We start from the raw sequence: 53,960 nt of genomic DNA, 5'->3' as shown, positions 1-53,960 counted from the left end.
CCATGACTACTCCGCTGCCACCGGCCGTCCGCGCCTTCTTCCTCGTCAATGAGGGCCTTGCCTTCTTGCTGGAGGTGCTGACGCTCGGGCTGTTGGCCTGGCGGGGCTTCACCCGTGACATCGGGTGGGCTGCCTCCCTCGCCCTTGCGGTGGCCGCACCGCTCGGAGCCGCCGTGCTCTGGGGGATGTTCGCGGCGCCGAAAGCGCGGTTCGCGATTCCGTACGCCGCTCAACTCGGCGTGAAGGCGGTGGTGTTCGGCGCCGCCGCCCTGGCGCTCCTTGCGCTCGGACAGCGGCTGCCATCCCTCTGGTTCACCGCCGCCGTCGTCCTCAACACCGCCCTGGCTTCGTACTACCGCACACGTCCCCGAGGCTTCAGCGGCACAGCCGGCAGCTCGGGTGCGTCCAGGCGGTCCCCGTCGTAGCCCTTCACCTCGCCGAAGCGCGAACCGGTCATCCACTCCTCCCGCGCCTGCGCGATCTCCTCCTGGCTGCGGCCGATGAAGTTCCAGAACATCACCAGCTCCTCCTCGAACGGCTCTCCGCCGAGGAGCATCAGCCCCGCGTCCGACACGGCGCGCAAGGGGAGTTCGGTGCGGCCGCAGCCCAGGTAGAGCATGGAGCCGGGCAGGAGCGGGACGTCGTCTACGTGGGATTCGCCGGACATCGACAGGACCGCGTACTCGAAGTCCGGGTCGAGGGGGAGGCGGGTCTCCGTGCCGTGGGCGAGGTCGAGGTCCGCGCCGACGATGGGCGTGTACGTCGTGCCGGGGGACGCCGCGCCGTCGAGGGAGCCGAGGATGACGGTGGCCGTGAGGCCGGGGGACGTCACCGTGGGCAGCGCGCCGTGATGCTCGAAGTGCGGGTCCACGTGGCGGTGCGCGTCGGGGAGCGCCACCCAGAGCTGGGCCCCGTGCAGGAACCGGGCGTGGGCCCGCGGGCTCTCCTCCGAGTGGGAGATCGCCCGGCCCGACGTCATCAGGCCCAGTTCGCGGGGGCGGATCGTCTGCAGGCTCCCCGTGCTGTCGCGGTGCAGCACCTCGCCCTCGTGCAGCCAGCTCACCGTCTGCAGACCCATGTGGGGGTGCGGCGGCACCTGCATGCCGGGCTCGTCCGCGATGTCGTCCGGGCCGTAGTGGTCGACGAAGGCCCACGCCCCCACCATGCGGCGGCCCAGGTTGGGCAGGAGCCGGCGCACCTCCGTCGACTCGCCGAGCCGGACGCGGCGCGGGCTGAGGAGTTCGCGTACCGGTTCCGCCACGACGAAGCCGCGTCCGCCGCACACCGAGGGCACCGCATCGCGGTCGAGATTGCTCATGGCGGACAACCTAACCCCGCCGCCGTTTCCCGTCAGGTAGGCGGAGCGAGCGAGCCCACCGCCCGTACGGGTCACCCGACGCGCCGAGCGGGGTTCCAGGCACTGGAATGGTCGGGTGCGCCTCGTGAACGGTGGGTCCGGCACCGCGCCGCCCGACGACTGTCTCGCCCGCAACGACTGGATCTGCGGCGAGTACCTGAGCACGCGTCGGCACATTCTGCTGGACGCCACCGTGCAGCATCTGGAGATCACCGTCGTCGCTGTGGCCATCGCCGTTGTGATCGCCGTGCCGCTGGCGCTGCTCGCGCGGCGCTGGGGGTGGGCCGCCGGACCCGTGCTCGCCCTGACGACCGTGCTCTACACGATCCCGTCGCTCGCCATGTTCTCGCTGCTGCTGCCCGTGTACGGGCTCTCCGCCACCCTGGTGATCGCCGGACTCGTGCTCTACTCGCTCACCCTCCTCGTACGGAACATCCTCGCCGGGCTGCGCTCCGTCCCCGAGGACACCCGGCAGGCCGCGCGCGGCATGGGATACGGGCCGGTTCGGCTGCTGGTGACGGTTGAGCTGCCGCTCGCGCTGCCCGCCGCGCTCGCCGGGCTGCGCATCGCCACCGTGTCCGCCGTCTCGCTCGTGACCGTCGGCGCCATCGTCGGCCACGGCGGCCTCGGGAACCTGATCTACAGCGGCATGAACACGTACTTCAAGGCACAGGTGCTCACCGCGTCCGTGCTGTGCGTCGTCATCGCGCTCGTCGCCGACGTGGTGCTCCTGGGCATCGGGCGGGTGCTCACTCCCTGGACGAGAGCGAGTCGCGCGTGAATCTGCTGTCCGACTCCTGGAGCTGGCTCGCCGACTCCGCGCACTGGGCCGGTGACAACGGCGTCTGGCACCGGCTCGCCCAGCACGTCACCCTGACCGTTCTCTGCCTCGTCGTCAGCTGCCTCATCGCCCTCCCGATCGCCCTGGTCCTCGGGCATCTCGGCAAGGGCGGCGCGCTCGCCGTCAACATCGCCAACGTCGGGCGCGCCGTGCCCACCTTCGCCGTACTGGTGCTGTTGCTGCTCACCCCGCTCGGGCAGTACAGCGAAGGCCCCACCGTCGTCGCCCTCGTGCTGTTCGCGGTGCCGCCGCTGCTCACCAACGCGTACGTCGGGATGCGCGGCGTCGACCGGGAGGTCGTGCGGGCGGCGAGAGGCATGGGGATGACGGGGCGGCAGATGCTGCTGCGGGTCGAGGTGCCGCTCGCACTGCCGATGATCCTGAACGGTGTGCGGATCGCCGCCGTGCAGCTCGTCGCCACCGCCACCATCGCCGCCATCGCGGGCGGCGGCGGGCTCGGACGGATCATCACCGCCGGGTTCAATCTCGCCAGCACGCCGCAGGTCGTGGCGGGCGCCGTGCTCGTGGCCGCCTTCGCGCTCGTCGTCGAGGCGCTGTTCGAGCTGGTCGAGCGGTTCGGTCCGGGGTGGCTGCGGGGGAGGAGGGCCGGATGAGCGGGTTCCTGCGTCGGGTGGTCCTGATCCTGGGCCTTGTACTGCTCGCCGGCGGGTGCGCCACTGGGCCGTCTCTGGAGGACCAGGGAGAGGTGACCGCGCCGCCCGGCGACAGCAAGCACCTCGTCATCGGTTCCGCCGGATTCACCGAGAGCGATCTGCTCGCCAACATGTACGCGCTGCTCCTGAAACAGGCGGGGTACGAGACCGAGCTGCTGTCCGTGGGCAACCGCGAGCTGTACGAGCCCGCCCTGGAGTCCGGGCAGATCGACGTCGTGCCCGAGTACGCCGCCACCTTCGCCGACTGGCTGAACGCCAAGGCGAACGGGGCCGACGCGAAACCCGTCGGCTCGCCCGATCTCGACGCCACCATGAAGTCCCTGCGGGCCCTCGCCGCGCCGCGCGGACTCGACGTCCTCGACGCAGGGAAGGCCGTCGACCAGAACGCGTTCGCGGTGACCGAGGCGTACGCGAAGAAGCACGACCTCAAGACGCTCAGCGATCTCGGCGCCTCCGGTCTCAAGGTGCGGGTCGCCGCCGGGGACGAGTGCGTGCAGCGGCCGTACTGCCAGCCTGGCCTGGAGAAGGTCTACGGCATCGACGTCACCGGGATCGATCCCAAGGGCGTCGGCACCACGCAGGCCAAGAACGCCGTGCAGAACGGCCAGGACCAGATGGTGCTCACCACGACCACCGACGCGACCCTCGGCGACTTCGGGCTCGTGCTGCTCGACGACGACAAGAAACTGCAGAACGCCGACTACCTCGTGCCCGTCGTCAACCGCTCCCGCGCAGGCAACGAGAAGGTCGCCAAGGCGCTCGGCGCGCTCAACTCGGTGCTCACCACCGACGACCTCGCCTCGCTGAACCAGCAGGTCGACAGCTGGCGCCGACTGCCCGAGGACGTCGCGCGCACCTACCTGGAGGACAAGGGGCTGCTGCGAAAGGGCAGCTGAGGGGTGTGTGCCGCGATGCGGTGGGCAACCGGGGACTGACCCACCGCACCACGGACACGTACAGGAAGCCGTATGAATCGAGCCGTCGTCGTCGGGGCGGGCGTACTGGGCGCCTGCGTCGCCTACCACCTCGCCCGCGCGGGCACCGAGGTCGTCGTCCTGGAGGAGGCCGGGCCCGCGTCCGGCACCTCACGTGCCACCTTCGCCGCCGATGTCACCCACCTGAAGACCCCGCACTCCTACTACCGCCTGAACCGTCAGGGCTCCGAAGGACACCGCGCCCTCGCGGAGGAACTGGAGGGGCCCAACTGGCGGCATCCGGTGCCGCTCGTGCAATGGGCGGACAGCGACACCGCCCAGCACGCCCTGCGCGAGCGGGCCTCACGGGCACGGGAATGGGGCCACGACTGCCGCAGCGCCCCGGCCTCCGTGCTGCGCGAACTCGCGCCCGCCGTCGACTCCGCCGCCTGCGCCGTCGACGAGGTCGTCGTGCACACCGGCACCGCCTGGTTCGACGCGCCGCGCCTGGTGCACGCCCTGCTGGACGCGGCCGTACGGCTCGGCGCCAAGGCGCACTACGGCACCCGCGTCACCGGCCTGCTCCGCAGCGGCCAGAAGGTCGTCGGGGCGGAGGCGGGGGAACGGAGCTGGGGCGCGGACGTCGTCGTGAACTGCGCCGGACCCGCCGCCGACCAGATCGCCGCACTCGCCGGGGCACGGCTGCCGCTGCGGCACGTGCCGGGGCTCGTCGCCGAGAGCGCACCGCTGGCCGAGGAGCCGCTGACCGCGATCCTCGCCGCGCCCGGCATCGACCTGCGGCCCACGGCGGACGGCGGCGTGCTCGCCCTGTCCTGGGAGGTCGACGCCCGCCTGGACGGGACCGCGGCCGAAAGCCTGCCGCAGGAACTGCACCAGCGGGCCAGCACGGTCGTGCCGGGCCTGGGCGCTGCCCGGATCGCCGACGCGCGGATCGGCGTACGGCCCGTGCCGCTGGACGGGCTGCCGCTGGTCGGCGAGGCGGAAGCGGCGCCAGGTCTCTACCACGTGGTGTCCCACAGCGCGGTGACGCTCGCCCCGGTGCTCGGCCGGCTCGCCGCGCAGGAGATCACGAGCGGGCGGGCGGCCGAGGAGCTGGACGCGTACCGACCCGACCGGGCGATCGACGGCGATGTGCAAGACGAGAATCTACGGGCGATGAACCGCCACGCGGACCGGCATGGAGCGGACTCTCGACCTCAACCTTAGGGTTATGTTCACTCGACCCGACGGCGCCCGATCAGGCGTCCGACACCGAGTCGAACTCCACCTCGTCCCGCCCCACGCCCTGCGCATCCGCGTCCACCGACCGCCGCAGCGCCTCGTGCAGCTTCGCCGGAGTCAGAACGCCGAGGAAGCGGGCGCCGTCGAGGACCGCGACCCAGCCCGCGTCGTGCTGGAGCATCACCCCGAACGCCTGCTTGAGCGGGGCGCCGACCGGTACCCACGCCCGCATCCGGTGCGCGAGATCGCCGACCCGGCCGTCAGGACCGGCCAGGGACGCCTCGTCGACGCCGATCCAGCCGTGCAGATCGCCCTCCTCGTCGAGCACGACCGCCCACCGCACCCCGTCCTCCCGCATCCGGGCGGCGACCCGGGCGGGCGACTCGTCGAAGCGGGCGACCGACGGCTGCTCCAGGTCGTCCGGCTCGATCTCGGTGACCGACAGGCGCTTCAGGCCCCGGTCCGCGCCGACGAACTCGGCGACGTACGGCGTCGCGGGCGAGCCGAGCACCGCGCCCGGCGTGTCGTACTGCTCGATGCGCCCCTGCCCGTACACCGCGATGCGGTCGCCGAGCCGCACCGCCTCCTCGATGTCGTGCGTGACCAGGAGGACCGTCTTGCGGACGGCCGCCTGCATCTTCAGGAACTCGTCCTGCAACTGCTCGCGCACCACCGGATCGACCGCGCCGAACGGTTCGTCCATCAGGAGCACCGGCGGATCGGCGGCGAGGGCACGGGCGACCCCGACCCGCTGTCGCTGGCCGCCCGACAGCTGCTCCGGGTAGCGGTTCCCGTACGTGGACGGGTCCAGGCCCACCAGATCGAGCAGTTCGGCGGCGCGCGCCCTGGCCCTGGACTTCTTCCAGCCGATGAGCGCGGGCACGGTCGCCGTGTTGTCCAGGATCGTGCGGTGCGGGAAGAGGCCGACCTGCTGGATGACGTAGCCGATGCGGCGGCGCAGCTGCACCGGGTCGACGCCCGAGATGTCCTCGCCCTCGACGTGGATGTGACCCGACGTCGGCTCGATCAGCCGGTTGACCATCATCATCGTGGTGGTCTTGCCGCAGCCGGAAGGGCCGACGAGCGTGACCAGTTCGCCCTCGTCCACCTCGAACGAGAGGTCGTCCACCGCCGTCGTGCCGTCCGCGTACCGCTTGGTGACATGGTCGAACCGGATCATGTCACCAACGCTAGTCGCGCCCTTCAGCCACCGCTCACCAGAACGACCTCCAGGGTGCGCGGTCCGTGCACGCCCTCCACCCGGTCGAGTTCGATGTCGCTGGTCGCGGACGGGCCCGAGATCCAGGTGAGCGGACGGGTCGGGTCAAGGCGTGAGAGGGCCTGCGGGACCGAGGAGACCACCTGGTCGGGGACGCGTACGACACAGATGTGGTGGTCGGGCACGAGGGTGATGCGGCGGCGGCCCTGATCGGGCGAGCCGTCGAGGACGATCGTGCCGGTCTCGGCGACCGCGACGGCGCAGGCGGTGACGACGCTGTCGACCCGGTCGAGTTCGGCGGGGGTGTTCTCGGCGCTGTCGGGGACACGCGCCGCCTCCGCGTCGCCCAGCCAGCCGGCCGGCAGCCCGGCCGGCACCGCCACGGTCCGCGACCCGTGCTCGGCGAGCAGCCGCGCGACGACGGCCGGAAGCTCGTCGCCGGAGGCGCGGTGCACGATCGCCCGGTAGTCCGCGAGGTTCTCCGCGAGGAGTTCCACCGTCTGTTCCGTCGTCCGGTTCCCGTGCTCGCGCAGATAGCCCCGGTCGATGTCCGTCCCGTACGTCTCCGGAGCCCCGACCGGGCCGCCGAGCGCGCGCCGCACCCGGCCCAGGATCACGTCCCTGCTGCTCACTTGCTGCTCTCCTTGCCGCCGTTGGTCCGCTTCCACCAGTCGCGGAAGGGTTCCGCGGGCACCTTCGGCAGATCGCGGGACGCCGTCCACGCCTTGCCGGGGCCCGGCACCGTACGCGGGTGGAAGCGGCGGGTGCGCGAGGCGAGGCGCTGGCCGGTGGCGAGGGCCGCCGGGTGGGTGAACGCCCAGGTCGCGGCGCGCATCGCCGCGCGCTCCGCGGCGTGGCCCTTGGCGGGCCGCAGCATCACCTTGTTGCCCTGCCGGGTGGCGGGACCGCCCGCCACGACCCGCTCGCGCAGGTGGACGAGCACCTCGGGGATGTCGATGGCCACGGGACACACCTCGTAACAGGCGCCGCACAGTGACGACGCGTAGGGGAGCGAGGCGTCGATCTCGCTGCCCGTGCCGCGCAGTTGCGGGCTGAGGATGGCGCCGATGGGGCCCGGGTAGACCGATCCGTACGCGTGGCCGCCGGCCCGCTCGTACACCGGGCAGACATTCAGGCACGCCGAGCAGCGGATGCAGCGCAGCGCCTGGCGGCCCACCTCGTCGGCGAGGGTGTCGGTGCGGCCGTTGTCGATGAGGACCAGGTGGAAGGTCTGCGGGCCGTCGGAGTCGGTCGTGCCCGTCCATGTGGACGTGTACGGGTTCATGCGCTCGGCCGTCGAGGAGCGGGGGAGCGTCTGGAGGAAGACCTCCAGGTCCTGCCACGTCGGCACGATCTTTTCGATGCCGACGACCGAGATCAGTGTCTCGGGCAGGGTCAGACACATCCGGCCGTTGCCCTCGGACTCGACGACGACCAGCGTGCCGGTCTCGGCCACCATGAAGTTGGCGCCGGAGATGCCGACCTTGGCGCGCAGGAACTTCTCGCGCAGGTGCAGTCGGGCCGCCTCGGCGAGCTCGGCGGGGGTGTCGGTGAGGCCCTCGGGGGCCGGGCGGCCCCAACTGCCCATCTCTTTCTCGAAGATGTCGCGGATCTCGCCCCGGTTGCGGTGGATGGCCGGGACCAGGATGTGCGAGGGCCTGTCGTGGCCGAGCTGCACGATCAGCTCGGCGAGGTCGGTCTCGTAGGCGTTGATGCCTTCGGCCTCGAGGTGTTCGTTGAGGCCGATCTCCTGCGTGGCCATCGACTTGACCTTGACGACCTCCGTCTCGCCGGTCTCCTGTACGAGTCCGGCCACGATCCGGTTGGCCTCGTCCGCGTCGCGCGCCCAGTGCACGGTGCCGCCCGCCGCCTGCACGGACTCCTCCAGCTGGACCAGATAGTGCTCCAGGTGGTGCAGCGTGTGGTCCTTGATCTCCTTGCCCGCCTGGCGCAGGCGCGCCCAGTCGTCCAGCTCCGAGACGGCGCGGGCGCGCTTGTCGCGGATGGTGTGCGTGGCGTGCTTCAGGTTGGCGCGCAGGGTGGTGTTCCGCACGGCGTCGTGCGCGGCCTCGGGGAAGGCCGGCATCCCGACGAATGTGCCGCTCATACCAGGGGCTCCTCTTCGGTGCTGGCCAGGATCTCGGCGATGTGGACAGGACGCATGCCGACCTTCAGGCGGGACATGGTGCCGCCGATGTGCATCAGGCAGGAGTTGTCGGCGGCGCACAGCACGTCCGCGCCGGTCGACTCGGCGTTGCGCACCTTGTCGGTGCCCATCGCCGTCGAGACGTCCGCGTTCTTGACGGCGAAGGTGCCGCCGAAGCCGCAGCACTCCGCGGCCCCCGGCAGCTCCACCAGCTCAAGTCCCCGGACCTCACTGAGCAGTTGGGTGGGCCGGTCGCCGAGTCCGAGGGAGCGCAGGCCGTGGCAGGTGGGGTGGTACGTCACCTTGTGCGGGTAGTACGCGCCGACATCGGTCACCTTCAGCACGTCGACCAGGAACTCGGTCAGCTCGTACGTCTTCGGCGCCACGGGCGCGAGCGTGGTCGCGAGTCGGCCGCCACGCCCCTCCGAGCGGGCCCGTTCGCCCATCCGTGGGTACAGCTCGCGGACCATCGCGGCGCACGATCCGGACGGCGTGATGATTGCGTCGTAATCACCCGAGGCGAGTCCGGGGCCGAAGGTGTCGGCGTAGTGGGTGGCCAGTGGCTCGGCCTCGCGGCGGTAGCCGGTGTTGTAGTGCGGCTGTCCGCAGCAGGTCTGCGCGGCCGGGAAGTCGACGTCGACGCCGAGCCGGTTCAGGAGCTTCACGACGGCGCGCCCCGTGTCCGGGTAGAGCGTGTCGTTGACACAGGTCAGGAAGAGCGCGACACGCATCGGGGCCCCTTCGGTCGGTCGGATTCGTCGGTGATCATCGGTCGGATGCAGCGTACGTCGTGGACGGGGGCGGGTCACGGGGTGCGCACGCGTGCCGCCGCCGCGTCCCAGGCCGCACGGTCGCCGCTCGGCTCGTAGCGGGCGAGCGGCTGAGTGTCGGCGACGAGGCGGCGCATCGCGGCCCGGTCGCCGATGACGCCGTCGGCGCGCGCCTGAACGAGTACGTTGCCCAGCGCGGCGCCCTCCGCGGGGCCCGCCACGACCGGCAGCCCGCAGGCGTCGGCGGTGAGTTGGCACAGCAGCGCGTTCCGGGCGCCGCCGCCGACGATGTGCACGACGTCCACGGGGCGGTCGGCGAGGCGGGCCGCGTCCTCGACGGCGCGGCGGTGGGCGAGGGCGAGCGAGTCGAGGATGCAACGGGTCAGTTCGCCGCGGGTGCGGGGCTCCGGCTGGCCGGTGGCGCGGCAGGCGGCGGCGATCCGGTCCGGCATGCCGCCGGGCGGCAGGAACGCGGGGTCGCCCGCGTCGACGACCGAGCGCAGCGGTGCCGACTTCGCTGCGGAGTCGAGTAGGTCCCCCAAGTCCGGCTGACCCCAGTCGCGTTGGCATTCCTGGAGCAGCCACAGGCCCATGATGTTGCGCAGGTAGCGGACCGTGCCGTCGATGCCGAGCTCGTTCGTGAAGTTCGCGGCGCGGCTCTCCTCCGTGAGGACGGGGGCGTCGAGTTCGAGGCCCGCGAGGGACCAGGTGCCGGTGCAGATGTACGCGAAGTTCTCCTCGGTCGCCGGGACCGCGGCCACGGCGGATGCCGTGTCGTGCGAGGCGACCGTGGTGACCGGGACGGGACCGGTGAGGTCCGTTTCGTCGAGCACGTGGGGGAGGAGTTCGCCCGCCGGGTCGCCGGGGCGGCGGATCGGGGCGAACAGGTTCACGTCGACGCCCGCGCGGGCCGCGATGCCGTGCGCCCAGTCGCCGGTGCGCGGGTCGACGAGCTGGGTGGTGGACGCGTTGGTCAGCTCGGTGCCCTGCTGTCCCGTCAGCCAGTGGGAGAGGAGGTCCGGAATCATCAACAGGCGCCGAGCGGAGGCGAGTTGTGCCGTGTCGCGTGCGGCTGTGAGCTGGTAGATCGTGTTGAACGGGACGTACTGGAGGCCGGTCGCGGCGTACAGCTCCCGCGGCGGGATCGTCGCCCACAGCTTCTCGGCCGCGTGGTCCGTGCGGCTGTCCCGGTAGTGGTACGGGTTTCCGAGGAGGACGCCGTCCGCGTCGAGCAGTCCGTAGTCCACGGCCCAGCTGTCGATGCCGATCGACCGCACCTGGCCGGCCTTGCGCAGCCCCTCCAGAATCCCGGAGTACAGCCCGAGGATGTCCCAGTGCAGGCCGTCCGGGGTACGGACCGGGATGTTCGGGAACCGGTGGGCCTCCGTGAGGCTCAGACCGTCCGCCGTGACGCGAGCCGTCATGACCCGGCCGCTCGAGGCGCCCAGGTCTATCGCGGCGTAGGGGGAGGGGGTGGTGGGCATGTGCGGGCTCCGAGGGGGAGGGTGGGCAATGTTGAGCCCCTGCGGCGTTCGAGCAGCGGGGTCCGGGGTGGAGCCCCGTGGCCGGGGTGCGGTCGAGCGCACCCCGGCCACGCGGGCAGGACGCCGTCAGCGCAGGAACGCCGCCGCGACCCCCGCGTCCACCGGTACGTGCAACCCCGTCGTGTGCGTGAGGTCCCCGCCGGTCAGGGCGAACACCGCGTTCGCGACATGCTCCGGCAGCACCTCCCGCTTCAACAGCGTCCGCTGCGCGTAGAACTCGCCCAGCTTCTCCTCCTCCACCCCGTACACCGCGGCGCGCTTCGCACCCCAGCCGCCCGCGAAGATCCCGGAGCCGCGCACCACGCCATCGGGGTTGATGCCGTTGACGCGGATGCCGTCCTCGCCCAACTCGGCGGCGAGCAGCCGCACCTGATGCGCCTGATCGGCCTTGGTCGCCGAGTACGCCACATTGTTCGGGCCCGCGAACACCGCGTTCTTCGACGCGATGTAGACGATGTCGCCACCCATGCCCTGCGCCCGCATCAGCCGCGCCGCCTCGCGCGAGACCAGGAACGAGCCGCGCGCCATGATGTCGTGCTGGAGGTCCCAGTCCTTCGCCGTGGTCTCGAGCAGTGGCTTCGAGATGGAGATGCCCGCGTTGTTGACGACGAGGTCCACGCCGCCGAAGGCGAGCGCCGCCGCCTTGAAGGCGCCCCCGATCTGCTCCTCGGACGTGACGTCGACGGTCACAGCGACCGCCTTGTCCGCACCGCCCAGCTCCTCGGCGACCGCCGCCGCGCCGTCCGCGTTGAGGTCCGCGACGACCACGCACGCACCCTCCGCGACGAGCCGGTGCGCGATGGCCTTGCCGATGCCGGAGCCGGCGCCGGTCACCAGGGCCACTCGCGTGGCGAGCGGCTTCGGCTTCGGCATGCGCTGGAGCTTGGCCTCCTCCAGCGCCCAGTACTCGATGCGGAACTTCTCCGACTCCTCGATGGGCGCGTACGTGGAGACGGCCTCGGCGCCGCGCATCACGTTGATGGCGTTGAGGTAGAACTCGCCCGCCACGCGCGCCGTCTGCTTGTCCTTGCCGAAGGAGAACATGCCGACGCCGGGCACCAGCACGATCGCCGGATCCGCGCCGCGCATCGCGGGGGAGTCGGGCGTCGCGTGCCGCTCGTAGTACGCGGCGTACTCGGTGCGGTACGCGGCATGCAGCTCCGTCAACCGCTCGGCCACGGCGTCGAGTTCGGCCGTCGGCGGCAGGTCGAGGACGAGCGGGCGGACCTTCGTGCGCAGGAAGTGGTCCGGGCAGGAGGTGCCGAGGGCGGCGAGCCGCGGGTGTTCGGCGGAGGCCAGGAAGTCGAGGACGGCGCCCGAGTCGTCGAAGTGGCCCACCTGCGGGCGGTCCGTGGACGCCAGGCCCCGGATCAGCGGGGCGAGCTCGGCGGCCCGCTCCCGGCGCTCGGCCGCGCCCAGCGCCGCGTACCCCTCGACGACGGGACCGAAGGGCTCCTCCTTGCCGTGCTCGGCGAGGAAGCTCTCGGCGGTGCGGATGATGAACAGCGAGTTGGCCTCGCACTCCTCGGCCGTGTCGCCCCACGCGGTGATGCCGTGACCGCCGAGGATGCAGCCGACGGCCTGCGGGTTGGCGGCCTTGATGGCGGCGATGTCCAGGCCGAGCTGGAAGCCGGGGCGCCGCCACGGCACCCACACGACCTTCTCGCCGAAGCACTCGGCGGTCAGCTTCTCCCCGTCGGCGGCGCAGGCCAGCGCGATGCCGGAGTCCGGGTGCAGATGGTCGACGTGGGCCGCGTCCACCAGGCCGTGCATGGCGGTGTCGATGGACGGCGCTGCGCCGCCCTTGCCGTGCAGGCAGTAGTCGAACGCGGCGACCATCTCGTCCTCGCGCTCCACGCCCGGGTACACCTCGGTGAGCGCCTTGAGCCGGTCCACGCGCAGGACCGCCAGCCCGCTCTCCTTGAGCGTGCCCAGGTCGCCGCCCGAGCCCTTGACCCACATCAGCTCGACGTCGCCGCCGGTGACCGGGTCCGTCCCGGAGCCCTTGGCGGACGTGTTGCCGCCGGCGTAATTGGTGTTGCGGGGGTCGGCGCCGAGCCGGTTCGAGCGGTCGAGGAGGGCGGCGACCTGAGGGTGCGTAGCCATGAAAGGTCCTAAATTCCTGGGGAGTTGACTGCGGAGGACTGCGAGGAGGTGGTTACGCGCCCCACCCCGCCTGCTCCCCGCCGACCCGCTCGGCCGCGATCCGCTCCTGCCACCCGGACGCGGCGTATCCGGCGACCGGATCGGCGTTCATCCCGCGCTCCTCGCGCCACTCGGCGAGCAGCGGCCGCACGTCCGTGTTGTACGCGTCCATGATCACGGAGTTCGCGGTCAGGACGTCGCCCGCCGCCTGCGCCGCGCTCAGTGCCTCGCGGTCCACGAGCAGCGCCTTCGCCGTGGCCTCCTGGACGTTCATCACGGAACGGATGACCGCCGGGATCTTCGCCTCGATGTTGTGGCACTGGTCGAGCATGAACGCCACATTGGTCTCGGGCTCGAAACCGCCGTTCTTCGCGACCTCGTGCAGGATGCGGAACAGCTGGAACGGGTCGGCGGCGCCCACCATCAGGTCGTCGTCCGCGTAGAAGCGGGAGTTGAAGTCGAAGCCGCCGAGCTTCTTCTCGCGCAGCAGCAGCGCCACGATGAACTCGATGTTCGTGCCCGGCGCGTGGTGCCCGGTGTCGACCACGACCTGCGCCTTCTCGCCCAGCTTCAGGCACTGCACGTACGAGGTGCCCCAGTCCGGCACGTCCGTCGTGTAGAAGGCCGGCTCGAAGAACTTGTACTCCAGGAGCAGGCGCTGGTCGTCGCCGAGCCGCTCGTATACGGCGGCGAGGGACTCGGCCAGGCGGTCCTGGCGGGCCACGATGTCGTCCTGCCCCGGATAGTTGGTGCCATCGGCGAGCCAGATCTTCAGGTCCTTGGAGCCCGTGGCGTCCATGATGTCGACGCACTCCAGGAGGTGGTCGACGGCCTTGCGGCGCACCGCCGGGTCCGGGTGACAGACGCTGCCGAGCTTGTAGTCGTCGTCCTGGAAGGTGTTGGAGTTGACGGTGCCGAGCTCGACCCCGCGCTCCTTCGCGTACGCGGACAGCGCCGCGTAGTCGTCGACCTTGTCCCACGGGATGTGCAGCGCGACCTTCGGGGCGATGCCGGTGAACTCGTGCACCTTCGCCGCGTCGTCCAGCTTCTCCTGCGGCGTGCGCGGCACACCGGCCTGGGCGAACACCTTGAACCGGGTGCCGGAGTTGCCGTAGCCCCAGGACGGCGTCTCGATCCGCTGGTTGGCGAGTGCGGCCTTCACGGCAGCGATGTCAGGCATGTCCACCTCTGAGTACACGGGTCTGCGAGCCGGCTGATGAATCGACTGTGAATCGATTCATTGCGCAGCGAAACTAGTGCCCCCGACGGGGCCCGTCAAGGGGGTCGACCGCGACTCTCTCGCGTTACGGAATCGTGTTGCACGTCGTCGTATTCGGGTCGCTCCGACCCCTTGACCTGCCCGGCCGGCCGTGGCTAGCTTCCGGAACGTTTCACTGAAACATTTCACGCCGGGTGCCCTTCGACCCCTGGAGACCAGTCATGACGCCACCTGAACCGGAGAGCGCTCCGGTGCTCGCCCTCGAGGAGGTGAGCAAGTCCTTCGGCGCGGTGCGCGCCCTGCGCGGTGTGTCCCTGAGCCTGCACGCCGGTGAGGCGCACGCCCTCGCCGGGGAGAACGGCGCGGGGAAGTCCACGCTCATCAAGACCCTCGCCGGGGTGCACCGCCCGGACACCGGAACGGTGCTGCTCGACGGCTCCCCGGTCGAGTTCCACGGCCCCGCCGACGCCCGCGACGCCGGTGTCGCCGTCATCTACCAGGAGCCGACGCTCTTCCCCGACCTGTCGATCGCCGAGAACATCTTCATGGGCCGCCAGCCGCGCCGCTCCTTCGGCCGCGTCGACCACGCCTCCGTCAAGGAGGCGACGGCGGCCCTGTTCAAGCGGCTCGGCGTCGAGCTGGACCCGGACCAGCCGGCCCGTGGCCTGTCCATCGCCGACCAGCAGCTCGTCGAGATCGCCAAGGCGCTGTCCTTCGACGCCCGCGTGCTGATCATGGACGAGCCGACCGCCGCGCTCACCGGCAGCGAGGTGGCCCGCCTCTTCGGCGTCGTACGGACGCTGCGCGAACAGGGCGCGGCCGTCCTCTTCATCTCGCACCGCCTGGAAGAGATCTTCGAGCTGTGCCAGCGGGTGACGACGCTCCGCGACGGCGCGTGGGTGGCGAGCGAACCGGTCGCCGGGCTCACCGAGGACGAACTGGTGCGCCGCATGGTCGGCCGCGACCTCGACGAGCTGTACCCCAAGCAGGACACCGAACTCGGCGAAGTGGCCCTCAAGGTGCACCGGTTGACCCGCGAGGGTGTGTTCACCGACGTGTCGTTCGAGGTGCGGCGCGGCGAGATCGTCGGCCTCGCAGGACTGGTCGGGGCGGGCCGCAGCGAAGTGGCCCGCGCCGTGTTCGGCGTCGACCGCTTCGACGGCGGCACCGTGGACGTGCTCGGGCAGAAGCTCAAGCCCGGCGCGCCGAGCCTCGCGATGCACGCGGGCCTCGCCCTCGTCCCCGAGGACCGGCGGGCCCAGGGCCTCGTGATGGACATGTCCATCGAGCGCAACATCGGGCTCACCGGCTTCGCCGACACCTCCCGCGCGGGCCTGATGAACCGCAGGGCAGAGCGCAGCCGGTCCCTCGACTGGGCGGTGAAGCTCCAGGTCAAGTACGCGCGCATCGCCGATGTCGTCGGCACGCTGTCCGGCGGCAACCAGCAGAAGGTCGTCCTCGCCAAGTGGCTCGCCACGGGCCCGCAGGTGCTCATCGTGGACGAGCCCACGCGCGGCATCGACGTCGGCACGAAGGCCGAGGTGCACCGACTGCTGTCCTCGCTCGCGGCCGAGGGCGTCGCCGTCCTGATGATCTCCTCGGACCTCCCGGAGATCCTCGGAATGGCCGACCGGGTGCTCGTCATGCACGAAGGACGCCTCGCCGCGGAACTGTCCCGCGCCGAGGCGAACGAGGAGTCCGTGATGGCCGCGGCGACGGGGAGGGCGGCGTGAACTCTGCGAGGAACCCGGGTGCCGCCTCCCGGCACGCCGAGGTGCGCACCACGCGCACCGCCCGCGTCCGGTGGCCGTGCACCGCGTCGGAGGACGCCCGCGCGACCGCCGGGCCCGTGCGGCTTGCCATGGCCGGCAAGGGCCGCTTGCTGCCCGCCGCGGCCGGTGCGGGCCGCGCGCTGCCCGCACCCGTGCACACCGCTAGGAGCGTCGCATGACCATCACCGCACCACCCGTACGCGAGGACGCCGCGCCACCGCCCACCGCCGGACGGCGGCTGCTCGACAAGGTGTTCAAGGCGCGAGAACTCGCCGTCGCCGCCGTGCTCGTCGTGATGCTGCTCGCCACGCAGGTGTCCAACACGGAGTTCCTCTCGCAGCAGGGCGTCAAGGACCTCCTGCTGAACGCCACGATCCTCGTCCTCGTCGCCACCGGCCAGGCCGTCGTCGTCATCACCCGCAACGTCGACCTGTCCGTCGGCTCGGTGCTCGGCATCTCCGCCTTCGCCGCCGGTGACTACCTCCAGAGCGGCGGCAACCCGCTGGTCGCCGTCGTGTACGCCGTCGTCATCGGCACCCTCTTCGGTGTCCTGAACGGCGCGCTCGTCAGCCTCGGCAAGGTGCCCGCCCTCGTCGTCACGCTCGGCACGCTGTACGTGGTGCGCGGTCTCGACTCGATCTGGGTCGGCTCGCAGCAGATCGTCGCCGCCGACCTGCCCGACGGATTCGTCGACTTCGGCCACGACGGCATCTGGATCGTGCCCTACCTGGCGCTGCTCGCCGTCGCCGTCCTGCTCTGCGTCGGCTACTACCTGCGCAGCTACCGCAGCGGCCGCGAGATGTACGCGCTCGGCTCCAGCCCCGAGGCCGCGAACCTCGCCGGCATCCCCGTCCGCAAGCGGATCATGACCGCGTACGTGCTGTGCGGCGCGCTCGCCGGACTCGCGGGCGCCCTGTACCTGGCGCGCTTCGGCAACGTCGACTCCGGTACCGGCAACGGCTACGAACTCACCGTCGTCAGCGCCGTCGTCGTCGGCGGCGTCGCCTTCACCGGCGGCGCCGGGACCGTCTACGGCGCGGCCCTCGGCGCACTCCTGCTGACCTCCATCAACAGCGTGCTGCCCGCCATCGGCGTCAGCTCCGTCTGGGTCACCGCCATCAACGGGATCCTGCTGCTGCTCGCCATCGCCGTCGACCGGATCGTCGCGCTGCGCGTCGCCGCAGTGCTGCGCAAGCAGGCCGCACAGATGAGGAGCGCCCGCCATGCCTGACTCCCTCAAGGCCGACTCCCTGAAAAGCGTGGTGCGCTGGGACACCGCCGTCGGCGCCCTGCTGATCGTGCTGCTGCTCTGCTCGTTCGCGTTCGTCGACAACTTCGGCAACGCGCTGAACCTGTCGTTCCTGATCGGCAACACACTGCCCATCGCGATCATCGCGCTGCCGATGACGATGCTCGTCATCTCCGGCGAGGTCGACCTGTCCGTCGGCTCCACGGTCGGCCTGTCCGGCGCGGTGATGGGCGCGCTGTGGAACAACGGCATGGCCATCGAGACGATCATCCCGCTCTGCCTGCTGCTCGGCGTGGTCTGCGGACTGATCAACGGGCTCCTCGTCACCCGCCTCGGCCTGCCGTCCCTCGCCGTCACCATCGGCACCATGGCCGCCTACCGGGGCATCGCCCAGATCGTCCTCGGCTCCGACTCGGTCACCGACTTCCCCTCCCAGTACCTGGACTTCGGCGCGAACCGGATCGGCGACACGTTCATCCCGTACGCCGCCCTGCCCTTCGCGGTCCTCCTGGCCATCGCCGTCGTCGTCCTGCACGCCACCCGCTTCGGCCGCTCCCTCTTCGCGATCGGTGCGAACGAGGAGGCCGCCCGGTTCGCCGGGGTGCGCGTCAAGCGGCTCAAGCTCTCGATGTTCGTGACGACCGGCCTGCTGTCCGCGCTCACCGGCGTCTTCTGGGCCCTGCACTACGCCAGCGCCCGCTACGACAACGCCATGGGCCTCGAACTCTCCGTCATCGCGGCCGTACTGCTCGGCGGCATCGACTTCGACGGCGGCAAGGGCACGCTCGGCGGCGCCGTCGCCGGTGTCTTCCTGCTCGGCTCGCTGCAGAACGTGATGAGCCTGCTCAACGTCTCCGCGCAGTCCCAGATCGTCGTCACCGGCGTCCTGCTCGTCATCTCGGTGCTCGCGCCGCGCGTCGGCCGCCAGATCGCGCAGGCCAGGTCCCGCAAGCGCACGGCCACCGCGGCCACTTGAGGCACCCCCACTCGCTCAGCTCCCCCCGCCCACCACACGTAAGGACCCACCCATGTCTGTGACCTCCCGGACCCGCCGGCTCACCGCGGCGCTCGCCGTCACCAGCGCCCTCGTCATCGGCGCCACGGCCTGCGGCGGCACCACCAAGTCGGACTCCAACAAGGAGGACGCCAAGTCCGCCACCGCGGGCAAGGCCGACCCGAACGCCGCCACCAAGAAGGGCCTCACGGTCGCCTTCCTGCCCAAGCAGGTCAACAACCCGTACTTCACCACCTCCGACAACGGCGGCAAGAAGGCCGTGCAGCAGCTCGGCTCGACGTACAAGGAGGTCGGCACCAGCTCCGGCACCGACACCTCGGGACAGGTCTCCTACGTCAACACCCTCACCCAGCAGCAGGCCGACGCCATCGCGGTGTCCGCGCAGGACCCGGGCGCCCTGTGCACCGCGCTCAAGCAGGCCATGAACAACGGCGTCAGCATCGTCACGTACGACTCCGACACCAAGGTCGACTGCCGCAACGTCTTCGTCTCCCAGGCCTCCGCCGAGGACCTCGGGCGCACCCAGGTGCAGCAGATCGCCAAGCAGATCGGCGGCAAGGGCGAGATCGCGATCCTCTCGGCGGCCCAGACGGCCACCAACCAGAACACGTGGATCACGTACATGAAGGACGAGCTGAAGAAGCCCGAGTACAAGGACATCAAGCTCGTCACGACCGCCTACGGGGACGACGACGCGCAGAAGTCGTTCCAGCAGACGCAGGGCCTCCTCCAGGAGCACCCGAAGATCAAGGGGATCATCTCCCCGACCACGGTCGGCATCAAGGCCGCCGCCCAGTACCTCTCCGGCTCCAAGTACAAGGGCAAGGTCAAGCTGACCGGCCTCGGCACCCCGAACGACATGCGCGCCTATGTCAAGAACGGCACCGTCGAGGCCTTCGAGCTGTGGGACCCGGCGAAGCTCGGCGCGCTCGCCGCGCACACCGCCGTCGCCCTGGAGTCCGGGCAGATCACCGGCAAGGCGGGCGAGAAGTTCACGGCCGGCGACATGGGCGAGTACACGGTCGGGAAGGACGGCGTCGTCACCCTCGGCAAGCCGACCGTCTTCAACAAGTCGAACATCGACGACTACAAGTTCTGAGCGGGAAGCGAGGGATGAGTGACATGCAGCGCGTCTGCTTCCTGCTCAAGGTCAAGGCCGACCGCATCGACGAGTACCGCGTCCGCCACGAGGACGTGTGGCAGGAGATGCGCGATGCCCTGACCGCCACCGGCTGGCACAACTACTCGCTCTTCCTGCGCGAGGACGGGCTGCTCGTCGGCTACCTGGAGACCGAGGATTTCGACAGGGCCCGCGCCGCCATGGACGCCACCGAGGTGAACGCCCGCTGGCAGGCCGAAATGGGCGAGTTCTTCGAGGCATTGGACGGACAGGCGCCCGACGCCGCGATGCGCCCGCTCACCGAGGTCTTCCACCTTGCCTGAGCGCGCCGGGGGCCGGCCGACGGTCGGCATCAAGGACGTCGCCCGGCAGTCCGGCGTCTCCGTCGGCACCGTCTCCAACGTCCTCAACCAGCCCGACCGGGTCGCCGAACCCACCCGCAGGCACGTCCAGCAGGTGATCGCCCGGCTCGGCTACGTCCGCAGCGAATACGCCCGCCAACTGCGTGCGGGACACAGCCGGATCATGTCCCTGCTCGTCCTCGACATGGGCAACCCGTTCTTCGTGGACCTCGCGCGCGGCGCCGAACGCGCCGCGCGCGAGGCCGGGCTCGGCGTGATGGTGTGCAACAGCGCGCAGAGCCCCGCCGTGGAGGCCGACTATCTCTCGCTTTTCGCCGAGCAGCGGGTGCGCGGCGCCCTCATCACCCCGACCGACCCCAGCGGCGCCACCCTGCGCGCCTTCCGCCGCCACGGCATCCCGTACGTCGTCGTGGACCGCGTCGCGGGCGACGAACCGGGCTGCTCGGTGGCGGTCGACGACGTGGCGGGCGGCACGCTCGCCGTGCGCCACCTCGTCGACGCGGGCCACCGCTCCCTCGCCTACGTCAGCGGCCCGCCCCACCTCAGACAGGTGCAGGACCGCCGCGAGGGCGCCCACAAGGCGCTCGCCGAGGCGGGCCTGCCACCGTCCCACCTGTACGAACTCCCCACGGAACGCCTCGACGTGGCCGCGGGCCGCGACGCGGGCGCCCGTCTCCTCGGCCTCGCCCACCGCCCCACGGCCGTCTTCTGCGCCAACGACCTCCTCGCCCTCGGCGTCCTTCAGTCCCTGTACGCGGCCGGGGTCCGGGTCCCCGACGACATGTCGCTGGTCGGCTACGACGACATCGAGTTCGCGTCGGCCGCCACGGTCCCGCTCACCTCCGTCCGTCAGCCGGCCACGTCCCTGGGCACGATCGCCGCCCACCTCCTCCTCCAGGAGACGGGCGACCACGCGGCCGACCACCACCACGAACACATCGTGCTGCGCCCGGAGCTGGTGGTCCGGCGGTCGAGCCGCGCGGTGCCCTAGTGCCTGTCGGTCAGCGCACCGCGCTGGTCATCCGATACCTCCCCGGAGCCAGCCGATACGTGGCCACCTTGTCGGCGAAGCCCTCGAAGCGCACCCCGTCGGCCTTCGCCAGCGGGGTGCGGCCCGCGCGGACCGCGTCCGCCGCGACCGCCGGAAGGGACAGCGTCGCCTCCGTGTTGGGCGGGACCACGGCCTCGTAGGACAGCGTGCCGTCGTCGGCGAGCTTCCACGTGCTGGTGATCTCGCCGTACGGGGACAGGTGCCGCCCCTCGACCTCGGTGATCCGCCCTGTCGGGTCGAGGTGCGGCTGGAGGCGGAAGTGCCGGAAGCCGGGGTGGTCGGGGTCGCCTGCGATGCCCGCCATGTAGGCGTACATCCACTCCATGATCGCGCCGTACGAGTAGTGGTTGAAGGAGTTCATCTCGACCGGACCGAAGCCGTCGTCCTTGGAGTAGGAGTTCCAGCGCTCCCAGACCGTCGTCGCGCCGTTCTTCACCGAGTACAGCCACGACGGCATCGCGTCCTGGTGCAGCAGCTCGTACGCCAGGTCCGGGCGGCCCTCGTCGGTGAGGACCGGGGCGAGGACGTTCACGCCGAGGAAGCCGACCGAAAGGGTGTTCTCCGCGTAGTCGACGCGCGCGCTGTCGGGATGGGCGGCCTTGTACGCCGCGTCGTTCCCGATGTTGTCCGCCAACAGGCCGACCAGAGAACGGCGTTGGGCCTGCGTGTCGTAGAAGCCGAGCTTGAGGACCCACAACAGCGCCGACTGGCTGTTGTCCTCTGGATCGCCGCCCATGACCGGCTTTCCGCCGAGGCTCGACCGTACGGTGATCCTGTCACCTTCCACCGCGACGTACTTCGCCATGAAGGCGCGGCGGATGCGGGCGAAGAGGCTGTCGTACGCCTTCGCCTCCGTGGTCCGGCCCGTGGCGCGCGCCATCTGTGCCATGAGGCGCACGCTGTACGCGTAGTAGACGTCGCTCATCAGCTGGGTGCCGGTGTTCTGGAAGGCGAGCCAGTCGGCGAAGATCGCGCCTTGCCCGGCGTAGCTGTCGCCGCCCTTCTCCTTGATCCATTCGATGTAGCGGACCATGGCGTCCCAGCTGCGGTCGACGATGGTCCGGTCGCCGCTCATCTGCCACACCGTCCACGGCACGACGACCCCGCAGTCCGCCCAGCCGCTGCACGGCTCCGCCGCGTTGTACCGGTTGCCGGGCGCGACCGCCGTGAACTGGGCGGCGTCGACGCCGTACGTCTTCTGCGACTCGATCAGGATGTCCTCGAAATGGCTGAGGAAGGCGACCGAGTCCGTGTTGTAGAGGCCGGTCCTCGAGAACACCTGGGTGTCGCCGGTCCAGCCGAGCCGCTCGTCGCGCTGCGGGCAGTCGGTGGGCACCCAGAGGTAGTTGCCGCGCTGCCCCCAATGCACGTTGCTGATCAGCTGATTGACGTCGGCGTCGTTGGTCTTGATGCTGCCGGTCTCGCGGATCGCGGAGGTGGCGACCTTGCCGGTCAGGCCCGAGACCGTGACCTCGGCGTCCTTCGTGGTCACCTCCACCGACACGTAGCGGAAGCCGTAGAAGGTGAGCGAGTCCTGGTGTGTCTCGCCGTCGCCCGCGCCCTTGAGGACGTAGGTGCTGGTGGCCTTCGCCGAGCGGAGATTGGCCCGGTAGAGCGAGCCCACCGGGCCGTCCGCACCCTTGCTGTCGTCGTTCAGCATCTCGCCGAACCTGACGACGACTTCGGCCCCGGCGGGGCCGCGCAGCGTGTACCGGGGGACGCCGACCATGTTCTGGCCGAGGTCGAAGACGGCGGTGTCACCGGGGCGCAGGGTGACCGGGCCGGGTGCGCCGCTGGCGGAGCGGGCGGGGTCGGGGACGATGCGGCCCTTGCCGTTGGCGCTCGACTCCTCGCCGGTGACCTCGGAGTAGACCGTCACGGACCCGGGTGTGCGGTCCCACTTCTCCATCAGGCGGGCCGTCTCACCGGGGTAGGCGGTCAGCTTGGCATCCGGGTACGTCGCCGCGTAGCCGACCTCCTCCACGTCCGACCACTTCGAGGCGTCGAATCCGCTCGCCGTCCAGCCGGTGAGTTCCTTGCGGGCGTCATAGGTCTGGCCGTCGTAGATGTCGTCGGCGCGGTAGGGGCCGGTGTCGGTGGCCTTCCAGTCGGCGCCCGGCTTTGTCACGACGCTCTGGGTGCTGCCGTCGGCGTACCGGATCAGGAGCTTGGCCTTGAGGGCGAGCGGATTGCCGTCCTTGGAGTAGTACGTGCTGCCTTCCGAGACCCGCGCGTTGTACCAGCCGTTGCCGAGCACGGCCGCGAGCGTCACGTCACGGCCGCCACGTGCGACCGACTCCGTGACGTCGTACGTCATGTAGTTGACGCTGGTGTCGTAGTTGGTCCAGCCCGGGGTGAGCAGTTCGGCCGTACGGCCCTCGCCCTCGGGGACCGTGACGCGCTCGCCGTTGACGTACGCCTCGTAGACGCCGAGCGCCGTCACGTACAGGCGGGCCTCGCGGACCTGGCCCTTGCGCAGCCCGGTCTGGCCGCGCAGCAGCGGTGCGCCCGCCGAGTTGGGCTTCTTGCCCTTCATGCCGATCCACTGGGCGCCGTCCCAGCGGGTGACACCGTCGCTGCTCAGCAGGCCCGTCTCGAAGCGGGCGGCGGGTGAGGCGCCGAGCTCCTGGCCGTCGGCGCCCCACACGGTCACGGACCAGAAGTACCCGGTGGACGGCTTCAGTTCGGGCCCGTCGTAGCGCACGGCCACCGAGTCGGACGAGGTCACGCGTCCGCTGTCCCACACGTCCGGCCGGGTGAGGCGTGCGGCGCTCGACGCCACCCTGATCCGGTACGCGCCCTGCGTCAGGCCGCGCTCGGGCGAACCGAGCCGCCAGCCGAAGCGGGGGCGGGTGGCGTCGGTGCCGAGGGGGTCGACGCGGTGCTCGGTGGTGAGGCCGGTCACCGCGCCGTTCGGGGGAGTGGGGAGTCGGGCGGGGCCGATGGGGGCCGCGGCCGCGGAGGGGGCCGCGGCCGCGATGGCGGGCACCGCGCCCGCGGTCGCGGCGAGGACGGTTCTGCGACGTATGTCGCTGCGCATCTCGGGGTGTCCCTTCGTCGGTGAAGGTGTTCCGGTTCAAACGATTCAGGTCCGCGCCGCGAGAGGCAAGGGGCGTGCATGAGGTACGTACGAGGCGTATCCGCTTTACTGATCCGGTGGATCGGGTGGCTGGAGGCTCGGTACGTCACCTATCGGGCGTCGCGGCGGAGGCGATGCCCGAAACGATTCACCCGGCTGTCCGATGTATCGAACGCCGGACGGATCCGGCCACGTAGACTCCGACTGCCGCACCAGCTCACCAGGAGGATCACACCCGATGGGACAGTCCGTGGGGATCAAGGACGTCGCCCGCGCAGCGGGGGTGTCCGTGGGCACGGTCTCGAACGTGATCAACCGGCCCGATGCCGTCGCCGACGCGACGCGGGCCCGCGTCCAGGCCGCCATCGAGCGGCTGGGCTATGTCCGCAGCGAGTCGGCGCGCCAGCTGCGCGCCGGACGCAGCCGCATCATCGGCCTGCTCGTCCTCGACATGGGCAACCCGTTCTTCGTGGACGTGGCGCGCGGCGCCGAGCGCGCGGCGCGGGACGCCGGGCTCGGTGTGATGGTGTGCAACAGCGCGCAGAGCCCGGCCGAGGAGGCCGACTATCTCTCGCTCTTCGCCGAACAGCGGGTGCGCGGGGTGCTCCTGACGCCCGCCGAGGCGACCGGGCCCACCGTGGAGGCTTTCCGCCGGCACGACATCCCGTTCGTGCTGGTCGACCGGGTCGCGGAGGGCGCCACCGAGTGCTCGGTCTCGGTCGACGACGTCAACGGCGGCGCGCTCGCCGTGCGCCACCTCGTCGACGCCGGTCACCGTTCCATCGCCTATGTCAGCGGCCCGCACACCCTCAACCAGGTCGAGGACCGCCGCCAGGGCGCACTGCGCGCCCTGAAGGAGGCCGGCCTGCCCGCATCCGCGCTGCGCGAACTGCCCACCGAGCGGCTCGACGTGGCCGCGGGCCGCGACGCGGGCGCCCGTCTCCTCGGCCTCACCGAGCGCCCCACGGCCGTCTTCTGCGCCAACGACCTCCTGGCCCTCGGCGTCCTTCAGTCCCTGTACGCGGCCGGGGTCCGGGTCCCCGACGACATGGCGATCGTCGGCTACGACGACATCGAGTTCGCGGCGGCGGCCGCCGTTCCGCTCACGTCGGTGCGGCAGCCCGCCGTCCACATGGGCGCCCTCGCGGCGGAGCTGCTCCTGGAGGAGATCGAGGCGGCCGACGAGCCGGGGCGGGCGCACGAGCACCGCCGGGTCGTGCTCCAGCCCGAGTTGGTCGTGCGGGGATCGAGCCTGGGCGCGCGCTGAGTCGCCCGCTCACGGGCCGTTCGGCCCCTGTCCGCCGCGGCAGGCCGCCGCTAGCGTGCTCCGCACCGCAGCCAACCGCGCGTGGGGGAGGTCGTCATGCCGGCCGAGGAGCGTACGAAGCCGCCGTGGCTCCCGCCGCGCTGGGTCATCCGCACGGCCTGGTCGGTGCACCGGGGCGCGTACCGGATGGGCCGTGGCAGGGTCGGGCTGTGGCGGCCGCGCCCCCGCAAGTGGGGCACTCTGCGGCTGACGACCACGGGGCGCCGCACCGGCCGTCGGCGCGGCGTCATCGTCGCGTACGTGGAGGACGGCCCGCGCCTGGTCACGCTGGCGATGAACGGCTGGGCGGCGGCCGAGCCCGCCTGGTGGCTCAATCTTCAGGCCCACCCCGAGGCGACGGCCGAACTGGTCGGTGGCCCGCGGACCGTGCACGGGCGCGCCGCGACGGGCGAAGAGCGCTCGCGGCTGTGGGCCCGCTGGCGCGAGATCGAACCGAACCTGGACGCCCACGCGTCGAGGCGGCCCACCGAGACCGCCGTGGTGGTCCTGGAACCCGGGCCCGAGGGGGCCGACGGGCCCGGCGGGGCGAACGGACGACCGGGCGGCGGCACGGCGTGACCTGCGCGGCAGGTGTCAGGACGGCGTCACCCGCCCGTCGCGAAGCCCCGCCGCGAACGCCCGCGCCGCGGCCAGGTCCCCGTCGTTCGGTCGCCGCTTGTTGATGCCGCCCACCAGCTTGAACGGCGCCCAGGTGTCGAACGCCCGGCACGAGAAACTCCCGCTCACTTGAAAGCCTTTGCTCTCGAGAAGCCGACCCAAGGGGCGGGTGAACCGCGACAGCGGTGTCTCGGGCAGCCCGCTGGTGGCGAACACGAAGGCGCGGCCGTCTCCGGCGGGCAGCGCCTTGACGAAGTCGGTCAGCCGGGGATGGAGCCTGGTGTTGAAGACACCCGAGCCGAATCCCACGAGGTCGGCGTCCGCGAGCTCCGCGAGGTCGGCCTGCTCGGGGGAGACGACCTTGGCGTCCAGCACCTCGGCCATGGTCTCGGCGACACGGCGCGTGTTGCCGTGCGACACGGACGTGCACACGATGACGGCCTTCATCTCACGATCCTTTCTCTCCTCCGGTTCGGCCTACTGAGACCGGTCTTTACCTACTGAGAACAGTTCAGGAGCCCGGAATGTGACACCACCAGAACCGGGATCCCGTTCCGGGTGCGCACAAGGGCGGTCGCTGCCACACTGGCGTCACACGCCGGGTTGGGCCCGGCAGCCGGGCCCCGCCGTGCATCCCCCGTCGCGGCGGGGCCCTTTCGTGTCACCCCGACACCCTGTGCTGAACTGGGCGGACGCATCGTCCGCACCGCGCACAGGAGCCGCATTGAGCGCCGCCAGCTACCGACAGGCCGGGGTCGTCCTCACCGACCGACGGTTCTCCGTACCTCTCGACCACGACGTCCCCGACGGGGAGCGCATCGAGCTCTTCGCGCGCGAGGCGGTCGCCCCGGGGCGTGCGCACGAGAAGCTGCCCTGGCTGCTCTACCTCCAGGGCGGTCCCGGATTCGGCGCCAACCGCTTCTCCGGCCCGGCGGCCTGGCTCGGCCGCGCCCTGAAGGACTACCGGGTCCTCCTCCTCGACCAGCGCGGCACCGGCGCCTCCGCCACCGTCAACCGCCAGACGCTCCCGCTGCGCGGCGACGCCGCACAGCAGGCCGCGTACGTGGGGCACTTCCGCGCCGATTCGATCGTGCGCGACTGCGAGTTCATCCGCCGCGAGGTCACCGGCGGCGCGCCCTGGACGATCCTCGGGCAGAGCTTCGGCGGCTTCTGCGCCGTCCGCTACCTGTCCGCCGCGCCGGAAGGGCTCGACACCGCGATCATCACGGGCGGCCTGCCGACGCTCGACGGGCACGCCGACGACGTGTACCGGGCCGCGTACCCGCGCGTCGAGCGCAAGGTCCGCGCGCACTACGCCCGTTACCCGATGGACGTCGAGCGGGCGCGGGAGATCGCGGCGTACGTCCTGGAGCACGAGCCCGTGCTGCCGAACGGGTATCGGCTCACGCTGCCCGCCTTCCAGTCCCTCGGCATCTGGCTCGGCGCGGGCGACGGCAGCGACCGGCTGCACTATCTGCTGGAGGACGCGTTCGTACGGACCCCCGGCGGACTGGAGCTGTCGGACGCGTTCCGCGAGCAGGTCGCGGGTGCGTTGTCCTACCGCTCCCACCCGCTGTACGCCGTGCTGCACGAGGCGATCTACGCGCAGGGTGGTCGGCCCACCGACTGGTCCGCGGAGCGCGTGCGCGGCGAATTCCCGCAGTTCGACGGGGAGAAGACACTCGCCGGCGGCGGACCGCTGCTCTTCACCGGCGAGACGATCCACCCGTGGCAGTTCGACTGCGACCCGGCGCTGCGACCGCTGCGCGAGGTCGCGGAGCTGGTGGCGGCCCGCACCGACTGGGCCCCGCTGTACGACCCGACCCGGCTCGCCGCCAACGAGGTCCCGGCCGTCGCCGCCGTCTACCACGAAGACATGTACGTCGACACGGAGCACGCCCTGCGCACCGCCCGGACCATCCGCGGGCTGCGCCCCTGGGTGACGAACGAGTTCGAGCACGACGGCCTGCGGGCGGGCGGTCCGCGCGTGCTCGACCGGCTGCTGGCGATGGCGCGGGGCGAGGCATAGCCCCGCGGGCCGGGACATCGGCGCCTACGCTGCCCGTATGACCCTGCCCGAACCGCAGACCCAAGCCCCCTTGCAGCCCATGCCGGAGGACTGGCGGCGCGCGCTCGCCGTGGTCGCCCACCCCGACGACCTGGAGTACGGCTGCGCCGCCGCCGTCGCGGCCTGGACCGACGTGGGCCGCGAGGTCGGCTATGTACTCGCCACCCGCGGCGAGGCCGGAATCGACACCCTCGAACCCGCCAAGTGCGGCCCGCTGCGCGAACAGGAGCAGCGGGCCGGTGCGGCCGTCGTCGGGGTGGAGACGGTGGAGTTCCTCGACCACCGGGACGGTGTCATCGAGTACGGCACCGCGCTGCGCCGCGACATCGCCGCCGCGATCCGCCGCCACCGACCCGAACTCGTCGTCACCCTCAACCACCGTGACACCTGGGGCGGCACTGCCTGGAACACGCCCGACCACGTCGCCGTCGGCCGGGCCACGCTCGACGCGGCAGGCGACGCGGGCAACCGGTGGATCTTCCCCGAGCTGGCCGAGCGGGGCCTGGAGCCGTGGGACGGGGTGCGGTGGGTGGCGGTCTTCGGGTCGGCGCACCCCACGCACGCGGTCGACGCCACGGCCGGACTCGAACGCTCCGTCGCCTCGCTCCTCGAACACCGCACGTACATCGAGGCGTTGACGAGCGAGGACCCGGAGACGTACTGCCGCACCTTCCTGACGGACAACGCGCGGACGGCGGGGGAGCGGTTCGGCGGGAGGCCGGCGGTGCCGTTCGAGGTGTTCGGCCGGTAGGCCATTGCTGCCTGCTGCCTGCTGCCTGCTGCCTGCTGCCTGCTGCCTGCTGTCTGCTGCTTCAGCGCCGCAGCCGGAGTGCGGAGATCAGGAAGAAGACGCCGCCGAGGAAGGCGTACCCGGCCAGGTTGGTGAGGGAGGCGCCGTCCTTGGCCGCCTGGGCGACGAAGGAGGCCCCGGCGAGCGCGGAGATGCCGCCGCTGACGATCATCGGCCACTGTCCTCCCATGCCGCGCCGCAGCACACCGACGGTCAGTTGGACGAGACCCGCGGTGACGGCCCAGGTGCCCCACACGCGCAGCACGGCCGGAATGCCGGAGGAGACGGCTGCGAGCAGCCCCGCGGTGGTCAGGACGCTGAGCGCGATGTTCGCGTACAGGCCGCGCACCGGACCGCGGCTCGCCCTGGCGGAGCGGACGTCGACGATCGCGCAGGCCACGTCGAACAAGGGGTAGAGCACGAGCAGCGTCTTGCTGAGGGTGCCCAGATGGCCGGCGGTGGTGAACAGCAGACCGGCCCACACCGCGGCGAACGCGAAGCGCAGGAGGTACAGGCGGCGCAGGGACGAGGCGGGGCTCGTCGCGGGCGCGGGGGCGGGGGCGGAGACGACGGTTTCCATGAGGATCCCTTTCGAAGGGTGGAGTAGGGGTGGAGTAGGAGGCGTGCGGCGCCGGAGCGCACATCACGTGTGGGGCCGAAGCCTCCCACCGAGGGAGAACGTTCGGTCTCTTTTCATCTAAAGCCAGCCGTGGCCCGCCGTCAAGACCGAACGTTCTCCCTCTCGCCCCTGGTACCGTTGCGCCATGAGCGCGAGCACGACAGGCGGCAGGACGTCCGAGGCGCGATCGCGGCTGCTCGGCACGGCGACCCGCATCTTCTACGGCGAGGGGATCCACTCGGTCGGAGTGGACCGGATCATCGAAGAGGCCCGGGTCACCCGGGCCACGCTGTACCGGCATTTCAAGGGCAAGGAAGAGCTCGTCCTCGCCTACCTGCAGCAGGCCGACCAGGGCATCCGGGGCCAGGTCGAGGCCGTCCGCGCCCAGGGACTGTCGGCGCCCGACACGGTCCGCGCCGTCGCCCGCACCATCACCGACGGCATCCGGTCCTCCGGCTTTCGCGGCTGCGCCTTCCTGAACGCCGCCGCCGAGTACCCCGACCCGTCCCACCCGGTCCACCAGGCCGTGCTGGCGCATCGGCAATGGTTCCTGGACACCGCCGTCGAACTGCTCGGACAGGCCGGTTGCGTGCCCGCGGACGCGGCGGGCCGGCACTTCGTCATGCTCCGGGACGGGGCCATGGCCGCAGGCTGCCTCTTCGATCCCGCGCTCATCTCCGAGACGTTCCTCGACGGGGTGGAAGGCATCCTGCGCGCCGACTGACGGCGCGCCGCCGCAGGCCGGTGCGCGCATGCCACGATGACCGCATGAGTGACGAGCGCCGCAGCCTGCTTGCCGACAAGACGCCCTTCCCCGAAGGTCTCGACGACCGGCTGCGGGAGCAACTCACCTTCCTCGTCGAGGTGGATCAGCTCAAGACCGTGCTCCGGCAGTCGCCGCTGGCCGCGGCGGACCGCCGGGAGAACGACGCGGAGCACTCCTGGCACCTGGCGATGATGGTCGTCGTCCTCGCCGAGCACTCCGACCGGCCCATCGACGTCGGGCACACCGTCCAGTTGGTGCTCCTGCACGATCTGGTGGAGATCTACGCCGGCGACACGCCGCTGTACGACCGTGCGGCGGGCGCGGACCAGGAGGAGCGGGAGAGCGCCGCGGCCGACGAGCTCTTCGGGCTGCTTCCGGCGGACCAGGCCCGGCGCATGCGGGCGTTGTGGGACGAGTTCGAGGAACGACGCACCCCCGAAGCGGCCTTCGCCAAGGCGATGGACCGACTGCAGCCCCTCCTGCTCAACTGGATGGCGCGCGGCGGCACATGGCGCACCCCGGGCGTCACCGCCGACGACGTCCGCGCCCGCAAGGCGGTCATCGGGGGCGCGTCCGGGGCGCTGTGGCAGGCCGGGCAGCGCCTCATCGACGAGGGCGAGGCGCGCGGATGGTCGAGGCGGTCCGGGCCGGAGTGAGGACGGTCGCACTCGGGCAGGCGCGTGGATCCTCGTGACGCCAAAGGGGCTATCGTGTCGGCATGCCAGCCGAGTTGATCCGTATCGTCTCCCGTTCCTCGCCCATGGCTCTGGCCCAGGTGGAGCGCGTCCGCGCCGAACTCGCGGCGCTCCATCCCGGCATCCGCACCGAGGTCGTACCCGTCACGACCAGCGGCGACAAGTGGATGGGCGATCTGTCGAAGCTCGGCGGCAAGGGCGCCTTCACCAAGGAGGTCGACCGGGCCCTGCTCGACGGGCAGGCCGATCTCGCCGTGCACTGCCTGAAGGACATTCCGGCGGACCGGCCGCTGCCCGAGGGGTGCACGTTCGGCGCGTACCTGAAGCGGGACGACGTGCGGGACGCGCTGATCGACCCGGCGGGCCGCACGCTCGACGAACTGCCCGAGGGTACCCGCGTCGGCACGTCCTCGGTCCGCCGCGTCGCGCAACTCGCGGCCTCGCACCCGCACTTGGAGTGCGTCCCGATGCGCGGCAACGCCAACCGCCGCATGGAGAAGATGGCGGCGGGCGACGCGGACGTGCTGCTCCTGGCGCTGTCGGGCCTCGAGCGGATCGAGCGCACCGACGTCATCACGGAGGTCCTCTCGACGGAGACGATGTGCCCGCCGATCGGCGCCGGGATCCTGGCACTCCAGTGCCGCGAGGACGACGAGTCGACGCTGGAGGCGGTGGCCGGGCTCGGCGACCGCGACACCTGGCGCGAGGCGACGGCCGAGCGCATGTTCCTGCACGTGCTCCAGGGGCACTGCAACTCGCCGATCGCCGGCTACGCCCGCGCCGAGCGCTCCGGCGATCTGTCCCTGCGCGGCTGCGTGTTCACGCCGGACGGCAAGCGGGTGCTCAACGCGCAGGAGTGGGCGGGCCCCTTGGACCCCGCGACGCTGGGGATGTCGGTCGCGGTGGCGCTGCTGCGGCAGGGCGCGCGGGACCTGATCGACGAGATCCCCCACTGAGCGTCCCCTGGTGAGCCGGGCCGTATCATGTGCCCGGCGAACGACCAGGAGGTTGACCGATGATCAGTCCGGCAGCGGCCGGGGGAGTGGCCCTCATCGAACTGGGGATGGCCCTGACTCCGGGACCGAACATGATCCATCTCGCCTCCCGTGCGATCACCCAGGGCCGCAGGGCGGGTCTGGTCAGCCTCGGCGGGACCGCCGTGGGATTCGTGGCCTATCTGCTGGCCGCGGCCGCGGGCCTGTCCGCGCTGTTCGCCGCCGTGCCGGTGGCGTACCTGGTGGTCAAGCTGGCCGGCGCCGCGTACCTGGCCTATCTCGCCTGGGGCATGCTCAAGCCCGGCGGCCGCTCGCCCTTCGCCCCGGCCGCGGACCTGCCGCCGGTCTCCGACGCCCGCCTGTTCTCGATGGGGCTGCTGACCAACCTGCTCAACCCCAAGATCGCGCTCATGTACGCCGCGCTGCTGCCCCAGTTCCTGGCCCCGCACGCGGGGTCGGCCGCGGCGCAACTGCTCCAGCTCGGCGCTGTGCAGATCGTCGTGGGGATGACCGTGAACGGTCTGATCATGCTGGGCGCCGCACGCGTTTCGGGATTCCTGGCCGCACGGCCCCGCGCCATGACCGCCCAGCGGTTCACGGCGGGCGGCCTGCTCGGCGTCTTCGCGCTGCGCACCGCCCTGTCCCGCACCCCCGCCTCCACGTGAGCGCCGCCCGCGTCGGCTAGGACGCCCGCGCAGACGCTTTCGCCGCCGCCCGCGCCCCGTCCGTAAGCCACACCGCCGCCGCACCCGCCATGAGCACCAGCACCGCGAGCGCCGTGAGCGTCGTCCCCATCGATGCCACGAAGTCCCTGCCGGACGCGAGCAGGGTGGTCGCGGTCGCCACCCCGAGCGTCGGGCCCACGTTCATCGCCGTCTGCTGCAGCCCGCCCGCCACTCCGGCAGCGGCGAGGTCGGCCCGGCGGACGAGGGACTCGGTCGCGGCGACCATCACCGTTCCGAATCCGGCACCCATCGCCAAGGCGCAGGCGCCGATGGCCAGCCGGGTCGATGACGTGTCGAGGCGGCCGAAGCCGTACACGCCCACCGCCAAGGTGAGCATCCCCGCCGCCGTCGTCGCACGGGACCCGTAGCGGCGCAGCAGCAGCGGGGTGAGCGGCGCCGCGAGCACCATGCACAGGGCGGCGGGCAGCATCCGCAGCGCCGTGCCGAGCGGGTCGAGACGCAGCACGTCCTGCAAGAAATACGTTCCGGTGAACAGCGTGCCGAAGAGCGCCGCGGAGGCCGTCAGCAGGATACCCAGCGCCGACGCGACGGCAGGCGACACGAGCAGCGCGGGGGGCAGCAGCGGGTCCGCCGTACGGCGCTCGTGCACGACGAACGCCACCGCCGCGGCGCCCGCACCGGCCGCGAGCAGCACCGTGCCCGCGGACCACCCGGCCGTCGGGAGCGCGGCCAGCGCCGCCACCAGACAACCGAGCGCCCCGGCGAGCAGCAGCGCACCGCCGGGATCGAGCCCGACGGCAGGCTTCCCGCAGGCCTCCGCCCGGTCGTCCCGAGCGCCGAGCACGAGCACCGCGATCGCCACCGCGGGCAGCACACCGAGGAAGAACACCGAACGCCAGCCCCAATGCGCCGTCAGCACCCCGCCGACCAGCGGCCCCGTGGCTGCCGCGACGCCGATCGCGCTGGTGCGCAGCGCGATCGGCATGCCGAGCGAATCCTCCGCGTACGCTGCCCGCAGCATGCCGAGCGTCGCCGGCTGCAACAGTGCGCCGCACACCCCCTGCACCACGCGCAGGGCGATGACCCAGCGGATGTCAGGGGCGACACCGATCCCGGCGGATGCCGCCGCGAAGCCGAGCATCCCGTACCCGAAGAGACGCCGGTGCCCGTAACGGTCGCCGAGGCGTCCCGCGAACACCAGCAGGCTCGCGACCGCGATCAGATAGCCGGTGCTGGTCCACTGGACCTGACTGAGGGAGGCACCGAGATCGTCCTGGAGGGCGGGCTGGGCGACCGTCAGGACCGTGCCGTCGAGCGCGACGAGGACTGCGCCGACGACACTGCCCGCGAGCGTGATACGCCGGTGGGTGCGACCGTTCACCGGTTCACCGGGCCCAGGTGGGCGTCGAGCACCGACGCCAGCAGAGGCTCGATGTCCTCGGCTTCGACGGCCAATTGGAGGCTGCCCCAGCCCCACAGTTGGGCGACACCGTGCAGATTCGCCCACAGCGCCCCGGCCACGAGTGCGGGCTCCGCGTCCGGCCGAGCGGCGGCGACCCGCTCGACAAGCACCTTGAACAGCGGGAGGCTCGTCTCGCGCAGCCCCAATTGGCCGCTCTCCAGCAGATTGTGGCGGAACATCAGCTCGTACATGCCGCGGTGCCGCGCCGCGAAGTCGAGATAGGCGCGCGCCAGGGTCGCCACTTGGGAACGCGGATCCTGGGCGCTGTCGGCGAGCGCCCGCGCGGCCTGTTCGCCGAGGTCCGTGAAGCCGCGCCGGGCGATTGCCGACAGCAGCTCCAGGTGGGTGGGGAAGTAGCGGCGGGGCGCGCCGTGCGAGACCCCCGCGCGGCGGGCGATCTCGCGGAGCGAAAGCGAGGCCGCGCCCTCGGTGTCCACGAGTTCCACGCCTGTGTCGACAAGTCGATCGCGCAGGCCGCGTCCGGTGGTGGTGTCGTCCGTGTGCATAGACACTGTCTACCGGAAGTTGGTAGACAGTGTCTACTCCAGTGGTGGGTCGGGCTGCTCGTGAACGAGCAGGGTGATGGCGGACTTGAGGCGGTGCAGGTAGAACTCCCGTGAATCGGCCTGGTGCTTGAGGCCGATCGACGTGCTGATGAGTGTCTGCGCGACGGGGGTGGCCGGTTCGTGGCCCGAGGCGCGGGCGATCGCGGTCGTGACCAGTTCCTCGAAGCGCCGCGGCGCTGTTTCCGTGATCTCGCCGAGGAGCCCCGGGTTGTCCTCGATGACGGCCGCGATGTCGCGCGACAGCGGGCCGATGTAGCGGCCCGCCCACTGGTCGAAGGCCTCCGCGAGGCGTTCCCGGAGTGGGCGGTCGGGGTCGGTGAGGATGCGTTCGACCGCCGTGAGGTCGCGTTCCAGGGTCCGGCCGGCCGCGGCGCGGAACAGGGCCTCCTTCGAGGAGAAGAGGAAGTAGAGGCCGGGCCTGGAGATGTGTGCCGTCCGTGCCACCTCCTCCATCGAGGTCTTCCGGTATCCGAACCGCGCGAACGTGGCCATGGCGGAGTCCAGGACCTGGCTGCGGCGATCGGTGTCGGCGGCGCCTGTGGGCGGCGAGGGGGCGGCCTCGGGAGTGCTCATGCGGCGACCCTATGACCACTGACCGCACTATACAATTCATGTTCAGTCCGTATAGTCGCTGTCATGGTAGCCCCCAGCCTCATCGCCACGCCCTTCACCGCCTCCAGTACCGCGGACGACGTGTTGCGGGGCCTCGACCTCGCCGGTGTCCGCGCGATCGTGACGGGGGCGTCGTCCGGACTCGGCGTAGAGACGGCCCGTTCGCTGGCCGCTGCCGGGGCCGAGGTGACGCTCGCCGTCCGGAACACGGTCGCGGGGGACGCCGTCGCCGGGCGGATCGCGCGGTCGACCGGCGGGATCAGGCCCCGGGTCGCACGGCTCGACCTGGCCGACAGGGCATGCGTCTCGCGATTCGTCGACGCCTGGGAGGGGCCGCTCCACCTGCTGGTCAACAACGCCGGCGTGGTCACGGGCGGCCTCGAACGGACCGACGAGGGCTGGGAGTTGCAGTTCGCGACGAACCATCTCGGTCACTTCGCGCTGGCCACCGGCTTGCGCGGCGCCCTGGCCCTGGGCGCGGCCGATCGCGACGGAGCGCGGATCGTCTCCGTCAGTTCGACGGCGCACATGCGGGCAGGCGTCGACTTCGGTGATCTTCACTTCGAACGCCGCCCCTACGACCCGCAGATCGCCTACGCCCAGTCGAAGACGGCGAACTCCCTCTTCGCCGTCGAGGCGACCCGCCGCTGGGCGTCCGACGGCGTCGTCGCGAACGCGGTGAATCCCGGAGGCATCGCGACGGGGTTGCAGCGGAACTTCACGCCGGAGCAGAAAGCGTCGCTCGCCGCGGCCGAGGCCGCCGGGGTCTTCACGTACAAAACGGTCGAGCAGGGGGCAGCCACCACCCTCGTCGCGGCCGTCTCCCCGCAATTCGCGCACACCGGAGGCCACTACCTGGACGACGGGCAGGAGGCCCCCACCGTGCCGAACGACGCGGACCTCGCACGGCACCCGCACGGGGTCAAGGAGTGGGCGCTCGATCCCGCTGCGGCCGAGCGTTTGTGGGGTGTCTCGGTCGGCCTGTTCGATTCGTAAACTTTGGTTTCCATATGACTGTTCGGAAACTATAGTTGTCGCATGACGGTCTCTGAGATCACCCCGGAAGAGCAGGCGGAACTCGACAAGGCGCTGTACGACGCCCTGAACCCGTTGGCCTCGGCGATTCGCTCCCACCAGACCGGGCAGCCCGCGGACCGTATGTGGGACGCGGATCCCGCCGAAGTGGCACTGTCCGTCCTGGCCGCCTGGAAGGTGATGGATGCCGAGGTCAGGCGATTGACCGCGCACGCGGCGGCGACCGCCGGCTCCTACGGCGCCAGTTACGAGCAGATGGGGGCGGTCTGGGGCATCACCCGGCAGGGCGCTCGCAAGAAGTGGCCCGACGCCGTCAGCCGCTCGGCGTCCGCGGCGGCTGGCAGGAGCGCGCTCGCGCTCTTCGGGGGGACTGCCGAACTGGTGCAGGAGCCTTCCGGCGAGTGGAGTTGGACGGGCGTGGGCGCCGATGGAGCATCCGCCTCGGGCGCCGATGGGACGCGCTGCGCGACCGCGGAAGAGGCCGCGGCCCACGCGGGCGTCTTCCTCAAAGAGCACGCCCTCGACGCAGCCGGCCGTTCCCGGTCGGCGAATTCCTCGCCGGTCGATCGCTGATCACTCGTCGTTCCCTCCTCGGTGCGCGGGCCCTAGGGCACCGCGCTCGTCGGCTTCGGCGGTGTCGCCAGGCGCAGGCCCAGCTCCACCAGGGTCCAGCCGACGCGCATGCGAAGGCGTTTGGAGTGGCGTCGGGGTCGGCGGGTGGCCGCGGCGGCGAGGCGGTGGTTGTCGCCCGCCGCGTGGAGTTCGGCGGCGCGGGTGTGGTGGAGGAACAGGTAGAGCCGTGGGTCCGGGTGCATCGAAGTGCGGCCTCTCGCTCGGCGGTTCACTCGTCACTCGTCACTCGTCACTCGTCACTTGTCGGTTGTCGCTCGTCGGTGAGGGGAAATGCGTGCGTGTGGATGCGTACGTTCGCCGCCGCGGCGGCGTCTTCGGGGACTTCCGCCGCGGCCCGGCCGCGGTACGTTTCGATGACCTCGTGCAGCTTCTCCACGAGCTCGCGCGTGAGGTCGGGGGTGAGGCGGATCGTCGAGCTGCTCAGGTCCCAGGAACCGCTCCACTCCTCCGGCCCGGCGTGCCGGTTGCCCAGCCAGGTCGTGAGGTCGCGGGTGTGCGTGGTCAGCACTTCGTGGAGGTACATGTCGGCGGCGCCCCGCACCTCCGGGTTCTCGTCGGTCAGGAGGGCCTCGTCGAAACGCAGGCCTTGATGGACCGCCTTCCACCAGCGCTCCCGCCCCTTGCCCCGCTCCGGTGCGTCCTCGATGAACCCGTGAACGGCGAGCTGGCGCAGGTGATAGCTGGTCGCGCCGCTGGACTCACCGAGTTTCGCTGCGAGTTGTGAGGCGGTGGCCGGGCCGTCGAAGCGCAGGGAGTCGAGCAAGACTTGAGGGTGCACGTGTCTTCAGCATGCGGGCCCGCGCCGCTACCCTGCGCGGATGATCGACACGACCGACACCCGCATCCCCGAAGGGGAGGAGCGGAGGATGCGCCTCGACGTCGAGAAGGACGGGATCGGCGTGCTCACGCTGTGCCGGCCGGCCAAGCTCAACGCTTGGAGCTGGGAGTCCAGTCGGCAGCTGGGCGTGATGGCCGACCGGATCCGGTTCGACGAGCGGATACGTGTCGTGCTGCTGCGCGCCGAGGGGCGGGCCTTCTGCGCGGGGATCGATGTGGGCGCGCCCGGCGGCGGCATCGAAGGGGAGAGCGGGTCGGCGCGGCACCGGGCATACTACGAGGGGATCCGGTGGGCGCACGAGCGGTTCGCCGCGTTCGCGCGGCTTCCGCAGCCCGTGGTCGCCGCCGTCCAGGGGTACTGCCTGGGCTTTGGGTTCGAGCTGGCGCTGATGGCGGACGTGCGGATCGCGGCCGACGACGCCGTGTTCGCCCTGCCGGAGGCGCAGTTGGGGGTTGCCGTCGACGCGGGCGGGGACCTGCGGATCGCGCGCGAGGCGGGTGCCGGGTGGGCGAAGTTCCTCGCGCTCACCGGTCGCCGGATCGACGCGGAGACCGCCCACCGGCTGAACCTCCTTCAGCAGGTCGTCCCGGCCATCGAGTTGGAGCGCGCCGCACGCGACGTGGCCACCGAGATCGCCGGCAACGCGCCGCTCGCCGTGCAGTCCGTCAAGCGCGACATCGACGCGTACGCCGACGCGGGGCTCGACGCCGCGCTCGACCGGGTCGCCATGAGCGCCGCGCTGACGCTCACCTCCGAGGACGCGACCGAGGGGTTCACAGCGAAGGCGCGGCGCAGGCCACCGGAATACCGGGGCGCGTGAGATGTTCGCAGAGGTGTCGGCGGACCGCGCCGGCGCCGCAGCGTCCTTCCGTCCGAAAGGTGACCATGACCACCGCACCCTTCGCCCCGCGCACCCTTCTCGCCGAGAGCAGGCTCGGCGTGCTCGCCACCCTCAAGTCCGACGGCCGGCCGCAGCTCTCCCCGGTCCAGCCGTTCTACGACCCGGAGACCGAGACGCTGTACGTGTCGATGACCGAGGGCCGCGCCAAGACCGCCAACCTGCGCCGCGACCCGCGCGCCGCCCTGGAGGTGACCAGCTCCGACGGCCGCTCGTGGGCGACGGCCGAGGGCACCGTGACGCTCCTCGGCCCGGGCAACGACCCGAAGGGGCCCGAGGTCGAGGCGCTCGTCGACTACTACCGGAAGGCGGCCGGTGAACACCCCGACTGGGACGAGTACCGGTCGGTGATGGTGTCCGACCGCCGCGTGCTGATGGCGATGGCCGTGGAGCACGTGTACGGGCAGCGGATCGGCTGACCCCGTCCGTCAGCCGCCGTCGAACGGGCCGCGCCCCATCTGCTCCCGCACCGGCGTCACCGGATCGTTGACCAACGCCCGGCGCTGCCAGTTCGCCCCGTCCACCACCAGCGTGTGCCCGCTGACGAACCGGGCGTAGGGAGAGGCCAGGAACGTCGCGGCCCAGCCCAACTCCCGTGGCGCGCCCACCCGGAGCGCGGGCTGCCGGGCGGCGGGGTCCTGGGCGCGGTCGAGGTTGTCGCGGATGTCGGGCGTCATGTCCTCGTGCGGCATGAGGCCCGGCACCAGACCGTTGACCTGGATCCCGTACGGGCCCCACTCCACGGCCAGCGTCTCCACCAGGTTCTTCACACCCGCCTTGGCCGCCGAACTGTGCGCGTAGCCCGGACCGCCCGTCCACGCGTACGACGCCCCGACGGCGATCACCGAGCCCGGTGTGCCCGCCGCCAGGTGACGGCGCCCGAACTCACGGGTCATGAAGTACGTGCCGTTGAGCGTGATGTCGACGACCGAGCGCCAGCCGTTCGGCGACATTTCCTCGGCCGGTACGGGGAAGTTGGCTGCCGCGTTGTTCACCAGCACGTCCGGTGTCCGTCCGTGCGCGGCGAACGCCGCGTCGAAGACCTCCGTGATCCTGGCCGCGTCCCGGATGTCGCAGGTCGCCGCAGTGATCAGCCCCGCGCCCTCGATCGCCTGCAACTCCTCGCGCGCGGGCGCCAGATGCTCCGCCTTCCGGCTCACGATCATCACGCCGGCCCCGAGTCGCGCGAACTCCGCGGCGACGGCCCGCCCCAGCCCCGTACCGCCTCCGGTCACCAGGACGAGCCGGCCGTCGTACGTGTCCGGCGGCAGCGCGGACGCGCCGAGCGGGGGAGGGGCGGGGAGGCCGCGCGGGGCGGGCGAGGAGTGCGTCGTCATGGCGCACTGATACCTCCTGAAGCCTCAACCTTCCATGGCTTGGCCGCTGTTCGCTGCCGACGGGCCACGGGTTCCCGGACCCTCTGGAGGTCACCCTTGCCGCGCCTATCGTTTTTCGATAGATTCCCATCGCAATTCAATGGAAGAGTCAGGGTGGGTCATGGGGAAGTGGACCGTGCGTGCGTTGCGCGCCGTGCTCGCGGTGGTGCTCGCGGGCACCGTGTTCGTGCAGGTGTCGATGGTGTGGGTGCTGGTCAGTGGGAGCGACCCGGAGGACGGATCGCTCCCACTGGCCGCTCTGCGCGTGATCACGATCCTGGGGATGGTCGTGGCCCAGGTCGCCCTGGTCTGCGTATGGCGGCTCGTGGCGATGGTGCGCCGCGGCACGGTGTTCTCCCACGCCGCCTTCCGGTATGTCGACGGGGTGATCGGCTCGATCGTCGCGGCCGGCCTGCTGTGGTTCGTCGTCACGGCCGTCAACGCACCCGGCCAGCGCGAGGACCCCGGCGTCACTCTCATCATGGGCGGCATCGGGCTGGCCGTCCTCGGGGTGGCGCTCATCGTGCTCGTCCTGCGGATGCTGCTCGCCCAGGCGGTCGCGCGCGACGTCGAGGCGACGGAGCTGCGGGCCGAGCTGGACGAGGTGATCTGATGCCGATCGTCGTCGACGTCGACGTCATGCTGGCCAAACGGAAGATGTCCGTCGGCGAGCTGGCCGACCGCGTAGGCATCACCCCCGCCAACCTCGCGGTCCTGAAGAACGGCCGCGCCAAGGCGGTCCGCTTCACCACACTCGCCGCACTGTGCGAGGTGCTCGACTGTCAGCCGGGGGACCTGCTGCGGTGGGAGGCGGAGGGCGGCGCGGAAGGGTGAGGGGCTACGGGGCAGGGGGTGTGCCCCTGGTCCCGGCGCTCCTCACGCCGCCCGGCGCGCCCGGGCCACCGCCCGCTCGCCCTCCGGGGAGAACGCCCCGGACCGCCGCCGCTCGGCCCCCCGCTCCAGGTCCGTGTGGAGCAGCTGCGCGTGCAGCGTGACGCCCGCCCGGTAGCCCGCACTCGCCGCGTTGACCACCTGCTCCGCGGGCCCGGCCGCGTTCCCCACCGCCCACACGCCCGGCACACTGGTCAGGCCGGTCGGGTCCACGTCGACGAACGGCCCCGCAGGAGTCTCCTTCGTCCGGGCCCCGAGCGCGCTCAGCAGCGAGTCCCGCGGCACCGTCACCGTCGGCACGACCAGCACGGAGCGCGCGAAGGTCCGCCCGCCCTCGAGCCGTACCCCGGCCAGCCGGTCGTCCGCCACCTCGATCCCGTCGACCTTGCCGCTGACCACGCTCACCCCGGCCGCGGCGAGGAGCTGCCAGTGCTCGTCGGGGAGGTCGTCCTCGTCGGCGCCGTTCAGGAAGAGCGTCACGTCGTCCGAGAGGCCGCTGAACAGGAGCGCCTGGTGGATGCCGGTCGCCTTGCGGTACAGGACGCCGATCGGCTGGTCGCGCACCTCGTAGCCGTGGCAGAACGGGCAGTGGATGACGTCGTCGCCCCAGCGTTCGGCGAGGCCGGGGATGTCCGGCAGCTCGTCGACCAGGCCGGTGGCGACGATCAGGCGCCGCGCGTGCACCCGGCCGCCGTCCGCCAGCGCCACGTCGAACTCGCCGTGCCCGTCCGGCTCGGCCGCCGTCACCCGGTCCCGTACCAGCCCGACGCCGTACGCGGTGACCTCGCGCCGGATCTCGGCCAGGAATTCGGCGGGCGGCGTGCCGTCCCGCGAAGGGAAGCCGTGCATGTGCGCGGCCGGTGCGTTGCGCGGTTCGCCCGCGTCCACCACCAGTACCGAGCGGCGCGAGCGGCCGAGGATCAGCGCGGCCGTCAGGCCCGCCGTTCCACCGCCGACGACCACGACCTCGTACGCGTCCTGCTTGGGCTGTGTCTGCATGGTGACCACCTCGTCCTCGTGAATCTGCCGTGGTGTCGAAGGTGCACCCGTTCTCGCCGTATTGACAAACGCGCTTGCCGAAACTGCAATGGATTCATGAATCGGAACGGTCACCGGAACGACGAAGAAGAGCAGTCCGAGGCGAGCATGGACGCCGTCCTGTCGGGCGTCGGGAACCGGCTGCGGGCGCTGCGCAAGGAGCGCGGCGCCACCCTGTCCGGGCTCTCCGAGACCACCGGAATCTCCGTGAGCACGCTGTCCCGCCTGGAGTCGGGCCTGCGCAAGCCCAGCCTGGAGCTGCTGCTGCCCATCGCCCGCGCGCACAAGGTGCCCCTGGACGAGCTCGTCGGCGCGCCGCCCGTGGAGGACCCGCGGGTGCAGGCCAAGCCGATCGTGCGGGGCGGGCGGACCATGATCCCGCTGACCCGGCAGCCGGGCGGCCTCCAGGCGTACAAGGTGATCGAGCCGAAGCGACGGGTCGAGCCGGAGCAGAAGACGCACGAGGGCTACGAGTGGATGTACATGCTCTCCGGGAAGCTGCGGCTCGTCCTCGGCGAGCACGACTTCGTGCTGGAGCCGGGCGAGGTCGTCGAGTTCGACACGCGTGTGCCGCACTGGTTCGGCTCCACGGGGGAGGGGCCCGCGGAATTCCTGGTCCTGTTCGGCGCGCAGGGCGAGCGCATGCACGTACGGGCGCGGCCCGCCCGCAAGAAGGACGCGTGACGGACGTGTGAGCGCGATCCGGACCGGGATCCGATCCCTTCCGATCGCCTGCTGACCCTTCCGGGGCATTCACAGATCGGCAAGCGACCGCTTAGTATGCGGCCGAACCCGGTTTGACGAAGCAGTCCCGTGGAGGCCCCGCATGCAGGCATGGCAAGTGCACGAGAACGGCGAGCCGAGCGAGGTGATGCGCCTCGAAGAGGTGACGCGCCCCGTGCCCGGCGAGGGGCAGGTTCTGCTCAAGGTGCGCGCCGCCAACATCAACTTCCCGGACGCGCTGCTCTGCAAGGGGCAGTACCAGGTCACGCCCCCGCTGCCGTTCACGCCGGGCGTGGAGATCTGCGGCGAGACCGAGGACGGCCGCCGCGTGATCGCCAACCCCGCGCTGCCGCGCGGCGGTCTCGCCGAGTACACGGTCGCCGATGCGAACGCGCTGTTGCCCGCTCCCGAATCGCTCGACGACGCCGAGGTCGCCGCCCTGCACATCGGCTATCAGACCGGCTGGTTCGGCCTGCACCAGCGCGCCCGCCTCCAGGCGGGCGAGACGCTGCTCGTGCACGCCGCCGCGGGCGGGGTCGGCAGCGCCGCCGTGCAGCTCGGCAAGGCCGCGGGCGCCAGGGTCATCGGCGTCGTCGGCGGCCCCGAGAAGGCGAAGGTCGCCGCCGACCTCGGCTGCGACGTCGTGATCGACCGGCGCGCCGAGGACGTCATCGCCGCCGTGAAGGAGGCCACCGGAGGCCGCGGCGCCGACGTGATCTACGACCCCGTGGGCGGCGACGCGTACCGGCAGTCCACGAAGGTCGTCGCCTTCGAGGGCCGCATCGTCGTCGTCGGCTTCGCCTCCGGAGCCATCCCGACCGCCGCGCTCAACCACGCGCTCGTGAAGAACTACTCGATCCTCGGGCTGCACTGGGGCCTGTACGCCACCAAGAACCCGAAGCTGATCCCGCACTGCCACCAGAAGCTCACCGAGCTGGCCGCGAGCGGCGCCATCAAGCCGCTGGTCAGCGAGCGTGTCGACCTCAGCGACGCCGCGTCCGCCGTGCAGCGCGTCGCCGACGGCATCACGACCGGCCGCGTCGTGGTGGTGCCGGGCCTGAACGCCCGTACGCAGGAAGGAACAGCCGCATGAGCCTGGACGCCGCCGGGCTGCGCGCCCGCACACAGGAGTTCCTGGCCGCGCATCCGCCCGCCACCACGAGCCGCGAGGACTTCCTCAGCGCCCGCTTCGACGCAGGGCTCGCCTGGGTGCACTACCCGGAGGGCCTCGGCGGGCTCGACGCGCCGCGCGCACTCCAGGCCGTCGTGGAGGCCGAGCTGACCGCGGCGGGCGCCCCGGACAACAACCCGCGGCGCAACGGCATCGGACTCGGCATGGCCGCCCCCACCATCCTGCGCTACGGCACCGACGAGCAGAAGCAGCGCTTCCTCAAGCCCCTCTGGGTCGGCGAGGAGATCTGGTGCCAGCTGTTCAGCGAGCCCGGCGCAGGCTCCGACCTGGCCGCGCTCGGCACCCGCGCCGTCCGTGACGGCGACAGCTGGGTCGTCAACGGACAGAAGGTGTGGACGTCCAACGCGCACAACGCGCGCTTCGCGATCCTCGTCACCCGCACCGACCCGGACGTGCCCAAGCACAAGGGAATGACGTACTTCGTGTGCGACATGACCGACCCCGGCGTCGAGGTCAGGCCGCTGCGCCAGATCACCGGCGAGGCCGAGTTCAACGAGGTGTTCCTCTCCGACGTCCGGATCCCCGACGCCCACCGTCTCGGCGAGGTCGGCGACGGTTGGCGGGTCGCCCAGACCACCCTCAACAACGAGCGCGTCTCCATCGGCGGCATGCGCGTGCCCCGCGAGGGCGGGCTCGTCGGCATCGTCGCCAAGACCTGGCGCGAGCGCCCCGAACTGCGCACCCACGATCTGCACCAGCGGCTCGTCAAGCTGTGGGTCGAGTCCGAGGTCGCCCGCCTCACGTCCGAACGCCTGCGCCAGCAGCTCGTCGCCGGACACCCCGGCCCAGAGGGCGCGGGCATGAAGCTCGGCTTCGCCCGCCTCAACCAGGAGATCAGCGGCCTGGAGGTGGAACTCCTCGGCGAGGAGGGGCTGTTGTACGACGACTGGACCCTGCGCAGGCCGGAGATCGTCGACTTCGCGGGCCGCGAGGCCGGATACCGGTATCTGCGTGCCAAGGGGAACAGCATCGAGGGCGGGACGAGCGAGATCCTGCTGAACATCGTCGCCGAGCGCGTCCTGGGCCTGCCGTCCGAGCCGCGCACCGACAAGGACGTCGCCTGGAAGGACCTCGCCCGATGACCGCCGCCGTGCACACCGAACCCGACCTCCTCTACTCCGAGGAGGAGGAAGCGCTCCGCTCCGCGGTCCGCGACCTGCTCACCGACCACTGCGACGCCACCGAGGTCCTCGCCCGCGTCGAGACGGACACGCCGCACGACCGCGAGCTGTGGAAGAACCTCGCCGAGACGATGGGCCTCGCCGGTCTCCTCGTGCCCGAGGACAAGGGCGGCCAGGGCGCCTCGCACCGCGAAGCGGCCGTCGTCCTGGAGGAGTTGGGGCGCGCCGTCGCCCCGGTCCCGTACTTGACCAGCGCCGTCATCGCCACGGAAGCGCTGCTCGCCTGCGAGGGCGACGAGGCGGCCACTGTCCTCGCCTCCCTCGCCTCGGGCCGCTCCATCGGCGTGCTCACCGTGCCGCTGTCGGCCACGGCCGGGCAGGACTTCCGAGACGTTCGTGAAGAGGGCGGGGCGCTGACCGGGCGGGTCACCGGTGTCGCGGACGCGGCCGCCGCCGATGTGTTCCTCGTGCCCACTGCGAGCGGCCTGTTCGTCGTCGACGCGGGCGCCGAGGGCGTCACCGTCGAGCCGCAGGTCTCGCTGGACCGTACGCGCCCGCTGGCCGCCGTGACGTTCGCGGGGGCCGCCGGCCGGCCGCTGAGCGACAGCGCGGCCACGCCCGTGCGGCGCGCGCTGCGGGCCGGCGCCGGACTGCTCGTGTCGGAGCAACTGGGTCTCGCCGACTGGCTGTTGACGGAGACCGTGCGCTACACGAAGGAGCGCAACCAGTTCAACCGGCCGGTCGGCTCTTTCCAGGCGCTCAAGCACCGCCTCGCCCAGCTCTGGCTGGAGACGGTGAACACCCGCGCCGCGGCCCGCAACGCGGCCGACGCGCTCGCCACCGGCAGCGAGTCCGCCGGAGGTGAGGAGACAGACATCGCGGTCGCCGTCGCCCAGGCGTACGCCGCGCCCGTCGCGGTGCACGCCGCCGAGGAGGCGCTGCAACTGCACGGCGGCATCGGCATGACGTGGGAGCACCCGATCCACCTGTACCTCAAGCGCGCCAAGGCCGACTCGATCGCGCTCGGCACGGCGGGGCGGCACCGGGAGGAACTGGCCGAACTGGTCGATCTGAGGACCCCCTGACCAGGCCCTGCGCGGACAACAACTTCACAGGCGGGTTTTACCTCTCCTTGACGGGATGACATTATTGCGACTCGTTCGCAATAACCGATGATCTTGAATAGGGGTGGGTGACGTGGCACGTCCGGCAAGGAGCGCCATAGCGGGGGCGGCGGTCGGCGCACTGACACTGACCGCCGCCTGCGCGGCGCCGAACGACGACGCCAAGGGCGGCGGCAGCGGCAGTGCCGTCGTCGGCATCGCCTACGAGCCCGACAGCCTCAGCCCGCTCCTCGGCTACGGCAAGGACGGCAACTCGAAGATCTTCGACGGGCTGCTCACGCACGACGCCGACATGAAGCTCAGGCCCGCGCTCGCGGCGAAGCTGCCGAAGGTGAGCGACGACGGCCGCACGTACACGTACGAGCTGCGCGACGGCGTGAAGTTCAGCGACGGCAAGCCGTTCACGGCCAAGGACGTCGTCTTCACGTACGAGACCATCCTCGACAAGAAGACCAACAACGCCTCCAAGTCCGAACTGGACGCCGTCGAGGACGTCGAGGCGAAGGGCGACGACACCGTCGTCTTCCACCTCAAGTACCCCTACGCGCCGTTCGCCGAGCGCACCGTCCTGCCCATCGCCCCCGAGCACGTCGCGGGCGCGCAGGACGTCAACAACGGCCGCTTCACCACCAAGCCCATCGGCACGGGACCGTACAAGCTGGTCACGTGGTCCAAGGGCGAGAAGCTCGTCTTCAAGGCCAACCCCGACTACTGGGGCGGCGCGCCCAAGGTCGAGAACTTCACCATGGCGATCATCAAGGACGACGACGTGCGCGCCACCCGGCTGCGCTCCGGCGACCTCGACGGCGCCATCCTGCCGCCCAACCTCGCCAAGACCTTCACGTCCGACACCGCCAAGAAGACCTACGCGGCGAACTCCTTCGACTACCGCGTCGTCACCCTGCCGACCGGCAACAAGGTCACCGGCGACACCGACATCCGGCGCGCCCTCGACATCGGCGTGGACCGCAAGGCCATGGTCGACCAGATCCTGGAAGGCGCGGGCAAGGAGGCATACGGGCCGGTGCCCACCGACAGTCCCTGGTTCACCAAGGGCACCGAGCGCGAGCACGACCTCGCCAAGGCCAAGAAGCTGCTCGACAAGGCCGGGTGGAAGGCGGGCAAGGACGGCATCCGCGCGAAGAACGGGGTGCGCGCCGCCTTCCCGCTCTGGTACCTCACCGGCGACAAGCTCCGCCAGGACCACGCCCTCGCCTACGCCTCCGACGCCAAGAAGCTCGGCATCGACGTCAAGGTCGACAGCGGCACCTGGGAAGTGATCCAGCCGCGCATGCCGAAGGACGCGGTCCTCGCGGGCGGCGGCGCCCCCGCCGACCCCGACTTCGACCAGTACACGATGTTGAAATCGTCGCTTGCGGGCGACGGCTTCAACAACATGGCCCACTACGACAACAAGAAGGTCGACACCGCCCTGGAGGACGCCCGCCGCACCGACGACAAGGCGAAGCGGCAGTCCGCGTACGACACCGTCCAGCGCGAACTCGCCAAGGATCCCGGCTACACCTTCCTCACCCACATCGACCACCTCTACGTCGTCGACAAGAAGTTCGGCGACCTCTCCACGCAGGTCGAACCGCACGACCACGGGCTCGCCTCCGGGCCCTGGTGGAACGTCGAGGACTGGAAGGCATGAGCAGACGGCTCCCCTGGGGGCCGATGGCGCGCCTGACAGGCCGGCGGATCGTGTTCGCCGTGCCCGTCCTGGCGGCCGTCACCCTCGGCGTCTTCGCGATCGCCGCGGCGTCCCCCTTCGACCCGGTCAAGGCCTACGCGGGCACGGCCGGCCTCACCGCGTCACAGGAGAACCTCGACCAGCTGCGGGCCAACCTCGGTGTCGACCAGCCCCTGTTCACCCGCTGGTGGAACTGGCTGACGTCGGCGGTCACCGGCGACCTCGGCGACTCGGCCGTCATGCGGCAGCCGGTCGCGCAGGTCATCGGGGAACGCCTCGGCTGGTCCGTACTGCTCGCCGCCACCGCTTTCCTCGCCGCGATCGCGCTCGGCACGCTCCTCGGCGTGCTCGCCGCGCGCCGTCAGGGCGGCTGGTTCGACCGGGCGGTCACCTCGCTCGCGTACACGCTGGAGGCCGCGCCGCCGTTCTGGCTCGGCCTGCTCGCCGTGTGGCTGTTCGCGCTGAAGCTCGGCGTGCTGCCGGCCGGCGGACTCACCGACACCGGCTCCACGACGGTCACCGCAGGGCAGGTGCTGTCCCATCTCGCGCTGCCCGCGGGCGTCTTGGCGATCTCCCAACTGCCGTGGTTCGTCCTCTACGTCCGGCAGGGCGTCGGCGACGCCCTCGACGAGGACCCCGTGCGAGGGGCGAGGGCCCGCGGACTCGCCCCGCGCACCGTCCTGTTCGGACACGCGCTGCGCTCCGGCACCCTGCCCGTACTCACCCTCATCGGCTCGCGCGTGCCCGAACTCATCACCGGGGCGCTGCTCGTGGAGACCGTGTTCAGCTGGCCCGGCATCGCCGCGGCCACCGTGCAGGCCGCCACGTCCGTGGACTTCCCGCTGCTCGCCGCCGTCACGGTCCTCGCGACCCTCGCCGTACTCGCCGGGAACTGGGCCGCCGACCTGCTGTACGGAATCGCCGACCCGAGAGTGGGCTTCGATGGCTGACCAGACGCTCCAGTGGCGCACGCACGGGGTGCGCCGCCGCTCCACGCGCGCGTGGCGGGTACGTTCGTCCGCGGTGATCGTGGGGTTCGTGGTCCTCGCCGTGCTGCTGGTGCCGCCCCTGACGCAGCTCGACCAGCAGGCCGTCGACCTCGCCGCGAAGCTCCGACCACCCTCCCTGGCACACCCCTTCGGCACCGACGACGTCGGCCGCGATCTGCTGCTGCGCTGCGTGTACGGGCTGCGGGTCTCGCTGCTCGTCGGCGTCGTGGCCGCCGTGGTCGCGACCGTCATCGGCACCGCCGTCGGGGCGCTCGCGGGCGCGCTCGGCGGCTGGGTCGACCGGGGCGTGATGCGCGTCGTGGACACCTTCTCGTCCGTGCCGCACCTGCTGCTCGGCATCTTCATCGTGGCGATGTTCCGGCCCGGTGTGTGGCCGGTCGTGATTTCGGTGGGCCTGACGCACTGGCTGTCGACGGCCCGCATCGTGCGCGCGGAGGTGCTGTCGCTGCGCTCGCGCCCCTACGTGGACGCGGCGATCTCCGGCGGCGCCTCACGGTGGCGGGTGACGGCCCGACACCTGCTGCCCGGCGTGCTGCCGCAGGCCGCGCTCGCCGCGGTCCTCATGGTGCCGCACGCCATCTGGCACGAGTCCGCCCTGTCCTTCCTCGGCCTCGGACTGCCCACCCACCAGGCCAGCCTCGGCACGCTCGTCCAGACGGCGCGCGGCTCGCTGCTCGCGGGCGACTGGTGGCCGACCCTCTTCCCCGGCCTGTTCATCATCGTGCCGACCCTGGCGATCGCGGGCCTCGCCGGCGCCTGGCGCGAACGCCTGAACCCCCGCCGCCGATCGGAGCTGACCCTGTGACCACGGTGCTTTCGGTGGACGGGCTGTCCGTACGGTTCCGGATGCGCGACGGCGCGTACGTACGGGCCGTCAGCGACGCCTCGTTCGAACTGCGGGCGGGCGAGTGCCTGGCCCTCGTCGGCGAGAGCGGCTGCGGAAAATCGGTGCTGGCCTCCGCGCTGCTCGGGCTGCTGCCGCAGAACGCGGAGACGGCGGGCGCGGCGCGCATCGGCGACCTGGATCTGGCGGCGGCCGACGAGGCGACGCTGGCGCGCACGGTGCGCGGCCGCCGGATCGGCCTCGTACCGCAGAGCCCGGCCGCGCACCTCACACCCGTCCGCACGGTGCGTGCCCAACTGGCCGAGACGCTGCGGGAGCTGACGGGCGCGCCGCGCCGTGGCCCGCGGCTCGCGGAAGCCGTGCGCGAGGCCGCCGAGCGGGCCGCCTTCCCGGCCGACCACCTCGACCGGTACCCGCACGAACTCTCCGGCGGCCTCGCGCAGCGCGCCGCGACCGCGCTCGCCCTCGTCGGGGACGCGCCGCTGCTCCTCGCCGACGAGCCGACCACCGGCCTGGACCGCGAACTCGTCGAGCGCACCGTCGACGAACTGCGCCGCCACATCGGCTCCGACCGAGCGCTGCTGCTCATCACGCACGACCTGGCGGCGGCCGAACGGATCGCGGACCGGGTGGCGGTGATGTACGCGAGCCGCATCGTCGAACTGGCCGAGGCGGACGCCTTCTTCGGGACGCCGGGCCCCCGCCACCCCTACGCCAGAGGACTCCTCGACGCTCTGCCCGACCGCGAGTTCACGGCGATCCCCGGTATGCCGCCGGAACTGAGCGCGCTCGGGGAGAGCTGCGCGTTCGCGCCGCGCTGCACCCGCGCCGACGACCGGTGCGCGACGCTGCCGACGCTCACGGACGGCGTGGCCTGCCACCACCCCGCACCGGCCCACCAGGAGGCCACCCGTGCTTGAACTGCACTCGATCACCGCAGGCTACGACCGGCGTGCCCCGGTCCTGCGCGACGTGTCGCTCACCCTGCGCCCCGGCGAGAGCGTCGGACTCCTCGGGCCCAGCGGCTGCGGCAAGTCGACCCTCGCCCGCGTCGCGGCGCTGCTGCACACCCCGGACGCGGGCCGGGTCGTCATCGACGGCGAGCCGGCCCGCGGCTGGCGCCACCGCGCCCCCCGCGCCCAGCGCACCGCGTTCGGCGTCGTCTTCCAGCAGCCGCGCCTGTCCGCCGACCCTCGCCTGCGCCTGTCCGACCTGATCGCGGAGCCCCTGCGCGCGAACGGCGCCGAGCACACGGCACGGGTCCGTGAACTGGCGGACACGGTCGGCCTGTCCACCGACCTCCTGACCCGCCGCCCCCACGAGGTCAGCGACGGCCAACTGCAACGCGCCTGCGTCGCCCGCGCCCTGACCCTGCGCCCCCGCTGGCTGATCTGCGACGAGATGACCGCCATGCTCGACGCCTCGACCACGGCCGCACTGGTGGGCGTGGTCGAGGACTATCGACGGGAGAGCGGCGCGGGCCTGCTGGCCGTGGGCCACGACCGTGTGCTGCTCGAGCGCTGGTGCGGGCGGACGGTGGAGTGGGGTGAGCCGGCGGCTGCGGCCCGAACTGTTCAGTCGGCGTGATCTGCCGGGACGACGCGGGCGAGCGCGCCGATCTCCAGCGCCGTCCACAGCGTGCCGTCGGGTCCCACGGTGATGCCGTGCGGTTCGCAGGCCGGGGTGGGGAGGGCGTGGACGGTGATGTCTCCGGCGGGGGTGATCGCGCCGACGCGGTTGGCGCCCCACTCCGTGAACCACGCCGTGCCGTCGGCGTCGACCGTGACGGCGTGCGGTTTGGCGCCGCGGTCGGGCAGCGGGAACTCGGTGATGTCGCCGTCCGGCGTGATGCGGCCGATCTGACCGGCGGCGATCTCGACGAACCACACCGCTCCGTCACGGCCCGCGGCGATCCCGACGGGGGCCGCTGCCTGCGTGGGAAGGGGGTGGAGGGTGACCGCGCCGTCCATGCCGATCCGGCCGACGGCGTTCTCCTGGTTGAGGGTGAACCACATCGCGTCGTCCGCACCGGCGGTGATCGCCGAGGGGAAGGCGCCCGTGACCGGGAGCGGGAACTCGGTGATGTCACCGGTCACCGTGATGCGGCCGATGCGGTCGGCCGCCGTCTCGGTGAACCACAGCGCTCCGTCGGGGCCCGCCGCGATGCCGAACGGCCCACAGCCGGGCGTGGGCACGTCGAACTCGTCGACGGTGCCGTCGGTGGTGATCCGCCCGATCCGGTCCGCCCGGTACTCGGTGAACCACAGGGCGCCGTCGGGACCCGGGGCGATGACGGTCGGTCCGCAGGCGGGGTCGGCGAGTCGGTGGCGTGTCGGCTCGATGCCCGGGACGAGCCGGCCGATCTCGCCGCTGTGGACGAGGGTGAACCACAGGGCGCCGTCCGGGCCCGCGGTGACCGCGTAGGGGCCGGACGCGCTGTCGGACACGGCGTGTTCTTCGATGGACACCTGAGGCAAGGGGACTTCTCCAGACCGTGTTCGATGGTGAATTCTCAGGGCCGGCTCCACCAGCGCCTCGGCCTCGTGGCGCAGCCGGGGGCGCAGCTGCTCCCATGATTCCTCCGCCTCGCCCAGATACACCGCCCGCGCGTGTTCCAGCACCGCACGCTCCCCGGCCGGGAGCCGCGCGAGCGCCCAGTCCGCCGCCGCGTCCTTCGACAGGATCTCGCCGGTCTCCAGGGTGGCCCGGATCCGGGCGAGGGTCAGGACCACATTGCGGGTGTCCGTCTCCAGCTCGGCCAGCAGCTCCGGGACACCGGCGACGGTCGCGCGGCGCACATCGGCCGCGGGAACCGGATCGAGCAGCTCGGTGGCAGGCGGCCCGAACAGGGCGACACCCCGCTGCCGCACCATCGTGACCAGCAGCGCGAGGTCCGCGTCCACCTCGGGTTCCGGCGTCAGCCCGCCCTCGTACGCGTCCCGCAGCCACTCGCCGTACTGGAACTCGCGCGACGGCGGGAACCGCCACGGGCACACATCGGCGAGGTGGACGAGTGTCAGCTCGACGGGGCGGGCCGAGCCGTGGAGCGCACCGTCGCCGGAGAGTTCCATGAGGCCCGTGACGAGACGTGCGCGTCGGGCACGGCTGGTGCGGGTATCGGTCACGGCGAAGACATCGACGTCGCTGTGCGGACGCAGGCCGCCGTCGACCGCCGAGCCGTAGAGGTACGCGGCCACCAGATCCGGCCCGAGCACCTCGCGCAGCACCTCCACCACCTGGTCCGCCTGGCGCACCTCCGACCCCCTTCGTCTTCTCGTCGACCTTCCGCCCCTCCCACCATCATGCACGCCCGTGACCGGCGTGTTGTCCTGGACCCGAGGTGAACCGGGGGTGGCCGTCGCGCCAACTCCCGTCCCGGCTGTGCCCGTTCATGGACCGCTCCGCGCATACTCACCGTGTCCCACCGGCCCACCACGGGAGGTACGTCATGGCCCCGACCACTCGCCGCAGAGCCATCGGAACACTCGCCGCCGCGCTCGCCGCCGGTGTCACCGCACCGCAGGTGGCACAGGCCGCCGGGCCCAAGCGGGGCCCGTCGCCGCTGCGGCGTGCCCACGCCCACAACGACTACGAGCACCCGCGCCCCCTGTTCGACGCGCTGGACCAGCGGTTCAACAGCGTCGAGGCCGACATCTACCTCGTGAACGGCGACCTCCTCGTCGCCCACGACGTCGTCGACCTCGACCCCTCGCGCACCCTCGACTCCCTCTACCTCGCCCCGCTCGCCGCCCGCGTGAAGGCCAACCACGGTTCGGTGTACCGGGGATGGCGCACCCCGCTGCAACTTCTCGTCGACATCAAGACCGACGGCTCGGCGACGTACCAGGAGCTCGACCGCCAACTGCGGCGCTACGGACGGCTCTTCACCACGTACGAGCGCGGGCGCGTGCACAACGGCGCCGTCACCGTCGTCATCTCCGGCGACCGCGCCGCGCGCGAGCCCATGGAGGCGCAGGCCAGGCGCAGCGCCTTCTACGACGGCCGCCTCACCGACCTCGGCAGCGCCGCACCGGCCTCGTTCGTCCCGCTCATCAGCGACAACTGGGCCAACAACTTCACCTGGCAGGGCAGCGGCCCCATGCCGACCGCCGAACGCGCGAAGCTGCGCGGCATCGTCGGCGCGGCGCACGCGCGCGGTCAGCGCGTCCGCTTCTGGGCGACACCCGACATCGCGGGCCCCGAACGCGAAGCGGTCTGGTCCGAGTTGATCGCCGCGGACGTCGACCACCTCAACACCGACGACCTCGCGGGACTCCGCGCCTTCCTGGAGACCCACGACAGGGCCGGCGACAAGGCCCACGGCCGGTGACCCGCTGTTAACACCCGTTCGGGGGACAGGTCGTGCCCCGGTCGGCGGCCTCCGCTGCGTCACACTTGCGGCCGATAGCCACGGTGTTGACGTGGCGGAGGAGGTTCGGCGTTGTCTCTGTCCATTTCCGTCGTGCTGTTGCTGTTGATCGTCGCGGTGCTCTTCCTGCGCAACGGGGCCATGAAGTTCTCGCACGCCCTCGTCTGCGTCCTGCTCGGCTTCCTGCTCGCGGGCACCGACGCCGCGCCCACCATCCACGACGGCATCAACTCCACCGCCACCCTGGTCAGCAACCTCGGTCCATGATCAACC

Annotated in this window: 56 protein-coding genes and 1 pseudogene; 37 read left to right on the top strand and 20 right to left on the bottom strand. The window is 71.6% G+C overall.

Features of this window, described 5'->3' with window-relative positions:
- Window positions 1–2 precede the first annotated feature (2 nt).
- On the top strand, window positions 3–425 hold the full coding sequence (locus ACY34M_RS31740; protein WP_462721692.1) for a YrdB family protein: 423 nt from the start codon (window positions 3–5) through the stop codon (window positions 423–425).
- On the opposite strand, the gene ACY34M_RS31735 is transcribed toward ACY34M_RS31740, so the two are convergent.
- On the bottom strand, window positions 353–1,318 hold the full coding sequence (locus ACY34M_RS31735) for a pirin family protein (protein ID WP_462721693.1): 966 nt from the start codon (window positions 1,316–1,318) through the stop codon (window positions 353–355). The genes ACY34M_RS31740 and ACY34M_RS31735 overlap by 73 nt on opposite strands.
- A gap of 124 nt (window positions 1,319–1,442) precedes the next feature.
- Here ACY34M_RS31735 and ACY34M_RS31730 point away from each other — a divergent pair, with 124 nt between their 5' ends.
- From ACY34M_RS31730 to ACY34M_RS31715, 4 genes are all read left to right on the top strand, one after another.
- Entirely contained in the window at window positions 1,443–2,138 is a 696-nt protein-coding gene (locus tag ACY34M_RS31730; RefSeq protein ID WP_462721694.1) for an ABC transporter permease, read from the top strand.
- Window positions 2,135–2,812, top strand: a complete 678-nt coding sequence (locus ACY34M_RS31725) for an ABC transporter permease (protein ID WP_462721695.1) — start codon at window positions 2,135–2,137, stop codon at window positions 2,810–2,812. The genes ACY34M_RS31730 and ACY34M_RS31725 overlap by 4 nt, the downstream gene beginning before the upstream one ends.
- On the top strand, window positions 2,809–3,768 hold the full coding sequence (locus tag ACY34M_RS31720) for an ABC transporter substrate-binding protein (RefSeq protein WP_462721696.1): 960 nt from the start codon (window positions 2,809–2,811) through the stop codon (window positions 3,766–3,768). Before ACY34M_RS31725 ends, ACY34M_RS31720 begins: the two co-directional genes overlap by 4 nt.
- A 72-nt stretch (window positions 3,769–3,840) precedes the next feature.
- On the top strand, window positions 3,841–5,013 hold the full coding sequence (locus ACY34M_RS31715; RefSeq protein WP_462721697.1) for an NAD(P)/FAD-dependent oxidoreductase: 1,173 nt from the start codon (window positions 3,841–3,843) through the stop codon (window positions 5,011–5,013).
- 31 nt (window positions 5,014–5,044) lie between these two features.
- Here the strand turns inward: ACY34M_RS31715 and ACY34M_RS31710 are convergent, their stop codons facing one another.
- The 7 genes from ACY34M_RS31710 to rhaI all read right to left on the bottom strand — a co-directional run bounded on the left by ACY34M_RS31710 (window position 5,045) and on the right by rhaI (window position 14,032).
- Window positions 5,045–6,208 carry an ABC transporter ATP-binding protein gene (locus ACY34M_RS31710; protein WP_462721698.1) on the bottom strand — a complete coding sequence of 388 codons (1,164 nt, stop codon included), beginning with the start codon at window positions 6,206–6,208 and terminating at the stop codon, window positions 5,045–5,047.
- Between the two features lie 23 nt (window positions 6,209–6,231).
- Window positions 6,232–6,879, bottom strand: a complete 648-nt coding sequence (locus tag ACY34M_RS31705; protein WP_462721699.1) for a LutC/YkgG family protein — start codon at window positions 6,877–6,879, stop codon at window positions 6,232–6,234.
- Window positions 6,876–8,354, bottom strand: a complete 1,479-nt coding sequence (locus tag ACY34M_RS31700) for a LutB/LldF family L-lactate oxidation iron-sulfur protein (RefSeq protein WP_462721700.1) — start codon at window positions 8,352–8,354, stop codon at window positions 6,876–6,878. The genes ACY34M_RS31705 and ACY34M_RS31700 overlap by 4 nt, the downstream gene beginning before the upstream one ends.
- Window positions 8,351–9,124: a (Fe-S)-binding protein gene (locus ACY34M_RS31695; RefSeq protein ID WP_462721701.1), complete on the bottom strand. Its 774-nt coding sequence runs from the start codon at window positions 9,122–9,124 to the stop codon at window positions 8,351–8,353. The genes ACY34M_RS31700 and ACY34M_RS31695 overlap by 4 nt, the downstream gene beginning before the upstream one ends.
- A 74-nt stretch (window positions 9,125–9,198) precedes the next feature.
- Window positions 9,199–10,647 (bottom strand): rhamnulokinase, encoded by a 1,449-nt coding sequence (locus ACY34M_RS31690; protein ID WP_462721702.1) that lies wholly within the window; start codon window positions 10,645–10,647, stop codon window positions 9,199–9,201.
- A gap of 126 nt (window positions 10,648–10,773) precedes the next feature.
- The gene (locus tag ACY34M_RS31685) at window positions 10,774–12,813 is read right to left on the bottom strand and encodes a bifunctional aldolase/short-chain dehydrogenase (RefSeq protein ID WP_462721703.1); all 2,040 of its coding nucleotides are present in this window, start codon (window positions 12,811–12,813) and stop codon (window positions 10,774–10,776) included.
- Between the two features lie 52 nt (window positions 12,814–12,865).
- The gene (rhaI, locus tag ACY34M_RS31680) at window positions 12,866–14,032 is read right to left on the bottom strand and encodes an L-rhamnose isomerase (protein WP_462721704.1); all 1,167 of its coding nucleotides are present in this window, start codon (window positions 14,030–14,032) and stop codon (window positions 12,866–12,868) included.
- Window positions 14,033–14,292: 260 nt separating this feature from the next.
- On the opposite strand from rhaI, the gene ACY34M_RS31675 reads away from it, so the two are divergent.
- The 7 genes from ACY34M_RS31675 to ACY34M_RS31645 are packed head-to-tail and all read left to right on the top strand — an operon-like array spanning window position 14,293 to window position 20,580.
- Window positions 14,293–15,804, top strand: coding sequence for a sugar ABC transporter ATP-binding protein (locus ACY34M_RS31675; RefSeq protein ID WP_462721705.1), 1,512 nt, complete (start codon window positions 14,293–14,295; stop codon window positions 15,802–15,804).
- Window positions 15,801–16,022, top strand: coding sequence for a hypothetical protein (locus ACY34M_RS31670; protein WP_462721706.1), 222 nt, complete (start codon window positions 15,801–15,803; stop codon window positions 16,020–16,022). The genes ACY34M_RS31675 and ACY34M_RS31670 overlap by 4 nt, the downstream gene beginning before the upstream one ends.
- Window positions 16,019–17,074, top strand: a complete 1,056-nt coding sequence (locus tag ACY34M_RS31665; protein ID WP_462721707.1) for an ABC transporter permease — start codon at window positions 16,019–16,021, stop codon at window positions 17,072–17,074. Before ACY34M_RS31670 ends, ACY34M_RS31665 begins: the two co-directional genes overlap by 4 nt.
- Complete coding sequence (locus tag ACY34M_RS31660; protein ID WP_462721708.1) at window positions 17,067–18,068, top strand: ABC transporter permease; 1,002 nt, start codon at window positions 17,067–17,069, stop codon at window positions 18,066–18,068. The genes ACY34M_RS31665 and ACY34M_RS31660 overlap by 8 nt, the downstream gene beginning before the upstream one ends.
- Before the next feature lie 52 nt (window positions 18,069–18,120).
- Complete coding sequence (rhaS, locus tag ACY34M_RS31655) at window positions 18,121–19,206, top strand: rhamnose ABC transporter substrate-binding protein (protein WP_462721709.1); 1,086 nt, start codon at window positions 18,121–18,123, stop codon at window positions 19,204–19,206.
- A 23-nt stretch (window positions 19,207–19,229) separates the two neighbouring features.
- Window positions 19,230–19,550 (top strand): L-rhamnose mutarotase, encoded by a 321-nt coding sequence (locus tag ACY34M_RS31650; protein WP_462721827.1) that lies wholly within the window; start codon window positions 19,230–19,232, stop codon window positions 19,548–19,550.
- Entirely contained in the window at window positions 19,543–20,580 is a 1,038-nt protein-coding gene (locus ACY34M_RS31645; protein ID WP_462721710.1) for a LacI family DNA-binding transcriptional regulator, read from the top strand. Before ACY34M_RS31650 ends, ACY34M_RS31645 begins: the two co-directional genes overlap by 8 nt.
- 10 nt (window positions 20,581–20,590) lie before the next feature.
- Here ACY34M_RS31645 and ACY34M_RS31640 read toward each other — a convergent pair whose 3' ends face one another.
- Window positions 20,591–23,680, bottom strand: coding sequence for a family 78 glycoside hydrolase catalytic domain (locus tag ACY34M_RS31640; RefSeq protein WP_462721711.1), 3,090 nt, complete (start codon window positions 23,678–23,680; stop codon window positions 20,591–20,593).
- A 277-nt stretch (window positions 23,681–23,957) separates the two neighbouring features.
- On the opposite strand from ACY34M_RS31640, the gene ACY34M_RS31635 reads away from it, so the two are divergent.
- Both ACY34M_RS31635 and ACY34M_RS31630 read left to right on the top strand, forming a co-directional pair.
- Entirely contained in the window at window positions 23,958–24,986 is a 1,029-nt protein-coding gene (locus tag ACY34M_RS31635) for a LacI family DNA-binding transcriptional regulator (RefSeq protein WP_462721712.1), read from the top strand.
- Between the two features lie 96 nt (window positions 24,987–25,082).
- Complete coding sequence (locus tag ACY34M_RS31630; RefSeq protein WP_462721713.1) at window positions 25,083–25,604, top strand: nitroreductase/quinone reductase family protein; 522 nt, start codon at window positions 25,083–25,085, stop codon at window positions 25,602–25,604.
- A 15-nt stretch (window positions 25,605–25,619) separates the two neighbouring features.
- Here ACY34M_RS31630 and ACY34M_RS31625 read toward each other — a convergent pair whose 3' ends face one another.
- Window positions 25,620–26,090: a flavodoxin family protein gene (locus tag ACY34M_RS31625; protein ID WP_462721714.1), complete on the bottom strand. Its 471-nt coding sequence runs from the start codon at window positions 26,088–26,090 to the stop codon at window positions 25,620–25,622.
- A 277-nt stretch (window positions 26,091–26,367) separates the two neighbouring features.
- Here ACY34M_RS31625 and ACY34M_RS31620 point away from each other — a divergent pair, with 277 nt between their 5' ends.
- Together ACY34M_RS31620 and ACY34M_RS31615 are read left to right on the top strand one after the other, a co-directional pair.
- Window positions 26,368–27,672, top strand: a complete 1,305-nt coding sequence (locus tag ACY34M_RS31620) for an alpha/beta fold hydrolase (RefSeq protein WP_462721715.1) — start codon at window positions 26,368–26,370, stop codon at window positions 27,670–27,672.
- A gap of 37 nt (window positions 27,673–27,709) precedes the next feature.
- Entirely contained in the window at window positions 27,710–28,462 is a 753-nt protein-coding gene (locus ACY34M_RS31615; protein WP_462721716.1) for a PIG-L deacetylase family protein, read from the top strand.
- Window positions 28,463–28,523: 61 nt separating this feature from the next.
- Here ACY34M_RS31615 and ACY34M_RS31610 read toward each other — a convergent pair whose 3' ends face one another.
- Window positions 28,524–29,081: a hypothetical protein gene (locus ACY34M_RS31610; RefSeq protein WP_462721717.1), complete on the bottom strand. Its 558-nt coding sequence runs from the start codon at window positions 29,079–29,081 to the stop codon at window positions 28,524–28,526.
- A gap of 184 nt (window positions 29,082–29,265) precedes the next feature.
- On the opposite strand from ACY34M_RS31610, the gene ACY34M_RS31605 reads away from it, so the two are divergent.
- The 4 genes from ACY34M_RS31605 to ACY34M_RS31590 all read left to right on the top strand — a co-directional run bounded on the left by ACY34M_RS31605 (window position 29,266) and on the right by ACY34M_RS31590 (window position 32,241).
- The gene (locus ACY34M_RS31605) at window positions 29,266–29,844 is read left to right on the top strand and encodes a TetR/AcrR family transcriptional regulator (protein ID WP_462721718.1); all 579 of its coding nucleotides are present in this window, start codon (window positions 29,266–29,268) and stop codon (window positions 29,842–29,844) included.
- Window positions 29,845–29,888: 44 nt separating this feature from the next.
- Entirely contained in the window at window positions 29,889–30,542 is a 654-nt protein-coding gene (locus ACY34M_RS31600) for an HD domain-containing protein (protein WP_462721719.1), read from the top strand.
- Window positions 30,543–30,604: 62 nt separating this feature from the next.
- Window positions 30,605–31,537 carry a hydroxymethylbilane synthase gene (hemC, locus tag ACY34M_RS31595; protein ID WP_462721720.1) on the top strand — a complete coding sequence of 311 codons (933 nt, stop codon included), beginning with the start codon at window positions 30,605–30,607 and terminating at the stop codon, window positions 31,535–31,537.
- A gap of 59 nt (window positions 31,538–31,596) precedes the next feature.
- Window positions 31,597–32,241 (top strand): LysE family translocator, encoded by a 645-nt coding sequence (locus ACY34M_RS31590; protein ID WP_462721721.1) that lies wholly within the window; start codon window positions 31,597–31,599, stop codon window positions 32,239–32,241.
- Between the two features lie 16 nt (window positions 32,242–32,257).
- Here the strand turns inward: ACY34M_RS31590 and ACY34M_RS31585 are convergent, their stop codons facing one another.
- From ACY34M_RS31585 to ACY34M_RS31575, 3 genes are read right to left on the bottom strand one after another with little or no spacing between them, the layout of a single operon-like run.
- On the bottom strand, window positions 32,258–33,643 hold the full coding sequence (locus ACY34M_RS31585; protein ID WP_462721722.1) for an MFS transporter: 1,386 nt from the start codon (window positions 33,641–33,643) through the stop codon (window positions 32,258–32,260).
- Window positions 33,640–34,230, bottom strand: coding sequence for a TetR/AcrR family transcriptional regulator (locus ACY34M_RS31580; RefSeq protein WP_462721723.1), 591 nt, complete (start codon window positions 34,228–34,230; stop codon window positions 33,640–33,642). Before ACY34M_RS31580 ends, ACY34M_RS31585 begins: the two co-directional genes overlap by 4 nt.
- A gap of 33 nt (window positions 34,231–34,263) precedes the next feature.
- Entirely contained in the window at window positions 34,264–34,863 is a 600-nt protein-coding gene (locus ACY34M_RS31575; RefSeq protein ID WP_462721724.1) for a TetR/AcrR family transcriptional regulator, read from the bottom strand.
- 63 nt (window positions 34,864–34,926) lie between these two features.
- Here ACY34M_RS31575 and ACY34M_RS31570 point away from each other — a divergent pair, with 63 nt between their 5' ends.
- Window positions 34,927–35,898, top strand: coding sequence for an SDR family NAD(P)-dependent oxidoreductase (locus tag ACY34M_RS31570; protein WP_462721725.1), 972 nt, complete (start codon window positions 34,927–34,929; stop codon window positions 35,896–35,898).
- Between the two features lie 42 nt (window positions 35,899–35,940).
- A complete protein-coding gene (locus ACY34M_RS31565; protein ID WP_462721726.1) occupies window positions 35,941–36,510 on the top strand; it encodes a hypothetical protein in 570 nt (189 codons plus the stop codon).
- A 32-nt stretch (window positions 36,511–36,542) separates the two neighbouring features.
- On the opposite strand, the gene ACY34M_RS31560 is transcribed toward ACY34M_RS31565, so the two are convergent.
- Together ACY34M_RS31560 and ACY34M_RS31555 are read right to left on the bottom strand one after the other, a co-directional pair.
- Complete coding sequence (locus ACY34M_RS31560) at window positions 36,543–36,752, bottom strand: hypothetical protein (RefSeq protein ID WP_462721727.1); 210 nt, start codon at window positions 36,750–36,752, stop codon at window positions 36,543–36,545.
- Between the two features lie 47 nt (window positions 36,753–36,799).
- Window positions 36,800–37,333 carry a helix-turn-helix domain-containing protein gene (locus ACY34M_RS31555; RefSeq protein ID WP_462721728.1) on the bottom strand — a complete coding sequence of 178 codons (534 nt, stop codon included), beginning with the start codon at window positions 37,331–37,333 and terminating at the stop codon, window positions 36,800–36,802.
- Between the two features lie 55 nt (window positions 37,334–37,388).
- Between ACY34M_RS31555 and ACY34M_RS31550 the strand changes: the two genes are divergently transcribed.
- Together ACY34M_RS31550 and ACY34M_RS31545 are read left to right on the top strand one after the other, a co-directional pair.
- Window positions 37,389–38,228, top strand: coding sequence for an enoyl-CoA hydratase/isomerase family protein (locus ACY34M_RS31550; protein ID WP_462721729.1), 840 nt, complete (start codon window positions 37,389–37,391; stop codon window positions 38,226–38,228).
- Between the two features lie 65 nt (window positions 38,229–38,293).
- The gene (locus ACY34M_RS31545) at window positions 38,294–38,725 is read left to right on the top strand and encodes a PPOX class F420-dependent oxidoreductase (protein ID WP_462721730.1); all 432 of its coding nucleotides are present in this window, start codon (window positions 38,294–38,296) and stop codon (window positions 38,723–38,725) included.
- A 9-nt stretch (window positions 38,726–38,734) separates the two neighbouring features.
- Here ACY34M_RS31545 and ACY34M_RS31540 read toward each other — a convergent pair whose 3' ends face one another.
- Window positions 38,735–39,643, bottom strand: coding sequence for an SDR family oxidoreductase (locus tag ACY34M_RS31540; RefSeq protein WP_462721731.1), 909 nt, complete (start codon window positions 39,641–39,643; stop codon window positions 38,735–38,737).
- 160 nt (window positions 39,644–39,803) lie between these two features.
- Here ACY34M_RS31540 and ACY34M_RS31535 point away from each other — a divergent pair, with 160 nt between their 5' ends.
- Together ACY34M_RS31535 and ACY34M_RS31530 are read left to right on the top strand one after the other, a co-directional pair.
- On the top strand, window positions 39,804–40,295 hold the full coding sequence (locus ACY34M_RS31535) for a DUF2975 domain-containing protein (RefSeq protein WP_462721732.1): 492 nt from the start codon (window positions 39,804–39,806) through the stop codon (window positions 40,293–40,295).
- Window positions 40,295–40,516, top strand: coding sequence for a helix-turn-helix domain-containing protein (locus tag ACY34M_RS31530; RefSeq protein WP_462721733.1), 222 nt, complete (start codon window positions 40,295–40,297; stop codon window positions 40,514–40,516). Before ACY34M_RS31535 ends, ACY34M_RS31530 begins: the two co-directional genes overlap by 1 nt.
- A 42-nt stretch (window positions 40,517–40,558) precedes the next feature.
- Here the strand turns inward: ACY34M_RS31530 and ACY34M_RS31525 are convergent, their stop codons facing one another.
- Entirely contained in the window at window positions 40,559–41,572 is a 1,014-nt protein-coding gene (locus ACY34M_RS31525) for an NAD(P)/FAD-dependent oxidoreductase (RefSeq protein ID WP_462721734.1), read from the bottom strand.
- Window positions 41,573–41,668: 96 nt separating this feature from the next.
- Here ACY34M_RS31525 and ACY34M_RS31520 point away from each other — a divergent pair, with 96 nt between their 5' ends.
- The 9 genes from ACY34M_RS31520 (at window position 41,669) to ACY34M_RS31480 (ending at window position 50,905) form a co-directional block, all read left to right on the top strand.
- A complete protein-coding gene (locus ACY34M_RS31520) occupies window positions 41,669–42,295 on the top strand; it encodes a helix-turn-helix domain-containing protein (protein ID WP_462721735.1) in 627 nt (208 codons plus the stop codon).
- Between the two features lie 142 nt (window positions 42,296–42,437).
- Window positions 42,438–43,427, top strand: coding sequence for an NADPH:quinone oxidoreductase family protein (locus tag ACY34M_RS31515; protein ID WP_462721736.1), 990 nt, complete (start codon window positions 42,438–42,440; stop codon window positions 43,425–43,427).
- On the top strand, window positions 43,424–44,608 hold the full coding sequence (locus ACY34M_RS31510) for an acyl-CoA dehydrogenase family protein (protein ID WP_462721737.1): 1,185 nt from the start codon (window positions 43,424–43,426) through the stop codon (window positions 44,606–44,608). The genes ACY34M_RS31515 and ACY34M_RS31510 overlap by 4 nt, the downstream gene beginning before the upstream one ends.
- A complete protein-coding gene (locus ACY34M_RS31505) occupies window positions 44,605–45,732 on the top strand; it encodes an acyl-CoA dehydrogenase family protein (protein ID WP_462721738.1) in 1,128 nt (375 codons plus the stop codon). Before ACY34M_RS31510 ends, ACY34M_RS31505 begins: the two co-directional genes overlap by 4 nt.
- 112 nt (window positions 45,733–45,844) lie before the next feature.
- Window positions 45,845–47,425, top strand: coding sequence for an ABC transporter substrate-binding protein (locus ACY34M_RS31500; RefSeq protein ID WP_462721739.1), 1,581 nt, complete (start codon window positions 45,845–45,847; stop codon window positions 47,423–47,425).
- Complete coding sequence (locus tag ACY34M_RS31495) at window positions 47,422–48,414, top strand: ABC transporter permease (RefSeq protein WP_462721740.1); 993 nt, start codon at window positions 47,422–47,424, stop codon at window positions 48,412–48,414. Before ACY34M_RS31500 ends, ACY34M_RS31495 begins: the two co-directional genes overlap by 4 nt.
- Window positions 48,407–49,279, top strand: coding sequence for an ABC transporter permease (locus tag ACY34M_RS31490; protein WP_462721741.1), 873 nt, complete (start codon window positions 48,407–48,409; stop codon window positions 49,277–49,279). Before ACY34M_RS31495 ends, ACY34M_RS31490 begins: the two co-directional genes overlap by 8 nt.
- Window positions 49,280–49,320: 41 nt before the next feature.
- A complete protein-coding gene (locus tag ACY34M_RS31485) occupies window positions 49,321–50,238 on the top strand; it encodes an ABC transporter ATP-binding protein (protein ID WP_462721828.1) in 918 nt (305 codons plus the stop codon).
- Window positions 50,231–50,905, top strand: a complete 675-nt coding sequence (locus ACY34M_RS31480) for an ABC transporter ATP-binding protein (protein WP_462721742.1) — start codon at window positions 50,231–50,233, stop codon at window positions 50,903–50,905. The genes ACY34M_RS31485 and ACY34M_RS31480 overlap by 8 nt, the downstream gene beginning before the upstream one ends.
- Here ACY34M_RS31480 and ACY34M_RS31475 read toward each other — a convergent pair.
- Window positions 50,893–51,786 (bottom strand): Vgb family protein, encoded by an 894-nt coding sequence (locus ACY34M_RS31475; RefSeq protein WP_462721829.1) that lies wholly within the window; start codon window positions 51,784–51,786, stop codon window positions 50,893–50,895. The two genes, ACY34M_RS31480 and ACY34M_RS31475, sit on opposite strands and share 13 nt — an antisense overlap.
- Before the next feature lie 72 nt (window positions 51,787–51,858).
- Window positions 51,859–52,572, bottom strand: a pseudogene (locus ACY34M_RS31470) (aminoglycoside adenylyltransferase family protein); the annotation flags it as partial.
- 194 nt (window positions 52,573–52,766) lie between these two features.
- Between ACY34M_RS31470 and ACY34M_RS31465 the strand changes: the two are divergent.
- The gene (locus ACY34M_RS31465) at window positions 52,767–53,648 is read left to right on the top strand and encodes a phosphatidylinositol-specific phospholipase C/glycerophosphodiester phosphodiesterase family protein (RefSeq protein ID WP_462721743.1); all 882 of its coding nucleotides are present in this window, start codon (window positions 52,767–52,769) and stop codon (window positions 53,646–53,648) included.
- Between the two features lie 111 nt (window positions 53,649–53,759).
- Entirely contained in the window at window positions 53,760–53,954 is a 195-nt protein-coding gene (locus ACY34M_RS31460) for a hypothetical protein (RefSeq protein ID WP_462721744.1), read from the top strand.
- Window positions 53,955–53,960: the final 6 nt, after the last annotated feature.

This window comes from Streptomyces sp. EDA2-14, assembly GCF_054963755.1.
Note: the sequence above shows the minus strand (reverse complement) of the source record. Positions and strands in the feature narration are given on the sequence as shown.

Bases quoted from the DNA above. Each gene is read 5' to 3' on its own strand.
- ACY34M_RS31710 (WP_462721698.1), bottom strand. From the start codon at position 6,208: ATGATCCGGTTCGACCATGTCACCAAGCGGTACGCGGACGGCACGACG.
- rhaI (WP_462721704.1), bottom strand. From the start codon at position 14,032: ATGCCTGACATCGCTGCCGTGAAGGCCGCACTCGCCAACCAGCGGATC.
- ACY34M_RS31720 (WP_462721696.1), top strand. From the start codon at position 2,809: ATGAGCGGGTTCCTGCGTCGGGTGGTCCTGATCCTGGGCCTTGTACTG.
- ACY34M_RS31530 (WP_462721733.1), top strand. From the start codon at position 40,295: ATGCCGATCGTCGTCGACGTCGACGTCATGCTGGCCAAACGGAAGATG.
- ACY34M_RS31715 (WP_462721697.1), top strand. From the start codon at position 3,841: ATGAATCGAGCCGTCGTCGTCGGGGCGGGCGTACTGGGCGCCTGCGTC.
- rhaS (WP_462721709.1), top strand. From the start codon at position 18,121: ATGTCTGTGACCTCCCGGACCCGCCGGCTCACCGCGGCGCTCGCCGTC.
- ACY34M_RS31580 (WP_462721723.1), bottom strand. From the start codon at position 34,230: ATGCACACGGACGACACCACCACCGGACGCGGCCTGCGCGATCGACTT.
- ACY34M_RS31590 (WP_462721721.1), top strand. From the start codon at position 31,597: ATGATCAGTCCGGCAGCGGCCGGGGGAGTGGCCCTCATCGAACTGGGG.
- ACY34M_RS31615 (WP_462721716.1), top strand. From the start codon at position 27,710: ATGACCCTGCCCGAACCGCAGACCCAAGCCCCCTTGCAGCCCATGCCG.
- ACY34M_RS31685 (WP_462721703.1), bottom strand. From the start codon at position 12,813: ATGGCTACGCACCCTCAGGTCGCCGCCCTCCTCGACCGCTCGAACCGG.
- ACY34M_RS31605 (WP_462721718.1), top strand. From the start codon at position 29,266: ATGAGCGCGAGCACGACAGGCGGCAGGACGTCCGAGGCGCGATCGCGG.
- ACY34M_RS31690 (WP_462721702.1), bottom strand. From the start codon at position 10,647: ATGCCCACCACCCCCTCCCCCTACGCCGCGATAGACCTGGGCGCCTCG.
- ACY34M_RS31490 (WP_462721741.1), top strand. From the start codon at position 48,407: ATGGCTGACCAGACGCTCCAGTGGCGCACGCACGGGGTGCGCCGCCGC.
- ACY34M_RS31660 (WP_462721708.1), top strand. From the start codon at position 17,067: ATGCCTGACTCCCTCAAGGCCGACTCCCTGAAAAGCGTGGTGCGCTGG.
- ACY34M_RS31610 (WP_462721717.1), bottom strand. From the start codon at position 29,081: ATGGAAACCGTCGTCTCCGCCCCCGCCCCCGCGCCCGCGACGAGCCCC.
- ACY34M_RS31640 (WP_462721711.1), bottom strand. From the start codon at position 23,680: ATGCGCAGCGACATACGTCGCAGAACCGTCCTCGCCGCGACCGCGGGC.
- ACY34M_RS31520 (WP_462721735.1), top strand. From the start codon at position 41,669: ATGAATCGGAACGGTCACCGGAACGACGAAGAAGAGCAGTCCGAGGCG.
- ACY34M_RS31625 (WP_462721714.1), bottom strand. From the start codon at position 26,090: ATGAAGGCCGTCATCGTGTGCACGTCCGTGTCGCACGGCAACACGCGC.
- ACY34M_RS31535 (WP_462721732.1), top strand. From the start codon at position 39,804: ATGGGGAAGTGGACCGTGCGTGCGTTGCGCGCCGTGCTCGCGGTGGTG.
- ACY34M_RS31465 (WP_462721743.1), top strand. From the start codon at position 52,767: ATGGCCCCGACCACTCGCCGCAGAGCCATCGGAACACTCGCCGCCGCG.
- ACY34M_RS31695 (WP_462721701.1), bottom strand. From the start codon at position 9,124: ATGCGTGTCGCGCTCTTCCTGACCTGTGTCAACGACACGCTCTACCCG.
- ACY34M_RS31525 (WP_462721734.1), bottom strand. From the start codon at position 41,572: ATGCAGACACAGCCCAAGCAGGACGCGTACGAGGTCGTGGTCGTCGGC.
- ACY34M_RS31665 (WP_462721707.1), top strand. From the start codon at position 16,019: ATGACCATCACCGCACCACCCGTACGCGAGGACGCCGCGCCACCGCCC.
- ACY34M_RS31565 (WP_462721726.1), top strand. From the start codon at position 35,941: ATGACGGTCTCTGAGATCACCCCGGAAGAGCAGGCGGAACTCGACAAG.
- ACY34M_RS31740 (WP_462721692.1), top strand. From the start codon at position 3: ATGACTACTCCGCTGCCACCGGCCGTCCGCGCCTTCTTCCTCGTCAAT.
- ACY34M_RS31630 (WP_462721713.1), top strand. From the start codon at position 25,083: ATGCCGGCCGAGGAGCGTACGAAGCCGCCGTGGCTCCCGCCGCGCTGG.
- ACY34M_RS31575 (WP_462721724.1), bottom strand. From the start codon at position 34,863: ATGAGCACTCCCGAGGCCGCCCCCTCGCCGCCCACAGGCGCCGCCGAC.
- ACY34M_RS31735 (WP_462721693.1), bottom strand. From the start codon at position 1,318: ATGAGCAATCTCGACCGCGATGCGGTGCCCTCGGTGTGCGGCGGACGC.
- ACY34M_RS31570 (WP_462721725.1), top strand. From the start codon at position 34,927: ATGGTAGCCCCCAGCCTCATCGCCACGCCCTTCACCGCCTCCAGTACC.
- ACY34M_RS31485 (WP_462721828.1), top strand. From the start codon at position 49,321: ATGCGCGACGGCGCGTACGTACGGGCCGTCAGCGACGCCTCGTTCGAA.
- ACY34M_RS31560 (WP_462721727.1), bottom strand. From the start codon at position 36,752: ATGCACCCGGACCCACGGCTCTACCTGTTCCTCCACCACACCCGCGCC.
- ACY34M_RS31515 (WP_462721736.1), top strand. From the start codon at position 42,438: ATGCAGGCATGGCAAGTGCACGAGAACGGCGAGCCGAGCGAGGTGATG.
- ACY34M_RS31540 (WP_462721731.1), bottom strand. From the start codon at position 39,643: ATGACGACGCACTCCTCGCCCGCCCCGCGCGGCCTCCCCGCCCCTCCC.
- ACY34M_RS31600 (WP_462721719.1), top strand. From the start codon at position 29,889: ATGAGTGACGAGCGCCGCAGCCTGCTTGCCGACAAGACGCCCTTCCCC.
- ACY34M_RS31495 (WP_462721740.1), top strand. From the start codon at position 47,422: ATGAGCAGACGGCTCCCCTGGGGGCCGATGGCGCGCCTGACAGGCCGG.
- ACY34M_RS31635 (WP_462721712.1), top strand. From the start codon at position 23,958: ATGGGACAGTCCGTGGGGATCAAGGACGTCGCCCGCGCAGCGGGGGTG.
- ACY34M_RS31700 (WP_462721700.1), bottom strand. From the start codon at position 8,354: ATGAGCGGCACATTCGTCGGGATGCCGGCCTTCCCCGAGGCCGCGCAC.
- ACY34M_RS31675 (WP_462721705.1), top strand. From the start codon at position 14,293: ATGACGCCACCTGAACCGGAGAGCGCTCCGGTGCTCGCCCTCGAGGAG.
- ACY34M_RS31510 (WP_462721737.1), top strand. From the start codon at position 43,424: ATGAGCCTGGACGCCGCCGGGCTGCGCGCCCGCACACAGGAGTTCCTG.
- ACY34M_RS31550 (WP_462721729.1), top strand. From the start codon at position 37,389: ATGATCGACACGACCGACACCCGCATCCCCGAAGGGGAGGAGCGGAGG.
- ACY34M_RS31545 (WP_462721730.1), top strand. From the start codon at position 38,294: ATGACCACCGCACCCTTCGCCCCGCGCACCCTTCTCGCCGAGAGCAGG.
- ACY34M_RS31505 (WP_462721738.1), top strand. From the start codon at position 44,605: ATGACCGCCGCCGTGCACACCGAACCCGACCTCCTCTACTCCGAGGAG.
- hemC (WP_462721720.1), top strand. From the start codon at position 30,605: ATGCCAGCCGAGTTGATCCGTATCGTCTCCCGTTCCTCGCCCATGGCT.
- ACY34M_RS31650 (WP_462721827.1), top strand. From the start codon at position 19,230: ATGCAGCGCGTCTGCTTCCTGCTCAAGGTCAAGGCCGACCGCATCGAC.